51 protein-coding genes (2 of these 51 cut by a window edge) are annotated in these 57,671 nt (G+C 73.0%); 29 read left to right on the top strand and 22 right to left on the bottom strand.

The genetic code is table 11. The annotated features are described in order from the left end of the window. Both ABT369_RS33825 and ABT369_RS33830 read right to left on the bottom strand, forming a co-directional pair. Positions 1-120 carry the 5' portion of an ATP-binding protein gene (locus ABT369_RS33825; protein ID WP_350618088.1) on the bottom strand. The gene continues 1,314 nt to the left of window position 1, outside the view, so only the first 120 of its 1,434 coding nucleotides appear in the window; it begins with the start codon at positions 118-120; the stop codon falls past the left edge of the window. Further along, positions 117-1,778 carry an NAD(P)/FAD-dependent oxidoreductase gene (locus ABT369_RS33830; RefSeq protein ID WP_350618090.1) on the bottom strand — a complete coding sequence of 554 codons (1,662 nt, stop codon included), beginning with the start codon at positions 1,776-1,778 and terminating at the stop codon, positions 117-119. Before ABT369_RS33830 ends, ABT369_RS33825 begins: the two co-directional genes overlap by 4 nt. 88 nt (positions 1,779-1,866) lie before the next feature. On the opposite strand from ABT369_RS33830, the gene ABT369_RS33835 reads away from it, so the two are divergent. Then, a complete protein-coding gene (locus ABT369_RS33835; protein WP_350618204.1) occupies positions 1,867-2,136 on the top strand; it encodes a UBP-type zinc finger domain-containing protein in 270 nt (89 codons plus the stop codon). On the opposite strand, the gene ABT369_RS33840 is transcribed toward ABT369_RS33835, so the two are convergent. Then, positions 2,133-3,002: an NAD(+)/NADH kinase gene (locus ABT369_RS33840; protein ID WP_350618092.1), complete on the bottom strand. Its 870-nt coding sequence runs from the start codon at positions 3,000-3,002 to the stop codon at positions 2,133-2,135. The genes ABT369_RS33835 and ABT369_RS33840 overlap by 4 nt on opposite strands. 30 nt (positions 3,003-3,032) lie before the next feature. Further along, on the bottom strand, positions 3,033-3,665 hold the full coding sequence (locus ABT369_RS33845; protein WP_350618094.1) for a DUF1275 family protein: 633 nt from the start codon (positions 3,663-3,665) through the stop codon (positions 3,033-3,035). A 146-nt stretch (positions 3,666-3,811) separates the two neighbouring features. Here ABT369_RS33845 and ABT369_RS33850 point away from each other — a divergent pair, with 146 nt between their 5' ends. Continuing rightward, a complete protein-coding gene (locus ABT369_RS33850; protein ID WP_350618096.1) occupies positions 3,812-4,315 on the top strand; it encodes an ATP-binding protein in 504 nt (167 codons plus the stop codon). A gap of 109 nt (positions 4,316-4,424) precedes the next feature. On the opposite strand, the gene ABT369_RS33855 is transcribed toward ABT369_RS33850, so the two are convergent. The 6 genes from ABT369_RS33855 to ABT369_RS33880 form a co-directional block, all read right to left on the bottom strand. Then, positions 4,425-5,993 (bottom strand): MFS transporter, encoded by a 1,569-nt coding sequence (locus ABT369_RS33855; RefSeq protein ID WP_350618098.1) that lies wholly within the window; start codon positions 5,991-5,993, stop codon positions 4,425-4,427. Between the two features lie 389 nt (positions 5,994-6,382). Next, complete coding sequence (locus ABT369_RS33860) at positions 6,383-6,922, bottom strand: dihydrofolate reductase family protein (protein ID WP_350618100.1); 540 nt, start codon at positions 6,920-6,922, stop codon at positions 6,383-6,385. Between the two features lie 727 nt (positions 6,923-7,649). Continuing rightward, positions 7,650-9,134, bottom strand: coding sequence for an adenosylhomocysteinase (gene ahcY / locus ABT369_RS33865; RefSeq protein WP_350618102.1), 1,485 nt, complete (start codon positions 9,132-9,134; stop codon positions 7,650-7,652). A 141-nt stretch (positions 9,135-9,275) separates the two neighbouring features. Continuing rightward, positions 9,276-9,941 carry an SWIM zinc finger family protein gene (locus ABT369_RS33870; RefSeq protein WP_350618104.1) on the bottom strand — a complete coding sequence of 222 codons (666 nt, stop codon included), beginning with the start codon at positions 9,939-9,941 and terminating at the stop codon, positions 9,276-9,278. 103 nt (positions 9,942-10,044) lie between these two features. Further along, positions 10,045-13,731 carry a DEAD/DEAH box helicase gene (locus tag ABT369_RS33875; RefSeq protein WP_350618106.1) on the bottom strand — a complete coding sequence of 1,229 codons (3,687 nt, stop codon included), beginning with the start codon at positions 13,729-13,731 and terminating at the stop codon, positions 10,045-10,047. A gap of 278 nt (positions 13,732-14,009) precedes the next feature. Then, positions 14,010-15,215: a hypothetical protein gene (locus tag ABT369_RS33880; protein ID WP_350618108.1), complete on the bottom strand. Its 1,206-nt coding sequence runs from the start codon at positions 15,213-15,215 to the stop codon at positions 14,010-14,012. Between the two features lie 65 nt (positions 15,216-15,280). On the opposite strand from ABT369_RS33880, the gene ABT369_RS33885 reads away from it, so the two are divergent. Beyond that, positions 15,281-16,375 carry an alanine racemase gene (locus tag ABT369_RS33885; protein WP_350618110.1) on the top strand — a complete coding sequence of 365 codons (1,095 nt, stop codon included), beginning with the start codon at positions 15,281-15,283 and terminating at the stop codon, positions 16,373-16,375. Here the strand turns inward: ABT369_RS33885 and def are convergent. Continuing rightward, positions 16,347-16,844 carry a peptide deformylase gene (gene def, locus ABT369_RS33890; RefSeq protein WP_350618112.1) on the bottom strand — a complete coding sequence of 166 codons (498 nt, stop codon included), beginning with the start codon at positions 16,842-16,844 and terminating at the stop codon, positions 16,347-16,349. The two genes, ABT369_RS33885 and def, sit on opposite strands and share 29 nt — an antisense overlap. Positions 16,845-17,028: 184 nt before the next feature. On the opposite strand from def, the gene ABT369_RS33895 reads away from it, so the two are divergent. Beyond that, complete coding sequence (locus ABT369_RS33895; RefSeq protein WP_350618114.1) at positions 17,029-18,714, top strand: substrate-binding domain-containing protein; 1,686 nt, start codon at positions 17,029-17,031, stop codon at positions 18,712-18,714. Between the two features lie 8 nt (positions 18,715-18,722). Here ABT369_RS33895 and ABT369_RS33900 read toward each other — a convergent pair whose 3' ends face one another. Continuing rightward, a complete protein-coding gene (locus ABT369_RS33900; protein WP_350618116.1) occupies positions 18,723-20,132 on the bottom strand; it encodes an IucA/IucC family protein in 1,410 nt (469 codons plus the stop codon). Positions 20,133-20,288: 156 nt separating this feature from the next. Here ABT369_RS33900 and ABT369_RS33905 point away from each other — a divergent pair, with 156 nt between their 5' ends. The 6 genes from ABT369_RS33905 to ABT369_RS33930 all read left to right on the top strand — a co-directional run bounded on the left by ABT369_RS33905 (position 20,289) and on the right by ABT369_RS33930 (position 26,136). Then, entirely contained in the window at positions 20,289-20,651 is a 363-nt protein-coding gene (locus tag ABT369_RS33905; protein WP_350618118.1) for a hypothetical protein, read from the top strand. Positions 20,652-20,799: 148 nt separating this feature from the next. Continuing rightward, complete coding sequence (locus ABT369_RS33910) at positions 20,800-21,153, top strand: nuclear transport factor 2 family protein (RefSeq protein ID WP_350618120.1); 354 nt, start codon at positions 20,800-20,802, stop codon at positions 21,151-21,153. Positions 21,154-21,366: 213 nt separating this feature from the next. Beyond that, positions 21,367-22,122 carry a TnsA-like heteromeric transposase endonuclease subunit gene (locus ABT369_RS33915; protein WP_350618122.1) on the top strand — a complete coding sequence of 252 codons (756 nt, stop codon included), beginning with the start codon at positions 21,367-21,369 and terminating at the stop codon, positions 22,120-22,122. Further along, entirely contained in the window at positions 22,119-24,200 is a 2,082-nt protein-coding gene (locus ABT369_RS33920) for a TnsB C-terminal domain-containing protein (protein WP_350618124.1), read from the top strand. The genes ABT369_RS33915 and ABT369_RS33920 overlap by 4 nt, the downstream gene beginning before the upstream one ends. After that, a complete protein-coding gene (locus ABT369_RS33925; protein WP_350618126.1) occupies positions 24,188-25,210 on the top strand; it encodes a TniB family NTP-binding protein in 1,023 nt (340 codons plus the stop codon). Before ABT369_RS33920 ends, ABT369_RS33925 begins: the two co-directional genes overlap by 13 nt. Continuing rightward, positions 25,210-26,136: a TniQ family protein gene (locus ABT369_RS33930; protein WP_350618128.1), complete on the top strand. Its 927-nt coding sequence runs from the start codon at positions 25,210-25,212 to the stop codon at positions 26,134-26,136. The genes ABT369_RS33925 and ABT369_RS33930 overlap by 1 nt, the downstream gene beginning before the upstream one ends. On the opposite strand, the gene ABT369_RS33935 is transcribed toward ABT369_RS33930, so the two are convergent. Both ABT369_RS33935 and ABT369_RS33940 read right to left on the bottom strand, forming a co-directional pair. Beyond that, a complete protein-coding gene (locus tag ABT369_RS33935) occupies positions 26,103-26,774 on the bottom strand; it encodes a hypothetical protein (RefSeq protein ID WP_350618130.1) in 672 nt (223 codons plus the stop codon). The genes ABT369_RS33930 and ABT369_RS33935 overlap by 34 nt on opposite strands. A gap of 168 nt (positions 26,775-26,942) precedes the next feature. Then, positions 26,943-27,728, bottom strand: a complete 786-nt coding sequence (locus tag ABT369_RS33940) for a hypothetical protein (protein WP_350618132.1) — start codon at positions 27,726-27,728, stop codon at positions 26,943-26,945. A gap of 141 nt (positions 27,729-27,869) precedes the next feature. On the opposite strand from ABT369_RS33940, the gene ABT369_RS33945 reads away from it, so the two are divergent. The 6 genes from ABT369_RS33945 to ABT369_RS33970 all read left to right on the top strand — a co-directional run bounded on the left by ABT369_RS33945 (position 27,870) and on the right by ABT369_RS33970 (position 32,476). Then, positions 27,870-28,133 (top strand): ribbon-helix-helix domain-containing protein, encoded by a 264-nt coding sequence (locus tag ABT369_RS33945; protein ID WP_350618134.1) that lies wholly within the window; start codon positions 27,870-27,872, stop codon positions 28,131-28,133. Further along, the gene (locus ABT369_RS33950) at positions 28,130-28,531 is read left to right on the top strand and encodes a hypothetical protein (RefSeq protein ID WP_350618136.1); all 402 of its coding nucleotides are present in this window, start codon (positions 28,130-28,132) and stop codon (positions 28,529-28,531) included. The genes ABT369_RS33945 and ABT369_RS33950 overlap by 4 nt, the downstream gene beginning before the upstream one ends. A 108-nt stretch (positions 28,532-28,639) precedes the next feature. Continuing rightward, on the top strand, positions 28,640-29,440 hold the full coding sequence (locus ABT369_RS33955; protein ID WP_350618138.1) for a DUF6319 family protein: 801 nt from the start codon (positions 28,640-28,642) through the stop codon (positions 29,438-29,440). A 557-nt stretch (positions 29,441-29,997) separates the two neighbouring features. Next, positions 29,998-30,717 carry a lysophospholipid acyltransferase family protein gene (locus ABT369_RS33960; RefSeq protein WP_350618206.1) on the top strand — a complete coding sequence of 240 codons (720 nt, stop codon included), beginning with the start codon at positions 29,998-30,000 and terminating at the stop codon, positions 30,715-30,717. A gap of 98 nt (positions 30,718-30,815) precedes the next feature. Beyond that, positions 30,816-31,223, top strand: a complete 408-nt coding sequence (locus ABT369_RS33965; protein WP_350618140.1) for a YciI family protein — start codon at positions 30,816-30,818, stop codon at positions 31,221-31,223. 113 nt (positions 31,224-31,336) lie between these two features. Then, complete coding sequence (locus ABT369_RS33970; protein WP_350618208.1) at positions 31,337-32,476, top strand: RNA polymerase sigma factor; 1,140 nt, start codon at positions 31,337-31,339, stop codon at positions 32,474-32,476. Positions 32,477-32,565: 89 nt separating this feature from the next. Here ABT369_RS33970 and ABT369_RS33975 read toward each other — a convergent pair whose 3' ends face one another. Together ABT369_RS33975 and ABT369_RS33980 are read right to left on the bottom strand one after the other, a co-directional pair. Next, a complete protein-coding gene (locus tag ABT369_RS33975; RefSeq protein WP_350618142.1) occupies positions 32,566-33,117 on the bottom strand; it encodes a LuxR family transcriptional regulator in 552 nt (183 codons plus the stop codon). Between the two features lie 260 nt (positions 33,118-33,377). Beyond that, entirely contained in the window at positions 33,378-35,915 is a 2,538-nt protein-coding gene (locus ABT369_RS33980; protein WP_350618144.1) for a LuxR C-terminal-related transcriptional regulator, read from the bottom strand. 227 nt (positions 35,916-36,142) lie between these two features. Here ABT369_RS33980 and ABT369_RS33985 point away from each other — a divergent pair, with 227 nt between their 5' ends. From ABT369_RS33985 to ABT369_RS34000, 4 genes are all read left to right on the top strand, one after another. Beyond that, complete coding sequence (locus tag ABT369_RS33985) at positions 36,143-37,657, top strand: dynamin family protein (protein WP_350618146.1); 1,515 nt, start codon at positions 36,143-36,145, stop codon at positions 37,655-37,657. Between the two features lie 64 nt (positions 37,658-37,721). Further along, positions 37,722-38,561 (top strand): nucleotide exchange factor GrpE, encoded by an 840-nt coding sequence (grpE, locus tag ABT369_RS33990; protein ID WP_350618148.1) that lies wholly within the window; start codon positions 37,722-37,724, stop codon positions 38,559-38,561. Next, the gene (locus ABT369_RS33995) at positions 38,558-40,477 is read left to right on the top strand and encodes a dynamin family protein (RefSeq protein ID WP_350618150.1); all 1,920 of its coding nucleotides are present in this window, start codon (positions 38,558-38,560) and stop codon (positions 40,475-40,477) included. Before grpE ends, ABT369_RS33995 begins: the two co-directional genes overlap by 4 nt. An 11-nt stretch (positions 40,478-40,488) precedes the next feature. After that, complete coding sequence (locus ABT369_RS34000) at positions 40,489-41,250, top strand: hypothetical protein (RefSeq protein ID WP_350618152.1); 762 nt, start codon at positions 40,489-40,491, stop codon at positions 41,248-41,250. A 69-nt stretch (positions 41,251-41,319) separates the two neighbouring features. On the opposite strand, the gene ABT369_RS34005 is transcribed toward ABT369_RS34000, so the two are convergent. Next, a complete protein-coding gene (locus tag ABT369_RS34005; protein ID WP_350618154.1) occupies positions 41,320-42,807 on the bottom strand; it encodes an Hsp70 family protein in 1,488 nt (495 codons plus the stop codon). 104 nt (positions 42,808-42,911) lie between these two features. Between ABT369_RS34005 and ABT369_RS34010 the strand changes: the two genes are divergently transcribed. The 6 genes from ABT369_RS34010 (at position 42,912) to ABT369_RS34035 (ending at position 50,110) form a co-directional block, all read left to right on the top strand. Next, entirely contained in the window at positions 42,912-43,673 is a 762-nt protein-coding gene (locus ABT369_RS34010) for a glycerophosphodiester phosphodiesterase family protein (RefSeq protein WP_350618156.1), read from the top strand. Next, on the top strand, positions 43,670-45,061 hold the full coding sequence (locus ABT369_RS34015) for an MFS transporter (protein WP_350618158.1): 1,392 nt from the start codon (positions 43,670-43,672) through the stop codon (positions 45,059-45,061). The genes ABT369_RS34010 and ABT369_RS34015 overlap by 4 nt, the downstream gene beginning before the upstream one ends. Positions 45,062-45,116: 55 nt before the next feature. Next, on the top strand, positions 45,117-48,119 hold the full coding sequence (locus ABT369_RS34020; protein ID WP_350618160.1) for an AfsR/SARP family transcriptional regulator: 3,003 nt from the start codon (positions 45,117-45,119) through the stop codon (positions 48,117-48,119). 83 nt (positions 48,120-48,202) lie between these two features. Continuing rightward, entirely contained in the window at positions 48,203-48,832 is a 630-nt protein-coding gene (locus ABT369_RS34025) for a thymidine kinase (RefSeq protein ID WP_350618210.1), read from the top strand. A 35-nt stretch (positions 48,833-48,867) separates the two neighbouring features. Beyond that, a complete protein-coding gene (locus tag ABT369_RS34030) occupies positions 48,868-49,194 on the top strand; it encodes a DoxX family protein (protein ID WP_350618162.1) in 327 nt (108 codons plus the stop codon). A 1-nt stretch (position 49,195) separates the two neighbouring features. After that, positions 49,196-50,110, top strand: a complete 915-nt coding sequence (locus ABT369_RS34035; protein WP_350618164.1) for an RNA polymerase sigma-70 factor — start codon at positions 49,196-49,198, stop codon at positions 50,108-50,110. On the opposite strand, the gene ABT369_RS34040 is transcribed toward ABT369_RS34035, so the two are convergent. Then, the gene (locus ABT369_RS34040) at positions 50,090-51,031 is read right to left on the bottom strand and encodes an endonuclease/exonuclease/phosphatase family protein (RefSeq protein WP_350618166.1); all 942 of its coding nucleotides are present in this window, start codon (positions 51,029-51,031) and stop codon (positions 50,090-50,092) included. The two genes, ABT369_RS34035 and ABT369_RS34040, sit on opposite strands and share 21 nt — an antisense overlap. Further along, on the bottom strand, positions 51,028-52,212 hold the full coding sequence (locus tag ABT369_RS34045) for a winged helix DNA-binding domain-containing protein (RefSeq protein WP_350618168.1): 1,185 nt from the start codon (positions 52,210-52,212) through the stop codon (positions 51,028-51,030). Before ABT369_RS34045 ends, ABT369_RS34040 begins: the two co-directional genes overlap by 4 nt. 65 nt (positions 52,213-52,277) lie before the next feature. On the opposite strand from ABT369_RS34045, the gene ABT369_RS34050 reads away from it, so the two are divergent. Beyond that, the gene (locus tag ABT369_RS34050) at positions 52,278-53,963 is read left to right on the top strand and encodes an acyl-CoA dehydrogenase family protein (protein ID WP_350618170.1); all 1,686 of its coding nucleotides are present in this window, start codon (positions 52,278-52,280) and stop codon (positions 53,961-53,963) included. 517 nt (positions 53,964-54,480) lie between these two features. Here the strand turns inward: ABT369_RS34050 and ABT369_RS34055 are convergent. Beyond that, positions 54,481-54,945 (bottom strand): MarR family winged helix-turn-helix transcriptional regulator, encoded by a 465-nt coding sequence (locus ABT369_RS34055; RefSeq protein WP_350618172.1) that lies wholly within the window; start codon positions 54,943-54,945, stop codon positions 54,481-54,483. Positions 54,946-55,322: 377 nt separating this feature from the next. Further along, complete coding sequence (locus ABT369_RS34060) at positions 55,323-55,544, bottom strand: hypothetical protein (RefSeq protein ID WP_350618174.1); 222 nt, start codon at positions 55,542-55,544, stop codon at positions 55,323-55,325. A gap of 27 nt (positions 55,545-55,571) precedes the next feature. On the opposite strand from ABT369_RS34060, the gene ABT369_RS34065 reads away from it, so the two are divergent. After that, a complete protein-coding gene (locus ABT369_RS34065; RefSeq protein WP_350618176.1) occupies positions 55,572-55,799 on the top strand; it encodes a hypothetical protein in 228 nt (75 codons plus the stop codon). Between the two features lie 273 nt (positions 55,800-56,072). On the opposite strand, the gene ABT369_RS34070 is transcribed toward ABT369_RS34065, so the two are convergent. Then, positions 56,073-56,198 (bottom strand): hypothetical protein, encoded by a 126-nt coding sequence (locus ABT369_RS34070; protein ID WP_350618178.1) that lies wholly within the window; start codon positions 56,196-56,198, stop codon positions 56,073-56,075. Positions 56,199-56,583: 385 nt separating this feature from the next. Here ABT369_RS34070 and ABT369_RS34075 point away from each other — a divergent pair, with 385 nt between their 5' ends. Further along, positions 56,584-57,671, top strand: the 5' end (the start) of a protein-coding gene (locus ABT369_RS34075) for a HelD family protein (RefSeq protein ID WP_350618180.1). The gene runs 1,252 nt beyond the window's last position; 1,088 of the gene's 2,340 nt are visible here — the first part of the coding sequence; its start codon is at positions 56,584-56,586; the stop codon falls past the right edge of the window.

Here is a 57,671-nt window from a genome sequence, read left to right on the forward strand (position 1 = left end):
GGGGTGGGTGACGGCCCAGCCGCGGGTGGCGAGCCAGTCGAGCTGGTCGTCGTCGAGGGCTTCGAAGAGGAAGAGGGTGCGCAGTTCGTCGGCGGTGAGGCGGCGGCCGTTGGCGGTCATTGGGACTCCAGGAGGTACCGGTGGACGAGCGAGACGGCCATGGCGCCTTCGCCGACGGCGGAGGCGACGCGTTTGACGGAGTCGGCGCGGACGTCTCCGGCGGCGAAGACGCCGGGGATGCTGGATTCGAGGTGGTAGGGGTCGCGGGGCAGGAGCCAGCCGGGTGGGGGTTCGTCGCCGGTGAGGAGGTCGGGTCCGGTGAGGACGAAGCCGCGGTGGTCGCGCTGGATGGTGCCGTCGAGCCAGTCGGTGCGGGGTTCGGCGCCGATGAAGATGAACAGCCAGGAGGCGTCGACGGTGTGGCCGGGGCCGCCGTCGACGGGGCGCAGTTCGAGGCGTTCGAGGTGTTCGTCGCCGTGGGCGGCGGCGACTTCGGTGCAGGGGTGGACCTGGATGTGGTCGACGGCGTTGATCTGGTCGATGAGGTATTGGGACATGGAGGCGTTGAGGTTGGCGGCGCGGATGACGAGGTGGACGCGTTTGGCGTAGCGGGAGAAGAACATGGCGGCCTGGCCTGCGCTGTTGGCGCCGCCGACGATGTAGACGTCCTGGTCGGTGCAGGAGGGGGCTTCGGTGGCGGCGCTGCCGTAGTAGACGCCGCGGCCGTGGAGGTCGGCGAGGCCGGGGGCGGTGAGGCGGCGGTAGGAGACGCCGGTGGCGAGGATGACGGCGTGGGAGGCGATGGTGGTGCCGTCTTCGAAGTGCAGGATGCGGGTGTTGCCGTGGGTTTCGAGGCGGGTGACGCGGCAGGCGGTGAGGAGTTCGGCGCCGAATTTGACGGCTTGGCGGCGGGCGCGGTCGGTGAGCTGGGCGCCGGAGACGCCGTCGGGGAAGCCGAGGTAGTTTTCGATGCGGCTGGATTGGCCGGCTTGGCCGCCGGTGGCGCGTTCTTCGAGCAGGACGGTGCGGAGGCCTTCGCTGGCGCCGTAGACGGCGGCGCCGAGGCCGGCGGGGCCGCCGCCGACGACGATGAGGTCGTAGAAGTCGCCGGCGGGGGTGGTGGTGAGGCCGACGTGGGTGGCGAGTTCGGCTTCGGTGGGGTTGACGAGGGTTTTGCCTTCGGTGGTGATGACGAGGGGGAGGTCGTCGGGGGTGAGGCCGGCGGCGGTGAGGAGCCGTTGGCCTTCGGTGTCGTCGGTGGTGTACCACCGGTAGCTGATCATGTTGCGGGCGAGGAAGTCGCGGACTTTGAAGCTCGGGGCGCTCCACCGGTGGCCGATGATCTTGACGTCGGCGCTGGGGCGGTCGGGGGCGGCTTTCCAGGCGTCGAGCATGGCGTCGATGACGGGGTAGAGCTTCTCCTCTGGTGGGTGCCAGGGTTTGAGGAGGTAGTGGTCGAGGTCGACGATGTTGATGGCCTGGATGGCGGCGTCGGTGTCGGCGTAGGCGGTGAGCAGGACGCGGCGGGCGCGGGGGAAGAGGTCCATGGCGGCCTCGAGGAACTGCAGGCCGTTCATTTCGGGCATGCGGTAGTCGGCCAGCAGGACGGCGACCTGTTCGCCGCGGAGCTTGAGTTCTTTGAGGGTGTCGAGCGCTTCGCGGCCGCTGTCGGCGCGCACGATGCGGTAGTCCTCGCCGTATTGGCGGCGCAGGTCGCGGGCGACGGCGCGGGAGACGGCGGGGTCGTCGTCGACGGTCAAGATCGCTGGCTTGGCCATGCGGTCAATCCAACCACGCGTTGGGCGTCGCGACGAATGTGGTGCGGGCTACGGTGGTGCGATGCAGAGTGGTTGCGCGCATGTGGAGATGGTGGCGTCGCCGCCGGTGGAGCCGTCGGCGGACGGGTGTGAGGACTGCCTGGCGGTGGGCGGGCGTTGGGTGCATCTGCGGTTGTGCCTGACGTGCGGGCATGTGGGGTGTTGTGATTCGTCGCCGGCGAAGCATGCGACGGCGCATTTCCGGTCGTCGGGGCATCCGATGGTGCAGTCGTTCGAGCCTGGCGAGGAGTGGGTGTGGTGTTACGCCGATGAGGCGATCGTCGGGGTGGCGGGGTTGCCGTCCCGGTCGCATTCCTAGGGGAGTTCGACCTCGAGGCTGCCGTTGACCTGGAGTTTGCGGCGGGCGCGTTCGTAGAAGGTGGTGTAGCCGAGGCGCACCACCTTCGCGGCGGCGGGGGCGGCGGAGACGGTGAGGGTGTCGCCGGGGTTGAGTTCGCCGAGGAGTTCGCCGTCGACTTCGACGGCGAGGCGGCCGCTGGAGGGCAGCAGTTCGAGGTCGAGGTCTTCGTTGGGCGACAGGACGAGGGCGCGGTTGAACGCGGAGTGGGCGGCGGCGGGGACGACGAGGATGCCTTCGACGGTCGGGGAGACGATGGGTCCGCCGGCGGAGAAGCTGTAGGCGGTGGAGCCGGTGGATGTGGCGACGATGAGGGCGTCGGCGGCGTAGCGGACGAACGGGTAGCCCTGCATGGAGATGGCGACGGCGGCGAGGCCGTGTCCGGGGGTGCGGACGAGGGCGATGTCGTTGAAGGCGGTGACGTCGGTGCCGTCGGGCAGGGTGGTCCGCACGGCCATGCGGGGTTCGACGGTGAACTTGTGGGCGTCGATGGCGGAGAGGGCTTCGGGGAGTTCTTCGACGGAGACTTCGGCGAGGAAGCCGAGGCGGCCGAGGTTGACGCCGAGGACGGGGGTGGGTTTGCCGGACAGCAGGCGCATGCTGCGCAGCATGGTGCCGTCGCCGCCGAGGCTGACGACGAGGGAGGCGCGGCCGACGAGTTCGTCGGGGGTGACGGACACGGCGGAGCAGTCGATGCGGCCGACTTCGTCGGGCAGGCCGAGGACGGTGGTGTCGCGGCTGCGGGCCCAGTCGATGACGGCGTCGATGGCCGGTTTGGAGTCGCGGCGTGGATGCAGGACGAGTCCGACGGTGTGCACCATCCCCATTGCTGCCACTGTACGGGGTGTGGTGGCTGTTTACGGGGTGTGGGCGGGCTGTGGCTGCTGGGTGGTGCGGGTGCGGCTGGTGGGGCGCCGGGGTGGGATGGCCTGGATGACGACGGCGGTGGCGACGAGGGCGACGGCGGGCAGCGGCCCGAGCCAGGGGGTGTGGTCGAGCAGGACGGCGGCGGCTGCTGCGCCGGCGGGCATGGCGGCGAGGGGGGCGGCGTCGCGGAGGCGGCCTTTGGCGGCTCGGACGAGGGGGCCGGTGAGGTAGCCGGTGGGGGTGTCGGCTTCGCGGTGGGCGGCGGCGTGCAGGGCCATGGCGATGGCGGCGAGGGTGAGCAGGGGGAGTTGGGCGGGGCCGTGGGGGTCGTGGTGGGTGGCGACCCAGCCGCCGGTGAGGGTGCACAGGGCGGCGAGTTCGGCGACGAGGCAGCGGCCGGGGGGCTGGTTTCTGGCGGCGGCGACGGTGGTGGCGTAGACGGCGACGGCGAGGGCGGCGCGGGTGGCGGTGCCGGTGAGGTGGTGGGGGTCGGTGGCGGCGGTGATGCCGGTGAGCAGGAGGTTGCCGGTGGCGACGCTGGCGAAGACGCCGCCGAGGTACAGCAGGGTCAGGCCGTCTACGTAGCCGGCGGCCAGGGCGAGGATCCACACGGTTCGGCGCACGTGGTTTCGCTTCCCCGGCTGGTGGGTCCGTCCCTCACCTACCCGGGGTGGCTCGTGATGTTTGCTGGTCGGCAAACATAACCGGGTGGGGGTTGCGGGTACCGTGACGGGTACTGATGGCCTGGTTGTCCTCGCGAGGGGGTCGTGTGTCGATCGCGTTACGGCTGGCGCTGCACCTGCCCCGGGACGCCGCGACGGTGCCGGTGGTGCGGCGGCTGCTGGACCAGGCCCTGCACACGCTGGGTGTGGAGCCGTCGTGCCGTGACGACATCAGCCTGATCCTGACCGAGGCGTGCGCGAACGTCATCGAGCATGCGTTGCAGATCGACGATTACGAGATCACGATCGAGGTGGCGGCTGAGCGGTGCGTCATCCATGTGATCAATGCGGGGGCGGTGGTGGACCCGTCGCGGTTGTCGCTGCCGGTGGTGCCTTCCGCGGGTCCGGCTGCCGGCTCGGCCGCTGTGCTGCCCGCGGCTCGAGCGGGTGACGTCGATCCGGTGCTCGATGAGCATGGGCGGGGGCTGCACATTATTCGGTCGCTGGCTGATGAGCTGTATGTGACGCCGGCGTTGGCGGGTGGGCTTGTGTTGCAGGCGGTGACGACGTTGCGGTGGACCGCTGATGCCGAGGTGTGGCAGCGTCACTGATCGGCGGTGGGGCTGGCGTGGCTCGCGGCCGCGGGTTGCGGGCGCCGCTCCTGGTCGCATCGGCGGCCACCCCGTCCACGGGTGTCCGCCGATGACAGGTGTCCGCCGTCTACGGGTGTGCGGCCGGTTGCGGGCGTGTCGCCGATCCGGCGTCGTGCGGTGCCGCGCCGGCCGGTGCTGGATCGACTGGTGCTGGATCGACTGGTGCTGGATCGGCTTGTTCTTTTTTGGGTGATGCGCTGGTCCGGGTGGTCGCGTCGGCGGTGAGGGCCAGGATCGCGCCGGTCAGGGCGGTGAGCAGCGCGGCTCGGGGTGACCACTGCTCGACGGCCGCGCCGGCGATGGCGGTGCCGAGGGCGGTGCCGGCCATCGTCGCGGTGCTGGTCCACATGCGGGCCTCGGTGGCGGTGCCGGGCGGGGCGGCGCGTTCGGTGATCTCGTACGCGACGGCGTTGAGCGGCGCCACCGGTGCCCCGGCGATCGCGAAGAGGATCGCGAGCCACCACAGGCCGGCCGGGGCGAACAGCGGGACGAGGACGGCGCACATGACGGCGGCGAGGGCGGTGGGGCGCAGCCGGAGGGCGACGCTGCCGGCCAGGCTGCCGACGGCGAGGGCGCCGAGGAGGATGCCGGCGAATCCGGGGCGGCCGTGGGCGGTGGCGTAGCCGGCTGCGGTGACCTGCAGCGCACCGAGGGTTACTCCGAGTGCTGTTCTGGATACGACGAGTGTGCGGATGGCCGGGGAGCGTAGGGCGCCGAGCATGTCACGCTGCGTCGACTGGTTGTCACGGCCTTCGCCGGCCTCGTCGCCGGTGTCGTGCTGGTGGGCGGGTGGCCTGGGTGCGTCGTGGCTCGGGCTGGGGCGGGTCGTGGTGGTGTCGGGTCCGGGTGCCGGTGTGGCTGTTGCTTCGGTGGCTGGGCGGGGCGGCTGGCGCTCGGCCCTTCCGGCCCGGCCGGCTTCGGCGACCCGGCCGGTGGTGCTGCTGCGGCCGGTGGTGGTGCGGAGGGCAGCTGTGCTGCGGGGGTCGGTGGCGGCGTGGCGGGGGTCGGCGGTGGTGCGGAGGGCGGCTGCGCTGCGACGGCCGGTGACGGTGTAGCGGGGGTCGGCGGCTCGGGACGGGGGGAGCAGCGCGAAGACCGTCGACGCGGCGGCCGCGGTGACGGCGGTGAGGACCAGGCCCAGCGCGGGGCGGCCGAGGGCGGCGACGAGGCCGGCGATCAGGGGGCCGGCGATGAAGCCGACCTCGAGGAGGGCGCTTTCGAAGCGGTACGAGGCCTGGCGGTCGCGGTCGTTGTCCAGGATCGCCGCCCAGATGCCGCGCATCCAGGCACCGACCGGTGGTCGGGCCGCACCGGCGATGACGGCGAGGGCGGCCGCGGCGGGCAGGGGGATGGCCGGCAGCGCGGCGACGGCCAGGAGCGCGGCGGCGTGGACGGCGGCGGTGGCGAGCAGGACCCGGGTGGCGCCGAGGCGGTCGACGAGCCGGCCGGTGACGGGGGCGCCGGCGGCGGTACCGACGGCGAATGATCCGGCGAGGAGCCCGGCCGCGGTGAACGAGCCGCGGGTCCCCTCGGCGAACAGGACCAGCGCGAGCGCGACGGCGCCGCCGGCGAGGCGGACGAGGAGGTTCGTGGCGGCCAGGGCCACCGCGTACGGCCGGCGCAGGATCTTGAACACTCCGGAGTTCTACGCTGCCGGGGCGGAGCGGGCCACCGGTTTGGGCACCTTTGCCCCCTGCCGCGGGGTCCCGCGGCAGGGCGTTCATGGTTCGACGGACAGTGATGATGCAGCTTCCATGCGACCGTCGGAGGCCCGCCCGGCGGGGTGACCGCAGCCGCCCCGGACCGTCGCCCGGGCGGCTGCCGGGTACGCAGTCCGGGCGACGGCGATACACGGCGGGAATGGCGGCGGGGGTCGGTTCGACCGGGTTCCTGGGCCTGTCCGGGAGGCGGTAATACTGTGTCGCCGGGTTCGGCGAGCCCAGTCGCGCCGGCCGGTCCCGCCGTCGTCTCGGCCACGGACAGTGACCGAGCCGGAATTACCGAATTACGATTACCGGATTGCCGTTATTTGATAATCCGCATCCAGGTGTTGATCGCCTGCTCGGTGTGGGTGACGCGGACCTGCTCCAACTGGACCGGGGGCGTACCGACGGCGGCGAAGAGCCGGGTGCCGGCGCCGAGCAGGACCGGGACGGTGATCGCCAGGATCTCGTCGAGCTCACCGAGGGCCAGGCACTGGCGGGCGATGTCGGCGCCGAGGATGTTGACGTACCCGTCTCCGGCGGCGGCCTTCGCCTCACGCACCGCGGTCTCGACGTCGGGGACGAACGTGATGCCGTCGCCGTCCGGGCGGGGGTGGTGCGTGACGACGTATTGCGGGCCGTCCCAGCCACCGCCGAACGGCTTCCCGGCGCCTTCGGTGCCGCGGTGGGGATCGTCGCCGCCGAAGGTGCGGTTGCCGACGATCAGGGCGCCGATGCGGGGGATGAGGTCGTCGACCAGAGGGTTCGGGGCGATATGCGGGGTGAGCCAGCTCATGTCGCCGCCTGGGCCGGCGATGAAGCCGTCGAGGGACATCGACGCCGAGTACAGCATGATGGCCATGGGTGGTTGCCGCCTTTCGTCATCCGGGATCGTCGCTGATGAGACGACGCTCGCGTGGCCGATTCATCGGTCCTCGATGCGGCCGGCTCACCGGATTTGAACCGCTGCGGGTCGCGGCACGGGCCGTGGGACGGGCCGTGGGACGGGCCGCACCGGCGAGTCACGGGCGCGTAGCTGCGGGTCGGCGTGCATGCCCCGGTCGCGCGGGCAGCCCGGCGGTGGACCGCAGCGGGTCGGTCATGCCGCCGACCACGCCGACCTGGTGGACGTGCAGGACGGGCGCGGCCGTACCGGCACCGGTCATGCGGCATCTTCACGGTTTGCGAGCTGGCGGTGACGAGCGGCCGGGGCGGCGGCTGCCTGGTCCCGGGCCGCGGGGGTCGTGCACCCATCAGCGCCCGACCCCGCTATGGGCGCACGATCACGGGGATCGTGCGCCCATAGCGGGGTCGGAGAGGTCGGGCCGAGCCTCTGCCCCGCTGCCCGGCATCGTCAAGCGGAATCAAGCCGCAGGCCCACGCGGGGAGACGCGATCCGAGGCACGATGGCCTGCCCCGGCGGCGCCTCCCCGAGCAGGAGCTCGGTGTCCGGCGGGCTCCCTCCGGTAGCCGGCATGGCAGGAGCGGTGACCGTCGCCGCCCTCGAGCAGGCCGGGTAGCCGGCGGCGCGGGGGCGGCGGGGTGCCGGGGCTGCGGTGCCGAAGCGACCACAACCCCGGCGTGCATTGTCAGTAGCGGTAATGCTCCGGCTTGTAGGGGCCGGTGACGTCGACGCCGATGTACTCGGCCTGCTCCTTCGTCAGCTCCGTCAGCCGCACCCCCAGCGCGTCCAGGTGCAGGGCGGCGACCTTCTCGTCGAGGTGCTTCGGCAGGCGGTAGACCTGCCGCTCGTACGCACCGGGCTTCGTGAACAGCTCGATCTGCGCGATCGTCTGGTTCGTGAACGAGTTCGACATGACGAAGCTCGGGTGGCCGGTGGCGTTGCCGAGGTTGAGCAGGCGCCCCTCGGACAGCACGATGATCGAACGGCCGTCGGTGCGGACCCACTCGTGGACCTGGGGCTTGATCTCGCGCTTGACGATGCCGGGCAGCTGGGCGAGGCCGGCCATGTCGATCTCGTTGTCGAAGTGCCCGACGTTGCCGACGATCGCGTTGTGCTTGAGGCGGGCGAGCTGGGCGGCGGTGATGATGCCCTTGTTCCCGGTCGCGGTGATGATCACGTCGGCGGTGTCGATGACGTCGTCGAGGCGGACGACGGGCAGGCCGTGCATCGCCGCCTGCAGGGCGCAGATCGGGTCGATCTCGGTGACGACGACCCGGGCGCCCTGGCCGCGCAAAGCCTCCGCGGCGCCCTTGCCGACGTCGCCGTAGCCGCAGACGACGGCGAGCTTCCCGGCCAGCATCACGTCCGTGGCCCGGTTGAGCCCGTCGAGGAGCGAGTGGCGGATGCCGTACGTGTTGTCGAACTTCGACTTCGTGACCGAGTCGTTGACGTTGATCGCCGGGAAGAGCAGCTCACCGGCGTCGGCGAGCTTGTAGAGGCGCTTGACGCCGTTGGTGGTCTCCTCGGTGACGCCCCGCACGGCGGCCGCGATGCGGGTGAACCGCTGCGGGTCGGCTGCGAGGCTCGCCCGGAGGGTGTCGAGGATGATGGTGTACTCGTGGTCGTCGCCTTCGGTCGCCGCCGGCACCGCGCCGCGGGTCTCGAACTCGGCGCCCTTGTGCACCAGCAGGGTCGCGTCGCCGCCGTCGTCGACGATCATGTTCGGGCCGACGATCTCGCCGCCGTCGCCGGTGAACTGGAAGAGCTGGTCGGTGCACCACCAGTACTCCTGCAGCGTCTCGCCCTTCCACGCGAACACGGGTGTGCCGGCGGGGGCGTCGGGGGTGCCGGTGGCGCCGACGACGACCGCGGCGGCGGCCTCGTCCTGGGTGGAGAAGATGTTGCACGACACCCACCGGACGTCGGCGCCGAGCGCGACGAGGGTCTCGATGAGCACCGCGGTCTGCACGGTCATGTGCAGGCTGCCGGCGATGCGGGCGCCGCGCAGCGGCTGGGCGGCGGCGTACTCGGCGCGGGTGGCCATCAGGCCCGGCATCTCGTGCTCGGCGAGCCGGATCTGGGTGCGGCCGGCTTCGGCGAGGGACAGGTCGGCGACGGCGAAGTCGATGCCGCCGCGCTGCTGCAGGTAGGGGTGCTGGGTTTCGGACATACCTGAGGTCACCTCCCGGTGACAGGAGGCGCCCTTGTGGTCAAGGGAAGTCAGGTGTGGCCGAGCGTGGCGGACGCTCATGGGTCCGTCGCAGCGCCTCTCGGCCCTGACCGCGGCGATTACTCGCAGCTGTGAATCACGCTACCGGCCGCGGCGGCGGTCCGGCAACCCCGGCTCGGCGCGGGTGGCGGTGTGATAGGCGGCACGCAGCACGTCGGTGACGTCGAACCGGCCGACGGTTAGCGGCAGCGCGTCGAGCTGCTCGAGGATCGCGTCGCCGCGGCGCAGCGCGCCCGGGACGGCCGGCTCGGGCGGGGTGAGGCGCGGGCCGGCTTCCCAGAAGGTACCGCTGCGGGGTTGGTCATCCGGCGGGGCCTGCTGGCGGCCGGCGATGTGGGCCAGGGCGGAGACCCGGTGCCCGCGCAGCGCCTCGAGGAGCTCGTCGCGGCCGCGGCCCCGCCAGGCGAGGATCGCGAACGGGTCGGCGTCGAACTCCCCGGCCAGGACGTAACAGGCGGCGGTCAGGTGCCGGCACGGCTTCTGCCAGCCGGGGCACGAGCAGTCCAGGACGATCTCGGACAGTGACTGCGGGAACAGCGACAGCCCGAACCCGGCCAGGAGCCGCTCGAGATTGTCCGGCAGGTGCCCGGCGAGGAGTTTCGCGGCGTGGATCGCCTCCCCGGCCAGGGCCCGTTCGATGCGGGCCCAGTCGGCGGCGGAGTACGCCTGCACGCCGATACGGGCCCGGTACGTCTCACCGTCCTCGTCGACGACCAGCGCCGTCACGATACTCGTCGAAATCGTCACGGAGCGTACCTGCCCGGCGCGGGCGTAGCGTCGCCCGGCCGAAAATGTCGTACCCATCCGCAAGGATTCGAGCATGGTCAGGAACTGGTGGGACCAGCTCGTGTCAGACATCCGCAACCGCCTCCGGCGCCAGGGACATGAGGTCGAGCAGGTCGTTCGTCGACAGGCCGGTGAGCCAGCCCTCGCCGGAGCCGACCGCGACCCCGGCCAGGTCCCGCTTGCTCGCCATGATCTCCTCGACCCGCTCCTCGATCGTGCCGATACACACGAACGTGTGGACCTGAACGTCGCGGCGCTGCCCGATGCGGAACGCCCGGTCCGTCGCCTGCGCCTCCGTGGCCGGGTTCCACCACCGGTCCACGTGCACGACATGGTTCGCCGCGGTCAGGTTCAGGCCGGTCCCGCCCGCCTTCAGCGACACCAGCAGCACCCCCGGGCCCGGCCCGGACTGGAACCGTTCCACCATCCGGTCGCGGGATCCTTGTGGTGTACCGCCATGCAGGAACTCCACCCCCGTGCCCAGCCGCTGCGCCAGATGCGGGGCGAGGAGCTGCCCGAACTTCGCGAACTGCGTGAACACCAGTGCCCGGTCCCCGGCCTGGGTCGCCGCGGCCAGGATCTCCTCCAGCCGGGCGAGCTTCCCCGAGCGGCCCGGCAGCGGCGTCCCGTCGCCCATCAGATGCGCCGGGTGGTTGCACACCTGCTTGAGTTTCGTCATCGCCGACAGCACCAGGCCCTTGCGCTGCGACCCGGCCCGGCCCTCCCGCAACTTCACGAACAGCTCGTCGACGACCGCCTTGTAGAGCGTCGCCTGCTCCAGGGTCAGGTTGCACCACTGGCGGCGCTCGAACTTCTCCGGCAGGTCCGCGATCACCGCCCGGTCCGTCTTGACCCGCCGCAGCAGGAACGGCCGCGTCACCCGCCGCAGCCGCCGGGCCGCGTCCTCGTCGCCCCACCGCTCGACCGGAACGGAGTACCGGGCGCGGAACAGCGACGCCTCGCCGAGCAGGCCCGGGTTGAGGAAGTCCGCGATCGACCACAGCTCCGTGAGCCGGTTCTCCACCGGCGTCCCGGTCAGCGCCACCCGGTGCCGGGCCGGGAACCGCCGCACCGCCCGGGCCGTCACCCCGGCCGCGTTCTTCACGTGCTGGGCCTCGTCGAGCACGACCCGGTCCCACGCGACCGCGGCGAGAGTGTCGGCGTCGCGGGTCGCGACCTGATACGTGGTCAGGACCAGGTCGGCCCCGTCCGGGCCGCTGCCGGCGCGCCGGGCGGCGCCGTGGTGGACCCGGACCGTCAGGTGCGGCGTGAACCGCTCGATCTCCCGCCGCCAGTTGCCCAGCACCGACAGCGGGCACACGATCAGCGTCGGCGGCCTCGGCCCCTGCGCCCGCAGATGCGCCTCCAGGGCGAGGACCTGCACCGTCTTGCCCAGGCCCATGTCGTCGGCGAGGAGCGCCCCGACACCGACCGCGTCGAGGAACGCCAGCCACGACACGCCCCGCCGCTGATACGGGCGCAGCTGCGCGGTCAGGCCCGGCGGCGGGTCGAGAAGCTCGAGACGTTCCGGGGCCCGGCCGGTGAGCAGGTCCGCGAGCCAGCCCTCCCCGTCGACGCCGGTCACCGGCAGCGGCAGGTCCGAGTCCGGGACCAGGCGGGTCAGGCGCATCGCCTCACCCGCGGTCATCTCCCCGCGTCCGCCGCGGCGCAGGAACGCCAGCCCCGCCCGCAGCCGCTCCCGGTCCAGGTGCACCCAGCGGCCGCGCAGCCGCACCAGGGGCACCTTCGCCCGGGCCAGCTCCGCCAGGTCGGCCTCGGACAGGAACTCGTCGCCGATCGCGAGACCCCACCGGAACCCTACGATCGCGGCCCGGTTCGTCGTCGTGTCCCGCAGCACCGGCGCCGCCGGCTGCCGCGTCCGCACCGACAGCGTCAGCCCCAGCTCCTGCCGCCGCTGCCACTGCGCCGGCAGCAGCACCCCGAACCCGGCGTCGTGCAGCAGCGACGCGAACGTCAGAAACCGGTGCGCGCCGATCGTGTCCAGCCGCAGCGACACCGGCCGCGGCCCCCACAGCGCCTCATCGAGATCCGGCCACAGCCGGCTCGCCCGGCCCAGATCCTCCAGCAGCACATCCTGCGGATAGTCGACCCACTTGAACAGCGGCGACGCCCCGTCGTGCCACACGTCCCGGGCCGGCACGAGCAGCCCCGGCTCGGCCGCGGGCTGCAGCAGGAACTCGACCAGCCACGACCCGCCGTCGTCGTCGAACCGGCCCGGCGGACCCGGCCGCCCAGCGGCACCGTCGTCACCGGCCGGGTCCGGGGCGAGACCGTCGTCATCGTCGCCGGCCTCGACGTAGGACAGCCGGAAGCAGGTCCGCACCGGTGCGGGGCGGCCGCTGTCCGACCACCGCTCGAGGAGCTCCCGCAGCCGGGCGACCTCGGGCCCGTCCGCCATGACCGCCCCCGCTCCCGCCACCGGCTCAGGTGCCGGTTCCGGTTCTGGTTCCGCGGCGGGTTTCGGGACCGGCAGGCCACGGGCGGCGGCCGCCGCGATCGCCCGGGCCTCCGCGCGGGCCTGCGCCGCGAAACCGCCCCGGCCCGGACCCACCGCCTCCGCGCCGTTGGTGGCGGCGGTGGCGGTGGCGGTGCGCAGGCGGGCGTCGGGGGTCGTGAGGGCGGCGAGCCAGGCGCGGACGGCGGTGTCGTGGCGGGCCTCCCCGTCGCCGAGCAGTGGCCCGCCGCGCAGCCGGGCCCGGACGAGGTGGTCGACGGCCGTGTCCAGGGCGGCTCGGGCCGCGTCCCCGGGCGACCACGCGGGACGGTCCGCCGGGAGGCGGAACCGGTGCCGGGCCGGGTCCGTGGCCGCGGCGGCCACGCCGGGCATCGCACGGCACAGGGCGTCGAACGTGGCCGCGTCGGCGCCCCACAGGGCCGGGCGCCACCTCGCCGCCGGGCCCCGGCCGCCGCCCGGGGCCGGCTCGGTGGTCAGGGCGGGCAGGAACCGGCCGCGGTCGGCCAGGTCCGTGGCGAAGACGACCAGGTCGGTGAGGGCGCCGATCGACGCGCCCGGGGCGACGTCGGAGACGGTCGACAGCAGCAGATCCGGGTCGCTGCCCGGGGAAAGGACGACGATCGGGACAGTCCACACGGTGTGACGGCGCGCGGCCGCGCGGCGCCGCGACGGCAGATGCGCCGCCAGCTCCGGGGACGGGGCCGGGTGGTGCGGAGTCGACGGGAGGAGGAGATCGGCGGTCGCGACGGTGCCGGGCAGCGGCGGGAGAACCGCGAACGGGTGCACGGCCGGACCCTCGGACGGCGCCGTGCCCTCCGCCAGGCCCAGAACGGACGCGTCTGGTGGCGGCGTGGACGGCGTGGACGGGGTGCCCTCCGCCGGGCCGGTGACGGACATGTCCTGTGGCGGCGTGGACGGGGTGGCGTTCGCCGGGTCGGTGCCGTGATGGCCGCGGTCGGTGCCGGGCGCGGCGGCCGGAGACAGCGGCGAGGGCTCCCCGGCGGCTGCGAGCGGCGCTTCGGCGGCCAGGGGCACCGAGGATGGGAGCGCGGCAGTTGGAGGCGCGGCCGTCGGCGCGGCGGCCGGTGGGGTGTTGGCGGCTGGGGCCGTCGCGGGTGGCGCTGGGTTTGCGCTCGGGGTTGCGGCCGGCAGCGGCTCGGGAGCCGGCGACGCGTGTGAGGGCGTGGTGGTGGGTGGGTGCAGGGCGGCGTCCGGGGACTCGGCCCAGCAGGCGAGGGTTCCGTCCGGCAGCACCAGGCCGTGCACGACGATCACCGGTACGACCCTAACGCGCCCCGCCGCCTCCGCTGCGGACCCCGGTGCCGAGCCGGACGCGTCGCGCCCGCGGATCTGGCCGGGGTTGCCGCACCGCATCGGCCGTAGCCGGCCCGGTTCGTGCCCCGCCCGAGCTGGATGGGCGACAAGGAACCAGCAAACCCCGGCGGACGGATCCAGGGCTGGTGGCGGTGTGCGGGAGACGGCGCGGTCGTTAGGGCCTCTCCGCGGGATTGTCCCGCAGCGGTGGCCGGACGATCCGCGGCGGCGTGCCGGCGTCAGCGCCAGTCGGGGTGTTCGCCGGTGTCGACCAGCTTCCAGTCGCCGTTGTCGTACAGGACGTTGTCGTAGTAGAAGACCGTCCCCGGCAGCAGGTCCGGCGCCGTGAACGCCGCCCTCGCGGTGGCGTGCAGCGCCGACGGGGGCACCGACCAGCGGGACTGCGCCAGCGCCGCCACGTAGGACAGGGCGTGGTGGCCCATGAAGCTGTCGTACGTCAGCGAGAACACCTCGTCCGCGGCCAGGGGGACGTCGCGGGGGATGACGTTCGCCGGGGGGAGGCCGGGTGGCAGGCCCGCCTTGGCGCGCAGGGCGCTGTCGACGTAGATGGCGCAGTCGCGGTACAGGATCGCGGTCCGGCGTTGCTGCAGGTCGAACGCGAAAAGGGTGTTCTGGCCGTGGGTCTCCAGGGGGCAGCCGGTGCGGCGGGCCGTCTGCGACCACATGCGGACCATCGGGGCGACGATCCGCTGCGCCACGAACTGCTCGGGCGGCTCGCCGAACGCGTCGACCAGCTGCTCCAGCAGGGTCGGGTCGGCGGGGGCGTGCAGGTCGGCGCCGTACAGGGCGAACAACGGCACCGTGAACCTCGGGGCGCCGTCGAGCAGGGCGGTGCGGACCAGGAAGCCCCACGCCTCGTCGCCCAGGCCCGGGTCGAACCAGCCGCCGCCGATCTCCGGCAGGACGGGAGTGCCGGCCCGGCGCAGCTCGTCGGACACCCACAGCTGCAGCTCGATCACCGGGCGGCGCAGGCGGCGGGTGAACCGCGACAGGCGGCGCGGGTAGTGCAGCTTCACGAAGTGCGGGGTCACCGGGCGGCCGTCGTGGGCGGTGACGAAGACGGTGCGGGCGTTCGCCGACGGCACGGCGGTCAGCGGCGGGCCCGGCTCGAGCGCCGCCAGCGCGGCGCGGCCCGCGAGGTCGGGGCTGTCGAGGGTGTTCGGGTGCACCGGCAGCAGCAGCGTGTCACCGTCGAAGTACAGGGCCGAGAGGGGCGAGCCGGTGGCGGCCGGGCGGTAGGCGCCCAGCGGCGACGGGACCCGGAACGTCGGGAGGTCGAACGTCGCCGTGCCGTGCTGCGGATGGTACGCGTCGGCGATGTCCAGGTCCGCGGCGTAGGGGCTGTACGTGCGGGTCCCGACGCCGAGATACCGTTCCGCGTACTGCCACAACGCGATCGGGTCGCGGACGTCGATGAGGCGCATCGGCGTGAGCCTACTGCGCCCGCCCGAGCGGAGCCGAACGGAGTGCGGTGTCACCCAACCCACGTGTGATCGAGGCCGCTCTCGCCGGGCCGCTACCCGCGTACGTCTACGACCCCGGCGTCATCCGCGACCGCATCCACGCACTGCGTGAGGCCCTGCCGCCGGGGACCCTCATCGCGTACGCCATGAAAGCCAACGGCCACCCGGACATCCTCGCCGCCGCGGCCGCCGCGGCCGACGCGATCGAGGTCGCCTCCGCCGGTGAGCTCGAAGCCGCCGCGGCCACCGGCGCGGACCTGATCCTCAGCGGGCCCGCGAAACCCGACGCGCTGCTGCACCGGGCCGTCGAGGCCGGGGCCGTCATCAACGTCGAGAGCCTCCACGAGCTGCGCCGCATCCCCGGCCGCGCCGCGATCTGCCTGCGGGTCAACCGCGCCCATCCGGCCCTGCCCGGCTCGCACCGCATGTCCGGGGAGGCGACGCAGTTCGGGCTCGCCGAGGACGACCTCGGCGAAGCGCTCGAGCTCGCCCGGCACCACGACGTGCGCGGCGTGCACCTGCACGCGGTGTCGAACAACCTCGACGCGAACGCCCATGCCGCGTTCCTGCGCGACTGCCTCGCCTGGGCGCGGGACCGCGGCATCGGGCCCGTCGTCAACGCCGGCGGCGGATTCGGCGTCGACGTCACCGGCCGGCGCGCCTTCGACCTGTCCGAGCTGCGTGACGTCGAGGTCCCGGCGGGGGTCACGCTCGTCGTGGAGCCGGGCCGGTTCGTGGCCGCGCCCGCCGGCTGGTACGCGGCCGAGGTCATCGACGTCAAGGCCAGCCACGGCACCTGGTTCGCGGTCGTGAAAGGCGGCACCCACCACTTCCGGCTGCCGGCGTCGTGGGGGTACAGCCACCCCTTCACGATCGTGCCCGTCGACGCCTGGCCCTACCCGTGGCCGCGGCCCGAGGTGACCGGCGCGCACGTCACCGTCGCGGGGGAGCAGTGCAACCCCCGCGACGTCCTCGCCCGTGACGAGCCCGTGCGGCGGCTGCGGGCCGGGGACGTGCTGCTGTTCGCCAACACCGGCGCCTACGGCTGGGAGGTCGCCCACCACGGCTTCCTGCGCCTCGACCCGCCCCGGTTCACGACCCTGGGCGAAACCCGGCCCTGACCGCCCGCAGCGCCTGCCGGCGGGCGTCGCCGGTGAGCGTGTCGATGTACAGCACCCCGTCCAGGTGGTCGCACTCGTGGCGCAGCGCCCGGGCGAGGAACCCCGTCCCGGCCACGGTGATCGGGTCGCCGTGCTCGTCGAAGCCCTCGACGGTCACCGCTGCCGGCCGTACCGCGGGAAACGCCAGACCGGGGATGGACAGGCAGCCCTCGTCACCGACCTGGGTTCCGGAACTGGCCGTGACCTGCGGATTCACGATGTGCCCGCGGCCGGCGTTGGTGCCGTAGACGAAGACCCGCGCGGACACCCCGATCTGCGGCGCCGCGACCCCGGCCCGGCCCGGCTGCGCGTCGAGGGTGTCGAACAGGTCCCGGACCAGCGCCCGCAGCTCGGCATCGAAGGCGGTCACCGGCGCGGCGGGGGAGCGGAGCACCGGGTCGCCCAGCAGCCGGATCGGTCGCGTCGTCACCTGCGAAAGCGTAGTCCGGGGCCGGGCCGACCCCGGACGACCAGGGCCTACACTATGCCGACTTCCCACCCCCGGAGGCACACCCATGGCCCACCCGGCCGACCGGGCAGATGTGCGGTCACACCGCCGCAGCCCAGCTCAGGACCGCTTTCGATGGACACCGTGGATCGTCGCCGGGCTCGCCGTGGCGCTCGTCGCCGGCGGCGGCTGGTTCGCCTACGACCGGCTGGCGACGACCACGTGCACCGGCTCCGTCACCGCGGCCGTCGCCGCCTCCCCGGCCACCGCGACCCTCCTGGAAGACCTCGCCACCAAGTGGTCCGCGACCCGCCCGGCCGTCGCCGGGCAGTGCGCGCACGTCGCCGTCACCGCCCGCGACACCGCCGTCATGGCCCAGGCCCTCGGCACCGAATGGGACGCGAAGACCGGCACCCCGCCCGACGTGTGGGTCCCCGACTCCACCGCCTGGGTCCGGCGGGCCTCCACCGCCCCGATCGCCGAGCGGATGATGCCCGACCTGCAGCCCAGCCTCGCCCGGACCCCGTCGATCCTCGCCATGCCCCAGCCGATGGCCGAGGCCCTCGGCTGGCCCGACGGCGAGATCTCCTGGCAAGACATGATCAACAAGGTGGCGGCGGACCCGCAGGGCTGGGCCACGTACCACAAACCCGAGTGGGGCGCGTTCAAGTTCGGCATGACCGACCCGCTGCAGTCCACCGCCGGGCTGCTCGCCCTCATGGCGATCCTCGACGGCAACGACGACGGCGAGGTCACCGCCGACGAGCAGGCCACCCTCGCCAAGCTCAAGTCCGAACGCGCCGTCTACACCGACACCACCGCCCAGCTGCTCGACGGGCTGTCCAAGGCCGACCGCGACGGTACCGCCCTGCGGTACGTCTCCGCGTTCCCCGCCCTCGAGCAGGACGTCCTCACCTACAACAAGGCCAACCCGCACACCCCGCTCGTCGCCGTCTACCCCTCCAACGGCAGCGCCGACGCCGACAACCCCTACCTCATCCTCGAGGCGCCCTGGTCGTCGAAGGACAAACAGGACACCGCGAAAGCCTTCCTCGCGTACGCCCGCGGCCCCGACGGCCGCAAGGTCTTCCAGGACGCCGGGTTCCGCGACCCGAACCGCGCCGCGGGCCCCGCCCTGGCCGGCTCGACGTTCGCCGCCCGGATCAAGACCGTCCCGCGGGCCGTCCTGCTGCCCGAGTCGGTGAAACAGTCGATGGACACCTGGACCGCCCTGACCCGCCCCACCAACGTCCTGCTCGTCCTCGACGTCTCCGGATCCATGAACGAACAGGTCCCCGGCACCGGCAAGACCCGCATGCAGCTGGCCAAGGACGCCGCCCGCAGCGCAGTGCAGCTCTTCGCCGGCGACGTCGACGCCGGCCTGTGGGTGTTCTCCACCAGGCAGAACGGCACCACCGACTACAAGCAGCTCGTCCCGATCGGCCGCGTCGGCGACCCGGTCGCCGGCAAACCCCGCCGCGACCAGATGACCGCCGCCATCGACAAGCTCACCGCGGCCGGCGACACCGGCCTCTACGACACCGCGGCCGCCGCCCAGCAGGCCGTCGCCGACACCTACCAGCCCGGCGCCACGAACCTCGTCGTGCTCATGACCGACGGCAGGAACGACGACTCCACCGGCGGGCTGAACCTCGACCAGCTCCGCGAGAAGCTCCAGGCCAACGCCGGCAGCGACAAGAAGGTCCCGATCGTCACCGTCGGCTACGGCAACGACGCCGACTTCGCGTCGCTGCAGGAGATCTCCCGCGCCTCCGGCGGCACCCTCTACACGTCGAAGACCGCGTTCGACATCAACGAGGTCCTCCTCACCGCCATCTTCGGCAGGGTCTGACACACGGTCTAACGCAAGGTCTCACGCAGCGGGTTCGGGACCGGGCACCACCGGTCCTCCAGCGGATCCGCGGCCAGACGCATCGCCGTCGTCGCCTTCAACGGCCAGTCCTCCTCGAGCACCGCCCGGCGGTCCTCCGCCGACACGCACCGCCCGGCGACCTCGGCGACGTACCCCCACAGCCCCTCGTCGCCGAGCGCCGCCACCAGGCTCGACAGCACCGTCGCGAACGCCGACGCGAGCACCTTCGTGCGCAGCGCCCGCGCATCACCGGTCGGCAGCGCCCCGACCAGCGGCGGCATCGCGTGCCCGGCCCGGGCCAGCCGCCCCGGGTGCACGTGGATGCCGCCCAGGTCGCGGTAGTACACCCGCACCGGCCGGCCCGCGGCGACCTCGACGAGGGTGTTCTGGCCGTGCGCCTCAAGACCCACCCCCCGCTCCAGGAGCTCGAGCAGCGGCGGGAGCAGCAACCCGACCAGGTCCCGGAAGAACCCGGGCGTCAGCAGGTCCGGGCGGTGGGGGAGCAGCGCCAGAGGCAGCACGTCCGCGTCCGGCGGCGGGGCGTCGCGCCACACCGCGCCCAGCGCCCGCTGCGGCCGCCCCGCGTCGTCGAGGACGGTCCCCGCGGACACCTCCCGCAGGACCACGATGCCGGGGTCGAGGGCGGCGAGCAGGTCCGAGACCAGCGGCCCGTTGTGGATCGCCGCCGCCGACAGGGTCCGCACCGCGCTGGTCATCTGCACCTCGACCGCCGTCTTCACATGGCCCGTGCCCACGTCCAGGGTCCGCAGCGACATCAGCGGCCGCGCCGGCACGTCGACACCGGTGTCGCGCACCAGGCCCGACGCGAGGGCGCGGGGCAGCTGCCACGGATGGACCGGGAACCGCGGCGGCACCGGCACCCCCGCGGTCCGCCACCGCGCCGGGTCCGTCTCCACGATCCGCAGCCGCACGTCCGGATGGTGCTCCGGGGCGTAGGCGAGCACGTCGAGCGTGGACAGGCCGATCCGGGTGCGGCAGCAGGGATGCAGCGGGTGACCGTCCACGATGGACTGCTCGGCGCCGGTCAGGCCGCCGAAGGGGCTCGGCGGGGCGGTCATCGCCAGGGCCAGGTTCGCGACGCTGTTGTCCAGCTCCCGCCGGAACCCGGGGCCGAGCGCCAGCGCCCCGGCCAGCACGCCCGGGTCGTCGAACGCCCGGCCGTCGACGAGCACCGAACGGACCGGCGGGCCGAACACCGGCGGGGGAGGACCGCCGAGACGCCGCGGGTCGAGGACCTGTTCGCGCCACAACGCGCCCCAGAGGCGGGTGAGGATCGCGGCTCTGGCCGGCGGTACCGATGCCAGGAAAGCGGCGACGAGCGACGGCCGGTGCTCGCGCAGCGCCGCGGCCGTCCCGGCGACGTCAGGTGCATCCACCCACCGAGTCTAGAGAGATCGCTGCGACGCCTGGGACTCGCGTCGTCCGTTTGGCCCAAAGTGTCCGCGCCGACCGCCTGGCTGCCGGTTTACCTGCGGAAATGCTGTGATGTACGCGAGGATCAGCTTGGAGCACGGACGCTTCGGGAGGCCATTATGGAGATCAGACAACTGACGGCCAGCACGCCGGCCGCCGCCCAACCGCCGGCACCACCGAAACCGGTGCCGGGCGCGGCGACGAACGCGGCCGTGGAAGCGCCCGCACCTCCGCCGAAGGGTGGCCTGCCCGCCTCGCAGCAGGTGCTGAGCAAGCTCACCCCGGGCGACCGCGCCGCCATCGCCGGCGCCACCGGCTATCACCTGTCGCCGACGGGTGCCGTCACGAACGCGTCCGCCGCCGTGCCCCCGTGGTCGTTCATCATGGCGTTCGCGGCCTCCCGCACCGCCGCCCAGCCGGACCCGGAGGTCGGCCAGGCGAAGCCCGCCGACGACGGCAACCACGTCGACGTCACCGTCTGAACGCAGACGGATGCGCCGGCACGCCGACGGCCGGCGCATCCCGCACACCAGTCTGCGCCCCGCGTGCCCGGTTACGGTCCCGTTTCCGGGTCGAAACAACGTCCGGCAGGGCGTTGACCCGCCCGGTGCGGCACCGTGTGATGGATGCATGGGCGACGCGCCGGCGCTGATTGCCAACCTGCTCACCGTCATCGACCGACGCGACTGGGCGGGGCTGTCCGAGATGGTCACCGACGACGTCGTGTACCACCGGCCCGGCTGCCCGCCGATCGAGGGCGCCGAGGCGTTCGTCGGCTTCTACCGCCGGCGGTGCATCGTCTCCGCCGGCCGTCACCAGGTGGACCGGTGCGTGTCCGTGGACGGGCAGGGGTTCTGCTGGGGCCGCTTCGACGGCATGTCCCACGCGGGTGTGCCCCTGAACGAGATCTTCGCCGACTGGTACGAGTTCCGCGCCGGGCGCATCGCCCGCCGCCGGACGTTCTTCTACCGCCCGGCGATCTGAACCCCGGTTGGTTGACATAATGTGCATTATCGAACATCCGTGACCCGGGGCGAGTGGGGTGCGGGCCACCGCCAACTGTCGACCTCAGGCCAGGTTGTCGTTTCTCAGTGAAGTTGAGCCACGGGCGTGTTAGTTGAGCCATCTGTCTGTTCTTCTCACTAAGATGAGCCACCGTACGAGTGCGTACAGGGTGCTCCGTGGCGAGAGTGAGACATGGGACAACCGGCGTTGGCGCTTTCCCGGGCTGCACCGGCCGAAGACTTCGAGATGCGGTTCGTCGACCGCGATGGGGTCGAACGCCGGGATCTGCTGCGGGCGTGCTGGATGGAGACGTTCGAGGTGGCGCCACCGGTCCGGAAGTTCAACTCGTATCTTGGTCAGCGCAGTTTCGACGGGTTGTGGTGGTCGGCGACGACGTCGGACCACGTGGGCTACGAGTCGTGGCTGGAGCGTGACCATGTCATGTTGCTCGACTTCGATCCGGATGTGACCGGGCTGGCGTCGCAACCGTTTCAGATCGGTTGGCAGCAGGGTGGCCGCCTGCGCTGGCACACCCCAGACTATTTCGTGCGGATGGTCGACGGGACCGGCGTGGTGGTTGACGTCCGGCCGGATGATCGGATCGATCCTGAGGATGCGGAGGCGTTCGAGGCCACTGCTCGTGCCTGCGACTCGGTGGGCTGGCGGTTTCGACGCGTCGGGGAAATCGATGCCGTGTTCGCCGCGAATCTGCGATGGCTCGCCGGCTACCGCCATCCCCGCTGCCTGCACCAGGGCCGGGCAGCGGATTTGCTGCGGGTTTTCTCCCGGCCTGCTGGGTTGATGGAGGGCGCCCGTCGTGTCGGTGACCCGATCGCGGTGCTGCCGACGTTGTTCCACCTGCTCTGGCGTCAGGCCCTGAGCACCGACCTGGCCGTGTCTGCGCTGTCGGCCGCGTCGGTGGTCCAAGCGGGCGGCGAGGAGCAGTGACGGTTTCGCGGCCCCGGGTTTTACAGGCGGGCGACACCGTTCGGCTCTCCGGCTCACTGCACACCGTCGTGTCGGTCTCCGCAGCGACGGTGCGGTTGCGCGATGTTCTCGCCGAAGAGACCGAACTGCCGTTGCCGCAGGTGATGCGGGCTCTGGAGTTGGTGTCGGCCAGCGATCCGGCTCCCCTGCCGCCCGCTGGCGTCCTGAACGGGCTGCCTCCGGCCGCGGCGGAGTTGGCTCGCTGGTGGGAAGGGCACATCATCGAAGTTCTTACTGGTCGGCGGCCTGACGCGGCACCGGGTTCGGCGCCGCGGCCGGAGTATGACCCGGCGCGGCATTCGCTGCGGCAACGGGAACTGCGCAAGCATGCCGAGCTGGTGCGGGAGGGGCATGAGGTCAGTTTCGCGAAGGTCAAGCGGCTTCGGCTCGCCTACGAGACGGACGGGCTCTGGGGTCTGGTCGATCAGCGGACCGCGAGGCCGAGCAAGGCGGTCGGCCGTGTCGATGACCGTGTCGTCGCCGCAGTGTCGCGTGCCATCGCTGGGGAGACCACTCGGTCGACCGGGACCGTGTCCAGGTTGCGGCGGCGGGTCCAGCAGATCCTGGTTGAGCAGTACGGGGACGATGCGCCGGAGATGCCGTCGCCGGCAACGTTCTACCGGGTCGTTGCACGGCTGTCCCAGGGCAAGCACACGTTCGGATCGGCCAAGACGCGGCGGTCGCTGGCCAAGGCCCCGGAAGGCCCGTTCGGGGCGGTTACGGCGCTGCGCCCTGGTGAGTGGATGCAGGTCGATTCCACCCCGCTGGATGTCCGGGTGGTGCTGGATACCGGCGTGGTTGATCGGGCTGAGTTGACTTGGATGGTGGATCTTGCCACGCGGAGTATTCCCGCGGCGGTGTTGCGGCCGACGACCAAGGCGGTGGACGCCGCGGTCCTGCTGGCCAGGACGTTGACCCCGGAGCCGATGCGGCCCGGCTGGTCGGATGCGGTGCGCATGGCCAGGTCCGTGTTTCCGCATCGTCGGCTGGTAGTGCTTGATGAGCGGCTGGAGCAGGCAGCAGCCCGGCCTGTGATCGTTCCTGAGACGATCGTCTGCGATCACGGCAGGGCATACATTTCGCAGACTTTCCGGTCGGCTTGTCGAGCTATGGGCATAAACTTCCAGCCCACGCACAAGGGGTCCCCTTGGGAGAAGGGCGTGGTCGAACGCAGTTTCGACTCAGTGGGCACCCTGTTCGCCCAGTACGTTGCCGGCTACGTCGGCCCCAACGTTGAACGACGCGGAGAGAACGCCGACCAGGACGCTGTCTGGTCGATGGCCGAGTTGCAGGCCCTGCTGGATGAATGGCTCGTGGTCGTCTGGCAGAACCGGCCCCATGGTGGGCTACGGCACCCCCTGACCCCGGGCAAGGCGTTGACTCCGAACGAGCAGTATGCGGCCCTGGTCGAGGTTGCGGGATACGTTCCGGTTCCGTTGAGTGCCGACGACTATGTCGAGTTGCTGCCGGTCTGCTGGAGGGCGATCAACCGCTACGGCATCAAGATCAGTCACCGCACCTACGACAGCCGAGCCCTCAACCCCTACCGGGGGCAACACTCGGGGATCGCAGCCAAGAAAGGGCTGTGGGAAGTTCACCACGACCCCTACGACGTCACCCGGATTTGGGTCCGCAATCACCACGCCAGCGGCTGGATCACCCTCGACTGGAAGCACCTCAAGGCCGCACCCGCCCCGTTCGGCGAACTGGCTTGGGACCATGCTCGAACCCTTCTTGCTGAGCGCGGCCACGACGATGCGACCGAAGCCGAGATCGCCGAGGCCGCCAATGACCTGCTGTCCCGCGCGGAACGCGGCCCGCAGAAGGAGTCCAACGCAACCCGACGGGACCGCCGGGTTGCCGGCCGAACCCGGGCGACCAGCGAACCAACCGGACCGCGGCCCGCCGTCGAGCCCGAGCCAGTGGACATCGGCGAACCGGAACCCGAAACAGACAGCGTCAGTGCAGAGCAACTCGCCCAGGTCATCCCGCTGCCGGTGTTCGACGCTCGCAGGGAGGCCGAGAAATGGCGGTTCTGAACCAGGTCAGCCAACTGGAGGACCGTCGCCAGCCCACCACCACGCTGGAAGGGTGGCGACGTTTCGTCGAATCAGACCAACCCGAGTTCACGTTGTTGCCCGAGGATGAGTGGGCTGCGCTGTCGGAAGACGACCGGGTCATCTATGACGAGGCTCGTATTGCTCACCACGCCGAACTTATGGTCGTGACGACCTCCACCATTCAGGAGATCACCAATGAGGGCCGGCTGCTAACACTGATGAACCAGCGCGAGAACGGAGCCCGCCGCGGGCTCATCGTCTCCGGCGGCGCAGCGACCGGCAAGACCACCGCGATCAAGCAGTTGGGCCGGCTTCACGAACTACGAACCCGACGCCGCTTCCCGGGGTCCGACCGGATCCCGGTCGTTTACGTGACCGCGCCCCCCAAGGGCTCACCACGGAAGCTGGCGATGGAGTTCGCCCGATTCCTCGGTCTGCCGCCGGTCTCTTCACGGGCCAACGCCACGGACATCGCCGACGCGGTCTGCCAGGTCATGATCGATGCCCGCTGCGACATCGTAATCGTCGACGAACTACACAACATCAACATGGCGACCACCGCGGGCGAAGACCACTCCGACCACATGAAATACCTGGTCGAGCATCTGCCTGCAACCTTCATCTATGCCGGAATCGAAGTCGAACGGACGGGCCTGTTCACCGGCGTCCGCGGCAAACAACTCGCCGGCCGGTGCGCACTGGTCAACACCGGCCCGTTTCCCGTCCACGATGAATGGAAGCAACTCGTCGCAGGGATGGAGAACACCCTGCGGCTGCACCACCACGAACCAGGATCGCTGGTCGTCGCAGCCAAGTACCTCCACCAACGCACCGGCGGCATGATCGGCAGCTTGTCGCACCTGATCAGGGCCTCCGCCATCCGCGCGATCCTCAGCGAAACAGAGGCCATCACCCAGGCCGTCATGGACAGGGTCCGCATCGACCACGCCGCAGAGTCATCGACCCGTCGCACCAGTTCAGGACGCTGATGATCCGGCACCAGCCGACGATCAGACCGCTCCCGCGCCCAGTGGCGCCGGTCCAAGACGAGACGATGTCCTCCTTCCTGCACCGGCTCGCCGCTCGAAACCATGTGGCCATCCAGGATCTCACCGCACATGTCTCCACGACTGTCCACGAACAGGGCCGCAGATACTCGCAGATCAGCATCGACTCGTTGGCAGCCGCCAGCGGTCTTGCGGCCGCAAGCCTCGCCTACGCACTGCCGGAGATTCGAGAGCAGCACGCCCATCACCGTGTGCTCCACCTCGCCGGCCGAACCGTCGCCGGCCAACCGAACTTCGTAAGGCTGGCCTGCCGCCGCTGCATGGCCTCCAAAGCAATAGCCGGCCCTGTCCAGCTCTGGGCCCGCCACGACCACAACGTCTGCTTGCGGCACCGCCTCTGGATCGGCGAGGGCGTGCACGAGGTCGGCGAGCAGCTCGACGTCTCCGACCTTCCTGAGATCGGCCGAGCGCAGTCACGGCACCGAAACCTCGTTCGGCGGCATGGGCACCGAAGCGTCAGCGCCTTCTATGAGACGGCCCACGAGATCAGCGACTGGTCGTCGCGGAATTCCTTGTCGCCAACCCCGCGTTCTGCGCGCAGACGGTACTTCTTCAAGCGGGAACAGGCCAAGATCCTGCCGTGGTCATACAGCCACGCCGCCCACTATCCGGAGGTGGTCGGCGTCCTGAGCGTCCTCGCTTCGCCGTTCTGGCGGCGCCTGGCGATCTCGGCGATCCCGGCTGACTGGCGGCTCTTTCTGCAACAGGTGGGTCGCAACGGCATCACCAACGGCGACCCGGCCACCAACGCGCCCTTGCGGAACTGGATGGTCGAGCAGCGGCGGAAGCAGACGGCGGGCGGAGAAGAACGCGGCTATCTCGATCCGCCCGCCGCCGTCGTCGACTGATGCTCGACCCCTGCGGCGGACTCCGGGATCGCCGCGCTTGTGACGAGCGCGGCGATGCGTAGCAGATCCCTCGCGCGGAAGTACGCCACGGCGTCTTCGTCGTAGAGACCTCCGCTGATGCGACGCCGTAGCTGTTGGGCTGTGTCGTGGAGCCGGCGGTGCTGCTCATCCGACAGCGGACCGCGACTTGCCAGGCAGGCGGACACGGCGACGTCGATCTCGCGCGCGCCGGGATCGTCCCACGCGAGCAGTCGGGGAAGCCTGCTCCGGCGCCAATAGGTCAACGCGTGTAGCGCCGCGTGCTGCGGAGCGCCGTACCAGATCGATGGACCGAGGTTAGGGTTCGCGTCACCGGGCCGGGGTGCCCGGTGGCCGAGCCGTTTCGCCGTGCGGCGCTCGGCGGCATACCTTCGCAGATGGTCATGCCAGAGGCTGCGGCTGGCCGCGAGATGATCGAGCGCGCGCAGGAGCGCTCCGTCGTCACGTTGGAACGGTCCGGCCAACTCGCCGAGGAAACTGAGCGTCGCCTCGAATCCGATTGGTCGGTACAACTGCACGCACGAGCGCAGCGCGGAAACCCGTCGCCGGTGCGGCAGCGCGGGGTTGCGGACGTGGTTGGCGAACGCACTGAAGCTCACCGGCCGAGAGTAGAACCGGGTACAAGGCCGACGACTTGGGGCAGGGCCGTGCTGCGCCGACAATTGGCGCTTCTTGCGGGTTGGCTCAAGATAGTGAGAAGAACACACCTGCGTCGGTTCTCACTATCTTGAGCCAACCCAGGTCAGCAAGCTGCGGGTGGCTCAACTTCACTGAGAACGGACACAGGTCGCCGCGAGCGCGGTAGAGAGCACGCCGCCGAACGCCACGGTTCCCTCGTGGGATGCGTAGGCGATCCAATCGTGCTGCTCGTCGGTCCAGAAACCCTCCAGCGTGGTGTACCTCGGTGCGACGATCTCGACATCCAGCAGGTAGGCGACCCCGTCCTCGCGCAACTCGACCACACGCGGGCGGCCGAGCGCTCGCAGCACCCGGCGAACGGCTTCAACGCCGTCGTCCTCCCACATCGACGCCCCGGTCAGGACCAGCACGCCGTGCGGAACCGGACCACTCAGCAACGGGTACCACAAGCCTTGCTGTACTCCCCACCGCCGCTGCAACGACGTCCGCCAGGCCGATGACTCCTCGGGCGTGAGCACGCGCCGGTACGGGACGGGGCCGGCGCGGAAATCGGGCTGCGCCGACCACTGCCGCACCTTCGCCGCGAAACGCCGGCGCTCATCGGCCACGGCCTGTGCTTCGACCTCGTCGTACGGCGGCTTGGTGAACGGCGAGTGCGCACGCTCGGCGGCCGCGACCAGCAGGCCGGCCACGACGTCAACGGCGGGAAGCCGGTCCGGATCGGGCCGCTCAACCTCCATGAGCATGGCGTCCACGACGTTGTAGCGGGGGAAGATCCGCTTCGCCTCGGTGGTGTAGTCGTATCCATTGGCTTGGCGGCCGGAGTTGGGCAGCCGGCCGTACGCGCTCAGGAGGCCCCCGTATCGCGTCGTCAGATACCGGCGTGACGCCCAGTGCAGCGTCGTGGGATCCACGCACACATCCTCTCCCGTCAGTCACGGACGGTCGCGAGCTTCGGGCGTTCGGGCCCGAAGCTCGCAGGTGAGCACGAGAACCCACCCTTTCGGGTGATGACACGCTAGGTGATCGACGTATGCGGGCGATACCCTGTGCGTATGCGTGAGATGCGCAAAGAGCGGGTAACGGTGACCATGCCCGCCGATGACGCCGCGGCCGTGCGGCGGTTCGTGGACTCCGGCGGTGCCGAGTCCGTGTCGGCGTATGTCGCCGAGGCGGTGCGGGACCGGCTCGCCCGGGACCGGGCGCTGCTGACCCTCAACGAGCTGTACGCGCAGCGGGGCGTGCGGATGGACCCGGAGCACCACGCGTGGGCGCGTGAGGTGCTGGGGGTGGCGCCCACGGGCGGGACGGTGTCGTGACCGCGGTCGGTGGGCGGATTCTGGACAGCTCCGCGATCCTCGGGTTCGTGGCCGGTAAGCCGTACAGCTCGGCGATCGTGTGGCACGCCGTCGACCAGGGTGTCGTGCTGGCGGTGCCGGCGGCGGCGCTGGCCGAGGCGTGGGCGCAGACGTCGCCGAAGGACTACGACGTGCTGAAGGTACTGCTGTCGCTGCCGGTGGTGGTCGTCGACGCCCTCACCGCGGCGGACGCGGTCGACTCCGGCGCGCTGTTCGCCGGCGAGGGCGGCCCGGCGACGGTCGCGGCCGCGCACGTGGTCCGCCGGGCCCAGGCGCGGCCGGGCTGGGCGATCGTGACGGACCGCGCCGACGTACTGCGCACCCTCGACCCGCAGGCGGAGATCGACGAACTCCCCTGACGCCCATTGCCGAACCCTGTCGTACGGTGTGTCGCGCTCGGAAAATGTCATAGGTGGCTGGTATGACTGTTCCGACACATGTTCGATAGACGGGTTGGGGAGGGTGCAATGGTTGCCGCGCGGACCGCGGTCACGGGCTTGTCGACGGTGGATCTGGAGCAGATCCGGGACACCCTCGCGGCCGGCCGGAAACCGAAGGTCGTGTTCACCGAGCAGGCCGGGCAGATCGCCGGGCAGCTGGGCCAGGTCGTCGCACTGACGGACCCGGAGCTGTCCGACGAGTGGGTCGTGGTCCGGTTCGGCCGCGACGAGCTGCCCTTCTCCCCCGCCGACCTGGCGATCGCGCCGAAGGCCCCACCGGCCAAGCGCGCCCCCGCCGTTCCCGCACCTCGTGAGGAGAGCCCCGTGCCAGCCCCTTCCGTAGCCGACTCCCCCGCCACGACCGAGGCGCCGGACTCCCCCGGTTCCCCGGCTCCGGCCCCGGCCGCCGACCCGAGTCCCGCCCTGCCCGCGGCCGCGACGACCCCGGCCGCGACACCCCAGGCCTCGAGCGCCGATTCGTCCGATTCGTCGGGTTCCGGGGCGAAGAACACGCCCGGGAAGCCCGCCGCGAAGAAGGCCGCCCCGAAGCCGAAGCCCGCGCCCGGGCTGACCGTGACCCTCTCCTACGCCGACGGCGAGTGGACGGTCGCGGCGAACCAGGGTGCGAAGGCCCTCGCCAAGCCCTACGTCATCAAGGCCGGCGAGGCGCTGAAGATGGTCGCGATGCTGGACGTGCCGGGCGTGCACGAGGCGGTCGAGGAGATCGTGTCGGCGGCCCGGGCGGAGGCCGAGACCCAGGCGGAGCGGCTGCGGGCCGAGCTGGCGGAGATCGAGGCGCGGCTCGCCGAGCTGCGCGAGGCCGAGTAGCCGCCGCCCGGATTCGGGTCCCTGGCTTCGACGTCCGCGATCGGTCCCGGCTGCGCCTCGGCGACCGGGGCCGATCTGCACATCTGCCGACGGGATGGTTGCGCCTCCCGGGCACAGCGCTACCGTGTCCGGGATCGACACAACCCACCTGCGGCAGGAACGGATATGAGCACGTGAGCGACGGGGAGCCAGCTGCACCGGCCGAATCCGCGACCTCCCTGGTGGAGACGGCGCCGGGTGGCACGGCCTCGGACGCCGGACCCGCCACTGCTGCGGTGGGCGCGGACGCCGTCCGGGGCGACGGCGCGACCGCTGTGGTGGAGGCGGACCGCCCCGGCTCGTCCGCGATGCCGGGTGACGCGGCCTCGGACACCGCGGGAGACGTGGGCACTGTCCGAGGCGACGCCGCCGTCCGGCCTGCCGACTTCGCGACCGCCGTGGCGGAGGCGGCCTCGGGCACCGTCCGGGGCGACGCGCCCGCTGCGCCTGCGACGGTCGAGCCGGTCCGGGCGTGGCGGGTGCCGTGGCTGTGGCGCGTGCTGCTCGTCCTCGCCCGGATGGTCGTCGCCCCCGTGGCCCGGCTGCGGGTCACCGGCGGGCTCCCGCCCGAGCTGTGCGGCGGCCCGGTCATCCTCGCCGTGAACCACATCGGGCCGTTCGACCCCGTCGCGATCACCGCCGCGTGTGGCGCCGCCGGGATCGCGCCGCGGCTGATGGCGACCGGCGGGCTGTTCCGGGCGCCGGTCGTGGGGTCGGTGATGCGCGCGTCCGGGCATATCCGCATCAACCGGCGGCAGGCGAACGTCGCCGCCGCCGTCGACGACGTGACGCGGGCCCTCGCGGCCGGGTCGCACGTCCTCGGATACCCGGAGGGCCGCATCACCCTCGACCCCGGGATGTGGCCGGAGCGCGGGAAGACGGGGCTGGCCCGGGTGGCGCTCGCGACCGGGGCGCCGGTCGTCGCCGTGGCGCAGTGGGGGGCGCACGAGGTCGCGGCGTGGGGCGGGTTCGGGCCGACGGTCCGGGCCCTGTCACGGGCGCTGGTACGCCGGCCGGTCGTGCGGGTGCACTTCGGCGCGGTCGTGGACCTGTCCGGGATCGACCCGGCCGCGCCCGGAGCGGCCCAGCGCGCCACCGACCGGATCATCGACGCGATCACCGGCGAGCTGCGGCCGTTGCGGGCCGACGAGCCGCGTCTGCCCCGCTACGTCGACCCGGTGCGGCCCCTGACGCTCCAGCGGCGGCACCGGCCCGCCGGCACTCGCCCGATCGGCTGAGGCACAGGCATCCGGGGAACAAGTCGGCGCGGATGTCGAGAACCTGGTGCCGGCTCCGTCCCCGGGGTGTCCGACGAGCGAGAAGGAATGGGACAGACATGAAGTATCTGCTGCTCAAGCACTACCGTGGCGGCCCCGAGCGGGTGGTGGACTATGCGCCGATGGACCGGTGGACGCCCGAGGAGGTCGACGCGCACGTGCAGTACATGGTCGACCTCGCGAACCGGCTGCAGGAGTCGGGCGAGTTCGTCAACGGGCAGGCGTTGCAGCCCGGGGGCTCGTTCGTGCGGTACGACGGGGAGGGCAAACCACCGGTCACCGACGGGCCGTTCGCGGAGACGAAGGATCTCATCGCCGGCTGGATGATGATCGACGTGGACTCGTGGGAGCGGGCGGTGGAGGTGGCCGGGGAGCTCTCGGCGTCGCCCGGGCCGGGCGGCAAGCCGCTGCACGAGTGGCTCGAGGTGCGGCCGGTGCTGTCCGACTTCGGCCCGTCCACCGGCTGAAGACACACCGGCTGAAGGACGCAGCCTCAAGGACACCGGCCGAAGGACACCGGCCGGATCGGGCCGGGAGCCGGCCTCGCGGTCGAGGGAGCATGGCGGAAAGGACGGGCGTCGTGGACGAGGCGCTGCTGCGTGAGCTGGTGCCGACGGTCATCGCGGTGCTCGTGCGTCGCGGTGCCGACTTCGCCTCCGCCGAGGACGCGGTGCAGGAGGCGCTCATCCGGGCCCTCGGCACGTGGCCGGACGATCCGCCGCGGGACCCGAAGGCGTGGCTCGTCACTGCGGCGTGGCACCGGTTCCTCGACGCGGCCCGGTCCGAGGCGTCGCGGCGCGGGCGGGAGGCGGCCGTCGACGCGGAGCCGCCCGCCGGGCCGGTCGCGGGCACCGACGACACGCTGCGGCTGTATTTCCTGTGCGCGAACCCGGTGCTGCCCGCCGCCGCGGCCGTGGCGTTGACGCTGCGGGCGGTCGGCGGGCTGACGACCCGGCAGATCGCGGCCGCGTACCTGGTGCCGGAGGCGACGATGGCCCAGCGGATCAGCCGGGCGAAGCGGCGGCTCGCCGGGCTGCCGCTGGACCGCCCCGGGGACCTGGGCACGGTGCTGCGCGTGTTGTACCTGGTGTTCAACGAGGGGTACAGCGGCGACGTCGACCTGGCGGCGGAGGCGATCCGGCTGACCCGTCAGCTCGCGGCACTGGCCGCCGAGCCGGAGGTCGCCGGGCTGCTGGCGCTGATGCTGCTGCACCACGCCCGGCGGGCCTCGCGGACGGGGCCCGGCGGGCGGCTGGTGCCGCTGGCCGAGCAGGACCGGTCGCGGTGGGACACGGGGCTGATCGCCGAAGGGGTGGCGGTGCTGCAGGCGGCCCTGGCCACGGACCGGCTGGGCGAGTACCAGGCGCAGGCCGCGATCGCCGCCCTGCACGCCGACAGCCCGAGCGCGGCGGAGACGGACTGGGTACAGATCGTCGAGTGGTACGACGAGCTGCTGCGGCTCACGGGCGACAACCCGGTCGTGCGGCTCAACCGGGCGGTGGCGGTCGGCGAGGCCGATGGTGCCCGGGCGGGGCTGGCGGCGCTCGGCGGGCTCGACGCGGGCCTGCCGAGGTTCAAGGCCGTGCAGGCGTACCTGCACGAGCGCGCCGGCGACCGTGGGCTCGCCGCGGAGCTGTACGCCGCGGCGGCCCAGGAGGCGACGAGCGTGCCCGAGCGGGACCATCTGACCCGGGAGGCGGCCCGGGTCCGGCAGGGCTAGGCCCTTCCGGCCTGCGCCGCGCGCAGCCAGGTCACACCGGGGCACACGCCGCCGACCGCGGGCTCACGGGTCAGCGGCGCCGGACCGGGTCAGGCGCCTTCGCGGCGCATGCGCAGGTAGGCGAGGACCGCCTCGCGGGTCGTGCGCACGCCCAGGACCTCGCGGGCCTCGGCGATGCGCCGGTTCGCGGTGCGCAGCGACAGGAACTCGGCCGCCGCCGCGGCCGCGATCGTCTCGCCGCCGGCGAGCCGTTCCAGCAGGGCGCGCTGCTCGGGGGCGAGCACCGGTCCCCCGGCGTCGTCGGCCGGTTCGGTGCCGAGATCGGCGTCGGGGTCGGTGGTGACCGGGCCGATGCGGGCCAGGTCGGCGAGCAGGGCCCGGCCGATCTCGGCGGCGGTGTCGGCGATCGCGACGATCCCCGCGCCGCGGGCGGCGGCGAGGAGGGCGAGTTCGGCGGTGTCGGCGTCGGCGATCCGGCCGAAAAGCGCCAGGCGCGCGTCGGACACGTCCCAGGCCTGGTCGGTCAGGGCGAAGCCCTCGCGGGTGGTCCAGCCCGCCCGGGCGAGTCTGCGCAGCACGGCGGTGGCGTCGGCGCCGTTCGCCACGACGTACCGCGGTGCGAGTGCCGGATCTCCCGCCATCAGCGGCCCACAGGAGAAGACATGCGCCCACCATGCGATGAAGGGGCCGCCTCGCACAAGACCATCGCGTTACTCATCCACGCCTCTCAATGCCGAGGCCGGGGAGGTGAAGGATGCCCGCTCGCCGGGCCCGTCAAACACGAGCGAGCCAGGCGCGTCAAACACGAGCGGGCCAGGCGCGTCAAACACGAGCGGGCCGTGCCCGTCGGACACGAGCAGGCGGAAACAGAGGCCCGGCGGGCGCAAGCGTGCACGCGGGCTCACTGGGCGAGCTCTTCGATGGCCAGCGCCGCGGCCTCGGTGCGGGTCTTGGCGCCGAGCTTGCGCATCCCCGAGCGGATGTGCGTCTCCACGGTCTCCCGGGAGATGCCCAGCTGCCCGGCGATCCGGCGTGTCGGCTCCCCGTTGGCCACGAGCCGCAGCACGTCCCGCTCGCGGTCGGTGAGGTCGTCGCCGGCCCGGCGGCCGCGGGTGTCGCGGCGGATCGAGTGCCGCCGCAGCGCCCGGCGGGCCCGGCCGAGCAGCACGACGAGCCCGGCCTCCTCGGCCAGGCGCTCGGCCTCGAGCAACGGCGGTACGGCCAGGTCGGCGCCCTCCTCGAGCAGCCCCTGGGCCAGCAGGCACCGGACCTCCTCGCGGCGGGCGAGCTCGTGCCAGGCGGCCGCGGCCTCGGCGAAGCGCACCGGGGCCTTCCACGCCTCCAACGTCACCTGCACCGGCGTGAGGGGCATGGTGTCGTCGGCGCCGCTGAACGAGGTCCCGGCGTCGTAGGCGGCCCAGCGGGCGGTGATGCGCCGCAGCCCGTCGACGAGCGGCGTGGACACGGTCGCGTCGGCGGGCTCGAACGCCTGGTCGGGGCGGCCGTCGAGCCAGGCCGCCTCGCGGGTGACCCAGTCCAGGACGGGGCCGGCGGACGCGGGCCGGTTCTGCAGCGACTCGAGGCGGGCCCGGGCCGGGGCGAGCAGGCCGCCGTCGGCCTCGGCGAGGCTCGCGGCGGCGACGGCGTAGCCGCGGGCCAGGGCGGGCAGGGTCCGGTCGGCGAGGTCCCCGGCCCGGCGCACGACCTCGTCGATGCCGTCGCCGCGCAGGGCGTCGCACCACAGCTGGGCGGCCAGGAACCGGGTCTGCCAGCTGTAGGCGAGGTCCCCGGCGCAGGCGGCGGCCGCGGCCGCCGCGGCCTGGGAGGCCTCGGCGAGGCGGGCGTCGGCGGTGAGGGTCTCCACGAGCAGCCACGCGGACCAGCGGGCGGCGAGGGCGTCGCCGGCCTGCCCGGCGGCGGAGGCGGCGGACGCGAGCCCGTACTCCCAGCCGGGCTGGCGGGTCCCGGCGCGCACGGCCGCGATCGCCGCGCGCAGGCCTGGGTGTGCGGGCGCCTCGCCGTGGACCCGCAGCAGCTCCTCGGCCCGGGCCAGGGCGCCGCCGGGGTCGGTGGTGAGCATGGACAGCAGCCGGATGCGGTCCCGGCCGCCGACGACCTCGGCCGGCGCGTCGTCGGGGACGGCGGCGACGGCCGCGGCGGCGGGCACGGCGCTGCCCTGCTGCAGCAGCGCCTCGCCGCGCAGCACGGCCGCGACCGGGTCGGTGGTGGCCGGGTCGATGACCCGCAGGCAGGAGCCGGGCCGGCCGGCGGCGAGCGCGGCGCGGGCGGCGGCGATGCGGACCTCGGGCTCGGCCTCGACGCCGGGCAGGTCGCAGGCGAGCAGGAGCAGCTCGGCCCGGTCGCCGGAGGACTCGGCGGCCGCGGCCGCGGTCACGGCGACCTGGTAGGCCTCGGGGCCGGCGCCGGCCGCGGCGAGGTGCCGGGCGGCCTCGCGGGGCGGGACGAGCGTGGCGAGGCGGCGGTGGACGGCGGCGCGCTCCTCGGCGGAGAGCAGGCCGGCGGCGACCTCGGCGGTGTAGGGCGAGACGGGCGCGGCGACACCGTCGGTCAGCTCGACGAGGCCGGCCTCGACCAGCTCGGTGAGGCCCTCGCCGAGGACGGTCGCGGTGACCGGGCGGCCGAGCAGGCCCAGGGCGGCCATCGCGGTGCGGGCGGGGCGGGTGAGGTCGGCGAGGGCTCCGGCGACGGTGTAGGCGAGGCCCTTGTCGAGCCCGTCGCCGCCGTCGCGCGGGGTGCCGCCCTGCGCGGCGTGCTTGGCCAGGGCCACCACGGCGAGCGGGACGCCGCCGGCGCGGCGGACGAGGTCGGTGACGACTGCGGCCGAGGCGGACGGGGCGAGCTGGCGCACGAGCGCGGCCGCGGCGTCGGCGGGCATCGGCGGCATCTGCAGCCAGGCGCCGGACCGGGCGGCCGCGGCGCGCAGGGCCCGCTCGGCGTCGCCCGGCAGCCGGTGCGGCGTACGGAGTGTGACAACTATCCGACAGTGCTCCGCGATGGCTGGGAGGGCGGCCATCGTGAGCGGATCCGCCCACTGGAGGTCGTCGAGCAGTAGCAGACCGTGACGGACGCGGGAGCGGACGGCCTCGGCGAGCAGCGGCGCCTCATGTGACGGGAGTCGCACCCGCACGGCCCGGGACAGGGGCAGGGCCGGCACGCCGCGCAGCATCGCCAGGGCGCCGCCGCTGAACACCGGGCCGCGGAAGGACTCCCCAAGGCGCTTGAGGACCCCGGTGCGCCCCGTGCCGGCCGTGCCCGCGATGACCACGAGACCCGGGTTACGCAGGGCGTCCACGGCCGCGGCGATCAGCTCGGCGGGCGGCCACACGGCAGGAACGCTCGCCCGGCCCACGACCGCCGACGCCACCGCCGGCGCGGCCGCCGGGCCGGCGACGGGCTCATCAGTCGGTGCCTCAGGCACGGGAAGCCTCCATTCCTGGCACGAACATGGGATCCTGCGCGCGCAGGATATTCGTAATGTGTGTGCCGTACGTGCGTGACATGACGGTACTGATTGCACCCAGGAGCGAATAATGAGCGAGGTCCACCCCTTGGACACCCGAGGGTACGTCGGCATTGTGGCTGAACCCACCGGCCTCGCGCAGTCGGTGATCAGTCTGTGCCCGACGTCGAAGCGGAGCTGACCCCGTGGCTCCAGGACCCCTGAGCTCCCGCGTGGGCGATCTGTGCGCCGAGGTCGGCAACCGCCTCGGCGGCGCCGCCCAGGCCCAGGTGGTCGACGTGCGCCGGCGGCTCGGCGAGCCGCTGCGGGTCGCGATCGCCGGCCGTCTCAAGTCCGGCAAGTCCACGCTCGTCAACGCCCTCATCGGCCGGCGGGTCGCGCCGACCGAGGTCGGCGAGTGCACCCGCATCGTCACGCAGTTCCGCTACGGCACCTCCGACCGCGTCGACGTGGTCAAGCGCAACGGCGCCCGGGTCAGCCTCCCGCTCGACGAGGCCGGCATGATCCCCCAGCGCCTCGGCGTCGCCCGCCACGAGGTCGCCTACGTCGACGTCACGCTCACCAGCGACCACCTGCGCGACCTGACCGTCGTCGACACGCCCGGCCTGTCCAGCGCCAACACGTCCGTGTCGGACCAGGCGCGCCGGTTCCTGTTCTCCGAGGCGCCGATCGACGACGACCTGGACTCCGACTCCGCGGGGGCGCTGTCCGGCGCCGAGGCCATCATCTACGTGTTCACGCAGTCGGTCCGCGATGACGACGTGCAGGCCCTGGAGGCGTTCCGGTCCATCTCCGCGCGGCTGTCGAGCAACCCGATCAACTCCCTCGGGCTGTTCAACAAGGTCGACAAGCTCGCCGGCGGTGGGCAGGACCCCTGGCCGATCGTCGCGCCGCTGGCCAACGACCAGTCCAAGGTCCTGCGCCGGGTCGTCTCCGATGTCGTACCGGTCGTTGGCCTCCTCGCCGAGACCACCGAGGCCGGCCGGCTCACCGCCGCCGACTGCGAGGCCCTGCGCCAGCTCGCCGCGCTCCCCCAGGGCGAGCGGACCGTGCTGCTGGCCTCCGTCGACCTGTTCACGACCCGCGAGTGCCCGGTCACCCGCGAGTCCCGCGAGCGGCTGCTGCGCCTGCTGGACCTCTACGGCATCAGCTTCGCCATCGCCCAGCTGGTCGCCAAGCCGACCCTGGCCACCGGCGAGCTCGTCCGGATGCTGTTCCAGGCCTCCGGGTTCCCGCGGCTGCGCCAGACCCTCGACCACGCGTTCCGGTGGCGCACCGACGCCATCAAGGCCGGCTGGGCGCTGTCCAGCCTCGAGAAGATCGCCAGCCACGCCGAGCGCCCGCACGACCGGGAGCTGCTGCGCGACGCGATCGAGCGGGTGCTGCAGCAGCCCGAGTCGCACCGGCTGCGGCTGCTGGAGGTCGCCCAGCTCGTCACCACCGGCGCGGTCGACCTGCCCGACCAGATGGAGGGCGAGCTGACCCGCCTCGCGCTGTCCAACGACCCGAGCTGGATCCTGAACCTGCCCCAGGCCGACCGCGACTCGATGGTCCGCGCCGCGCTGGACGCCGCCACCCGCTGGCGCGCCTACGCCGTGGCCGGCGCGAGCCCGTCGCAGTCCCGGGTCGCGCTCGTCGCGCACCGCGGCTTCTACCTGCTCTCCCAGCGCATCCGCGGCGGAGGGGCAAATGTCCGATAATCACGGGAACAGCAATATGGTCAGCACAGCCAATAGCCGAGGCCCCCACCCCCAGGAGCCGAAGATGTCCTCCAACAGCCTGCGCCTGCTCGCGGTCGCCGTGGCGCTCGTCATCGCGGTGCTCACCGGCGCGGCGACCGGCCTGGTCGGCGGCGCGCCGAACTGCCCCGCCCAGACCTTCGGCGCCGCCGCCCCGCAGAAAGCCGGGGGCGGCGGCGGGGTCAGCGACGCGGTCGGCGACGCGATCAAGGGCGGCGGCACCCCGCAGCAGCCCGACGGCAACACGACGCAGGCCCAGTCCATCACCACGCAGGCGTGCACCGCGCAGGAGACGTTCGGCCTGAAGCCGGCCCTCGTCGCCTTCGCCGGCACCCTGTTCGTCGGCGCGGCCCTGCTCCTGCTGCTCCTGCTGTCCTCCCGCGGCTCCGGCGGGGCCACCGCCCCGGTGTCGGCGCCGCCCGGGCGCGGCGGGCAGTCCGACGCCGACCGGCGGGCGCTGGTGCAGGCCACCATCTACGTGCGGGACCGGGTCACGAGCAAGGCCCTCGGCGACCGGCTCGGCGCCGCGCTGCACGAGGCCGGCGTCACCGTCCTGGAGCCGACCGGGGTGCGGTTCGACCCGGCCCACCACGAGGCCGGCGGCACCACCCCGACGAACGACCCGAACCTCAGCGGGCAGATCTCCGGCGTCGAGGTCCCCGGCTACGTCGACCGCGACGGGCGGGTCCTGCGGGCCCCGATCGTCACCGTGTTCCAGTCGGGCCGCAGCGCCGGCGGCGCCACCGGGGCCCACCCGACGGTCGGCCGCGCCGCCTCGGCCGGCGGCCCGACCGGGGCGCACCCGACCGTCCCGCAGCCCAGTCAGCACACCACGCAGCAGCCGCGCAGAGAGCAGCCACGATGACCCAGACTCCCAACGCACCCGCCGGCGCGGCGCCGAAGAAGCCCGCCGACCAGACCGCGGCGCTGGGCAAGCTGCTCAAGGCCGGCGTCGAGGGCAGCCTCGCCTACCTGCGCAAGATCGACCCGGACGCGGCCGCCGACATCGACACCGAGCGCCGCCGCGACGTGCAGCGGCCGAAGATCGTCGTGGTCGGCGAGACCAAGCGCGGCAAGAGCTCGCTGACGAACATGCTCATCGGCGTGCCGAACCTGTCCCCGGTCGACGCCGCCGTGGCCACCGCGTCCTACCTCGAGTTCATGCACAACGCGCAGCACGGCGCCCGCGCCTACATCCCCGGCCGCGAGGACCCGGTGCCGATCGGGCTGGGCGACCTGCGCGACTGGGGCACCGTGATGGGCCGGCTGCCGGACGGGATGCGCCCGCCGCGGCGCATCGAGATCCAGCACTCCGCGCCGCTGCTGCAGTACCTGACGCTCATCGACACGCCCGGCACCGGCGGCCTCGACTCGATGCACGCCGAGGTCGCCATGGACGCGGTCGAGAAGGCCACGGCGCTGCTGTTCGTCGTGGACTCCTCCAGCCCGTTCTCCAAGCCGGAGATGAACTTCCTCATCGAGGCCAGCAAGAAGGTCAACTTCGTGCTGTTCGCGCTGACGAAGGTCGACGCCTACCCCGGCTGGCGCAAGATCCTCGACGACAACAAGGGACAGCTGCAGACCCACGCGCCCCGGTTCGCCTCCGCGCCGTGGTATCCGGTGTCGGCGCGGCTGGCCGAGCTGGCGATGCAGATGCCCAAGGACGCCGCGGGCGAGCTGATCCGCGAGTCGCGCATCGCCGAGCTCCAGCACGCCCTGATCGACCTGGCCTCCAAGGGCCACCTGCTGCAGCAGGCCAACGTGCTGCGCAGCATCCGCTCGGAGTACATCCGCTTCGACCAGGAGCTGGGCGACCGGATGAAGGCCACCGACCCGGACCCGGCCGACTTCGAGCGGGCCAAGGAGGAGCGCGCGCAGGTCGCCACCCGCAAGCGCACCGAGTCGCGGCAGTGGTCCCTGGCGCTGTCCACGGAGACCCAGCGGGCCCGCGTCGAGGCCACCTCGCGGCTGCGGAACTACATCACGCAGCTGCAGGAACAGTTCATGGAGAAGATCGACAAGGGCGGCCGCGGCGACATGCAGGAGCTGCCGGCCGAGGTCGACAAGGCGCTGTACGCGCTGAGCGTCCGGCTGTCGCACGACCTCGAGTTCCGCTTCCGCAAGGTCGGCGAGCGCGTCCTGGCGCAGGTGTTCCACCCCAACGAGCTGCAGCACGTGCTGCGCGGGCTCAACGCGCGGCTGCGGCACGCCCTGGGCACCAAGCCGCGCCGCGAGCAGTCCGGCGAGGGCGCGATGGTCGTCATGTCCTCGGCCGGTATGGCGATGATGGCCGCCCGCGTCCCCGGCATGATCGGCGGCGCGAGCGCGCTCGGCGCGATCGGCCTGGCCGGGGCCGGGCTCGTCCTGCCCGTCGTCGGTGTCGGCCTCGGCCTCGCCGCCGGCGCCTACATGATCTTCAAGCGCAAGAGCATGGCCGACAAGGTCCAGGCCCGCACCTGGCTGCGGGAGGTCCTCGGCGAGGCCCGCGCCGCCCTGTCGGACGAGATCATGAACCGGTTCACCGACCTGCAGTACGCGCTGACCCTCGCCCTCGACGAGGCGATCGAGCGGCGGCTCAAGCAGCTCGACGCCCACATCGCGAACATCGACAAGTCGCTGGCCGAGGACAAGGCCGAGCGCGCCAAGCGCAAGGGTGCGCTGAACACCGAACGGGAAGGGCTCCGCGCCCGCATCAAGCAGGTCGACGAGGTGCTGGTGCGCATCCGCGCGCTCACGCCCGCCGGGCCGGCCGATGCGGCTGCCGAGGCCGCCGAGGCGTAGGGGGCTGACCGATGGACGGGCACTGGGAATGGTCGGACGGCGACGACTCCGCCGACACCGCTGACCTGGGCGGGGATGCCGGGCACGACCTGCACGGCGACTTCTCCGAGGACTACGGCGCCGGGTTCGACGCCGACCACGCCGATCACGCCGGCTACGGCGGGGACGAGCACGACCTGAGCGGGCCCGGCCATCACCTCGGCGACGGCTCCGACATCGAGGAGCCGCTCGGCACCGAGCACGCGACGGCCGAGTACGACGAGTCGCTGCACGACGGCCACGACGGTCACAGCGGCCAGGACGGTCACGACGACCTCGGCGGCCACGACGAGGGCCAGGCCGAGGACGCCGCGCCGGCGCACCTCAGCGACGGGCAGCCCGACTACGGCGATGCCCATGGCGATGTCCACGACGCCGGGGACACCGGACACGACCAGCACGAGGCCGCGTTCGGCGCCGACCCCGACGTCGACGCGTCCGCCGACGACCCGGCCTGGCACGAGGTGCAGTTCCCCGAGGAGCTGCACCTGCAGGACCCGCCCGAGCCCGTCGACGGCTTCCCGTGGACCGACGCCGACGTGCTCGGCGGCCCCGACCACAGCCTGTCCGCGGCGTTCGACCCGGCCGTGGAGCACCACGGCCCGGCCGAGCCCGCGGGCTTGGCCGACTACGCCCACCTCGAGGTCCCGGCCGGCACCGACCCGTGGAGCATGCTGCTGGGCTCCGAGGACCCGGCCGCGAGCAGCCTCGCGACCTTCTGGGCCCCGCAGTAGACCCTGGAAACACCAACGCGGCACCGGTACCTGCTGAAGGTACCGATGCCGCGCTTTGGTTTTGGAACGCTAACTGAGCGCGGTCCAGAGCAGGATCACGAACAGGATCGCGACCAGGACCAGGACCACCACGATCACGGCGATCCAGTTGCGCTCGGTCGCCTCGCCCTGCTGCGCCGGGGCCTGCCGGGCGGCCTGCGGCGGGAACGGGCCCGGGCGCGCCGGGACGACGGGCTGCTGCACGACCGGCTGCGGCTGGGGACGGAACACCGGCTGCGGGACGACGGGCGGCTGGACCACCGGCGGGCGCTGCACCACGGGCGGCGCGGTGACCGGCGGGCGCTGCTGCACCTGCGGCATCACCGGCTGCCGGACCGCCGGCGAGACCGGCACGCTCGACACCGGCGTGTGCTGCGGCATCGGCCGCTGCTGCGGCGGCGGGGTGACGGTGCGCGGGGTGCCCGAGGTGCCGACCGGGGCCACCGCGGCGCCGATGCACAGCGCCCCCTCGACCACGACCGTCTCCGGCTGCTCGAGGGTCGTCGGGGCCACGCCGAGCTCCGTGTGGATGAGGTGCGCCGCGAGCGGGATGCGCGACGAGCCGCCGACGAGGAAGATGCCGACGAGGTCCTTCGGCTGCAGCCGCGCCGAGTCGATCGCCCGGCGCAGGCACGCCACCGTGCGCTCCAGGTAGGGCTTGACGAGGGTCTCGAGCTCTTCGCGGGTCAGGTGCGCGTCGATCTCCATCGACGGCAGGTGGATGTCGGTGGAGGCGGTCCGCGACAGCATCTCCTTCGCGCCGCGCACGTCCTCGTAGAGCATCCGCCGCAGCCGCCGGTCGGAGGCGTCGGTCGGGTTGGCCAGCGACGCCCACTTCGCGGAGTGGCTCTCGGAGTACGTCTTGCCGAGGTGCTCGACGATCGCGTGGTCGAAGTCGAGGCCGCCGACGTCGGCGAGACCGTCCTCGGCGAGGACCTCGAACCCGGACTGGGTGCGGCGGACCACGGTCGCGTCGAACGTGCCGCCGCCGAGGTCGTAGATGGCCAGGCTGCGCCCGACGGGCACGGCCGAGCCGAGGACGGCGGTGAAGTACGACGCGGCGCCGACCGGCTCGGCGATCAGCCGCGCGGGCCGGGCCGGGGTGCCCAGGCCGGCGATCCGGGTCGCCTCCAGCAGCAGCGACCGGCGCCGCTCGCCCCACCGGGCCGGGTGCGTCAGGCGCACCTCGTCCGGGGCCGCGCCCAGTTGCCGGCGGGCCTCCTCGTTCACCTGCGACAACACGTGCGCGAACAGACGCGGCACGGGCATCGGGTGGTCGCCGATGAACACCTCGCCGTCGTCGATGCGCCGCTTCGGGTTCGGCTCGAACCGGGCCGGGTCCAGCCGGGCATTACGCTCGGCATCCCGCCCGACCAGGACTTTCCCGTCGGTGTTGAAGTACAGGGAAGAGGGCAGCAGGGGGGAACCGTCGAACAGCAGCGGTCGCATCCGCGCGTCGGGCGTGCGGACCATCGCGACCGTGTTCGACGTGCCGAAGTCGATGCCGAGCACGCGCATGTGCGTCACCCTACCTTTGCCGTTCCGCGCTCTGCGTCGGCCGTCAAGCCTGCCGTAACCCGCTGTTGCGCAAAGTTGACCGAAGATCGCTGCATACTGGCCGCGTGAAGCAGGTGCCCTACCTCGACGCCCCAGGACCGCTGGGCTTCGCCCACCGTGGCGGGGCGGCAGCCGGTGACGAGAACACGACAGCGGCGTTCGCCCGTGCCGTCGATCTCGGATACCGCTATATCGAGACCGACACGCACGCCACCGCCGACGGGGTCGCGGTCGTGTTCCACGATGACACGCTCAAGCGGCTCCTGGGACGTCCGGGTCGGATGATCGACTTACGGTGGACGGACCTGCAGACCGAACGCGTGGGCGGCGCCGCCGCGGTGCCCCGGCTCGACGAGGTCCTCGACGCCTACCCGGACATCCGGTTCAACATCGACACGAAGACCGAGCAGGCGGTACACCCGACGGTGGAGGTCGTGGAGCGCCTCAAGGCCCACGAGCGGGTGCTGCTGGCGTCGTTCTCGTCCGCCCGGCTGCGCCGCATCCGCCGGCTCGCCGGGCCGGGCGTGGCGACCTCCATGGGCATGCGCGAGGTCGCCGGGCTGTTCGCGGCCTACCAGGTCGGGCGCCGCTACACCCCGGCCGAGAGCGTCGTCGCGGTGCAGATCCCGCCGCGGTACGGCCGGATCGTCCTGGCCACCGAGAAGTTCGTGGACTACTGCCACCGCGTGGGGCTGCGGGTGCACCTGTGGACCATCGACGACCCGGCGGAGATCGCCCACTTCCTCGACCTCGGCGTAGATGGCATCATGACCGATCACATCGAGGTGTTGCGTGACGTCTACGTGAAGCGAGGCATCTGGCCGTGACGCGGGTCCAGGACGAGTCAGCCGGCGGGTCCACTGTGGAGCTCAGCTCCCGCCGTGAACGGGTCGGCTGGTACTTCTACGACTGGGCCAACTCGGCGTTCCAGACCACGGTCGTGACCGTCTTCCTCGGCCCCTACCTGACCGCCATCGCCGAGACCGCGGCGAACTGCCCCGACTCCGGCTGTCCGGACGACGCCGCGATCCACCCGCTGGGCATCGCGATCGCCCCCGGCTCCCTGTTCCCGTACACGGTGTCGCTGTCGGTGCTGCTGACCGTGTTCGTCCTGCCGGTCGTGGGCGCGATCGCCGACCGGTCGCCGCGTAAGAAGCAGCTGCTGGCGCTGTTCGCGTACATCGGCGCCGCGGCCACGGCCGGGATGCTGTTCCTCACCGGCGACCGGTACCTGCTCGGCGCCGGGCTGTTCCTGCTGGCGAACATCACCTTCGGCGCCTCCGTCGTCGTCTACAACTCGTTCCTGCCGCAGATCGCCGACGAGCAGGAGCGGGACAAGGTCTCCAGCTTCGGCTGGGCGTGGGGCTACCTCGGCGGCGGCACCCTGCTGCTGCTCAACGTCATCGCGGTCCTGTTCAAGGACAGCCTCGGCATGACGACCGGGGAGGTGGCGCGGTACAGCATCGTCTCCGCCGGCGTCTGGTGGGCCGGGTTCACCACGATCCCGCTGCTGGCCCTGCGCAACCGGCCCGTCGCCGACGAGGACCCCGGCGCCGTGCGCGGCAACCCGCTCACCGGCGGCTTCAAGCAGCTGTGGGGCACGCTCAAGGGGCTGCGGGCGTACCCGCTCACGCTGTTCTTCCTCGTCGCGTACCTCATCTACAACGACGGCATCCAGACCGTCATCTCCCTGGCCAGCCAGTACGGCACCGAGGAGCTCAAGCTCCCCGACGGCGTCCTGGTGCCCACGATCCTCATGGTGCAGTTCCTGGCCTTCGCCGGGGCGCTGCTGCTGGGCCGGCTCGCCAAGGCCATCGGCGCGTGGAAGACGATCCTGGTCAGCCTGGTGCTGTGGACGGTCGTCATCATCGTGGCGTTCTTCCTGCCGGCCGGGCAGGCGGTGCCGTTCGTCATCCTCGGCGGCGGGATCGGCCTCGTCCTCGGCGGCAGCCAGGCCCTGTCGCGGTCGCTGTTCTCGCAGCTCATCCCGAAGGGCAAGGAAGGCGAGTACTTCGGCATCTACGAGATCTCCGACAAGGGCACCAGCTGGCTCGGCCCGCTCGCGTTCGGCCTCGCCTACGACCTGACCCGCAGTTACCGCATCGCGATCATCGCGCTCGTGGTGTTCTTCGTCGCCGGGTTCGTGGTGCTGCTGTTCGTGCCGATCCGCCGCGCGATCGTCGCCTCCGGCAACACGCCGCCGGCCAAGCTCTGACGGGCTCCTGACTGGCGGGTGTCGTGTACGTGACACCCTGCGTTACTGTTCGGTCGTGCGTTACCGGCTGCTCGGTCCGCTGGAGGTCGAGGTCGCCGGCCGGCGGCTGGAGATCTCCGCGACCCGCGACCGGGTTCTGCTGGTCATGCTGCTGCTGCAGCCGAACCGGGTCGTCACGCTGCCCCGGCTCGTCGACGCCGTCTGGGGCGACGCCGCCCCCGCCACCGCCCGCGCCCAGCTGCACACCTGCGTGTCCCGGCTGCGCCGCCAGCTGCCCGGCGCGATCCAGACCGACACCGCCGGCTACCGGGCCGTCATCGAGCCCGACGAGCTCGACACGCTCGTCTTCGCCCAGCTCGTCGCCGACGGGCGGGCCGCGATGGCCGCCGGGGAGCTGCAGGCCGCCCGCAAGCACCTGCGCGGCGCCCTCGAGCTGTGGCGGGGCCCGGCCCTCGCCGGCGTCGACAGCCCCGGCGTCCAGGCCGCCGCCGTCGCCCTCGAGGAGCGGCACAACAGCGCCCTGGAGGACTGCCTCGACGTCGAGCTGCAGCTGGGGTTGCAGGCCGAGCTGATCAGCCAGCTGACCGGCCTCGTCGAGCAGCACCCGCTGCGGGAGCGCCTGCACGGGCAGCTCATGACCGCCCTGGCCCGCGTCGGGCGCACCGCCGACGCGATCGCGGTCTACCTGCGCCTCGCCGAGGCCCTCGACGAGCAGCTGGGGCTCGCCCCGAGCGCGGCGTTGCAGGAGTTGTACCGGGGGCTGCTGCAACCCCCGCCCGCCGTCAAGGAACGCCCGCCGGCCCTGCTCGGCATGGCACCCATCGAGCGCTTGGCCGCCCAGGCCCCGCGAGCCCTGCCCGTGCCGACCCCGTGGACGCTCCCCCGCGACATCGCCGACTTCTCCGGCCGCGACGACCTCGTCGACCGGCTCGTGCGCGCCGCCCGGCCCGGCCGCGACGACGTGCCCGCCGTGCTCACCGTCGACGGCATGGCCGGCGTCGGCAAGACCAGCCTCGCCGTGCACGTCGCGCACCTCGTCGCCGACCGCTACCCCGACGGGCGGCTCTTCGTCGACCTGCGCGCGCACGGCGAGCGCCCGCCGCTGGCCCCGCACGACGCGGTCGGGCTGCTGCTGCGCCACCTCGGCCTCGACCCCGAGCGCATCCCCGCCGACCCCGACGAGCGGGTCGCCCGGTGGCGCAGCGAGCTCGCCCAGCGCCGCATCCTCGTCGTGCTCGACAACGCCGCCGACCCGGCCCAGGTCACCCCGCTGCTGCCCGGCGCGTCGGCGAGCCTCGTGCTCATCACCAGCCGGCGGCGCCTCGGCGGGCTCGACGGCGCGCACAGCGTCTCCCTCGACGTGCTCGACGACGGCGACGCGGTCCGGTTCGTGACCACCGTCGTCGGCGAGCGGGCCGAGAGCGCCCCGCGGGCCGTCGCCGACGTCGTGCGCCTGTGCGGCGGGCTGCCGCTGGCGCTGCGGCTGGCCGCGGCCCGGCTCGCGCACCGGCCGTCGTGGAGCGTCGCCGACCTCGCCGACCGGCTCCGGCAGGCCAACCCGGCCCCGATCGACCTCACCGTCGACGGCCGGTCCCCGCACGCCGCGTTCGAGCTGTCGTACCGCGCCCTCGACGACGCCGCCGCCCGGCTGTTCCGGCTCACGGGCCTGCACCCGTCGGGCGAGTTCGCGGTGCGGGCCGCCGCGGCCCTGGCCGACCTGCCGATCCGCGACGCCGACGAGCTGCTGGGCCGGCTCGTCGACGCCCACCTGCTCATCGAGCCCGTCGCCGGCCGGTTCCGGCTGCACGACCTGCTGCGGGAGTACGCGGCGCAGCTGGCCGCCGAGGACCCCGAGCGGGACGCGGCCATCGACCGGATGCTCGACTTCTACCTGCAGGCGGCGGCCGCGGCCACCCGGTCCTGGGAGGGCGGCCGGGCCCGCGGCGCGATCGACGTCGGCGAGGTGCAGCCGTGGGTGCCCCGCTTCGCCGACCTCGCCAGCACCCGCCGCTGGCTCGACCTGGAGATCGGGAACCTGATCGCGGTCACCCAGCTCGCCGACCGCCTCGGCCGGCACCGGCACACGTGCCTGCTGCCGAGGGCGGTGTGGGGGTACCTCTTCCGCAACTCGATGAACGACGTCTCCATCGACCTGCACCGCCGGGCCCTGGCCGCGGCCGAGGCGCTCGCCGACGAGGGCCTGATCGCGATGACCCACAACTACCTCGCGTCGGCCTACGCCCGCGAGGGCGACCAGAACAACGCGGCCCGGCACCTGCTGCTCATCGCCGAGCACCCGATCTGGGGCGCCCGGGCCCGTTCCAACCTCGCCGCCGTGTACCAGTTCGCCGGCCGCCTCACCGAGTCCCTCGAGCTGCTCGAGCACTCGCTGCAGGCGATCTACCCGGCCGAGGTGATCGTCTACGGCGGGCAGTGGACGACGCTCACCACGATCCTGCGGCTGCGCGGGCGCACCGGCGAGGCGCTCATCGCCGCCCGCCGTACCCTGGCCGCCGGGCGGGCCTCCAACGCGCAGCTGGCGTTCAACGGGGCCATCGAGCTCGCCGTGATCCGCCAGGCGCTCGGCCAGCACCACCTCGCCGAGCTGCTGCTGCGCTGGACCGTCGAGCGGATCCTGCCCGAGCTCGGGATGGCGGTGATCTGCGAGGCGCGCAGCTACCTCGGGATGAGCCTCGTCGCGCTGGGCCGCACCGAGGAGGCCCTCGAGCTGCTGGCGCTGGCCGCCCGCGACTCCGCACACCTCGACCCGCACATCGCCTGCCTGGCCGCGAGCAACCACGGCGCCGGGCTGCAGGCGGTGGGCCGGCTCGACGAGGCCAAGGCCGAGTACGCGCGGGCCCTGGAGCGGGCGATGCGGGCCGGGTACCGCTACGAGCAGGCCCGCGCCTACCACGGCCTCGGGCTGTGCACGAGCGACCCGCGGCTGTCGCGGCACCGGCTGCAGACGGCGGCGGACCTCTATGAGGCGATGGGTGTCACCGAACACGCCGAGGTGGCCGCCCTCCTACGGGACATCGACGAGAAGGCGAACAAGTAGGCTTCTGCGCCGTGACGCCAACCGACGCCGACCCGAACGCCTGTTTCGCCGCTGGTGACTCCCGCACACGACGCGGGGGCCGGCTGAAGTTCTTCTACGGCCCGATGGACTGCGGCAAATCCACCCTCGCGCTGCAGATGGACTACAACCACGCCCGGCAGGGCCGCCACGGCCTGGTCCTCACGACCATCGACCGGGCCGGCCCGGGCCGGCTGTCGACGCGCATCGGGCTGGGCAAGGACGCCGTCGACGTCGCCGGGCTGGACCTGCGCACCCTGGTCCGCGACCGCTGGGCCCGCGGCATCCGCGTCGACTACCTCATCTGCGACGAGGCCAGCTTCTACACCGTCGAGCAGATCGAGCAGCTGGCGGACCTGGTCGACAACTCGGACGTCGACGTGTACGCGTTCGGCCTCGCCACCGACTTCCGCACCTGCCTGTTCCCGGCCGCGCAGCGCCTGTTCGAGCTCGCCGACGAGGTGACGAAGGTCCAGGTCGAGGTGCTGTGCTGGTGCGGGCGCAGCGGCACGCTCAACGCCCGGGTCGTCGACGGGGTCATCGCCCGCGAGGGCGACCAGGTGGTGATCGGCGACACCACGGCGGACGACGCCGTCGCCGCGGACGTGCACTACCAGGTGCTGTGCCGGCGCCACCACCGCGCGGGCGACCTGGGCCCGGCCGCCCGAGCCGGGGGCCAGCTGCGCCTGGTGTGATGTCACCGGCGGGGCGGCTGTCTCGTCACGAGGGCATGAACATCGTGCAGTGGATTCTCGCGTTCGTGGCGCTCACCGGTGGTGTCACCAAGACGTTCGTGCCCCAGGCGAAGCTCGCCTCGATGCACGGGGGCGGGTGGACCGGCGCGGCGCCGGCGTGGTTCGTGCGCACGCTCGGGGTGCTCGAGCTGTGCGCCGTGGCCGGGTACTTCGTGCTCCCGGCGGTCACCGCGGGGTGTTGGATGGTGCTCATGGTGGGCGCGGCGGTCACGCACGGACGGCGGGGCGAGGGCGGGCTCGTCGGGCTCAACCTCGTGTATTTCGGGCTGGCCGCGTTCGTGGTGTGGGCGCAGGTCGGCTGACGTGGAGCGGGCCGAGAAGTTCGAGGGGCTGCGCGGGCTGCTGTTCTCGATCGCGTACCGCGTGCTCGGCAGCGTGAGCGAGGCCGAGGACGCGGTGCAGGAGGCCTGGCTGCGGTACGCCGCGACGCCCGACGAACCGCGTGACGTCAAGGCGTTCCTGGCCACGACGGTGACCCGGATCGCGATCGACGTGCTGCGCTCGGCGCGGGTGCGGCGCGAGGCGTACGTCGGGCCGTGGTTTCCCGAGCCGCTGCTGACCGACCCGTACGAGGACCCGCAGCGCGCCGCCGAGCTCGCGGACTCGGTGTCCACGGCGGCGCTGCTGCTGCTCGAACGGCTCAGCCCGCTCGAACGGGCCGTGTTCGTGCTGCGTGAGGTGTTCGACTTCGGCTTCCCCGAGGTGGCCGCGGCCGTCGGCCGGTCGGAGGCGGCGTGCCGGCAGCTCGTGGTGCGCGCGCGGCGGCACATGGCCGAGGGGCGGCCCCGGTTCGCCGCCGACCGCGGCGAGCGGAACGCCCTCGCGGCCCGGTTCTTCGCCGCGCTGCGGGTCGGGGACGTGGCCGGGCTGCAGGCGCTGCTCGCCGCCGATGTCACAGTGGTCGGCGACGGCGGCGGGAAGGCCCCGCAGCTGGCCCGGCCGGTCGCCGGCGCCGGGAACGTGGCCCGGCTGTTGGCCAACATGTTCCCGCGGATGGCGCGGGCGGCGATCGCCCTGGAGCCGTGCGAGGTCAACGGCGATCCGGGCGCCGTCGCGCGGGACCGCGACGGGCGGGTCCTGCACACGATGGCGCTCGACGTCCGCGACGGCCGCGTGCGGGCCATCCGCGTGGTGATCAACCCCGACAAGCTCGCGCACCTCGGGCCGGTCGCGGACGCGTGGGCCCTGACCCGGCAGCTACGCGGGCGGGAGGACTAGCTCGGCCACGACCGGGCAGTGGTCGCTCTCGCCCGCCGGCCGGGAGCCGAACTCGCGCACGCCGATGCGCTCGTCGACCAGCACGTGGTCCAGGGTGATCGGCGGGGTCCAGAACGGAAGGGTCTCGGTGCGGAAGGGCCACGTCGCCGTCAGGCCCCGCCCGCGCTCGGCGGCCGCGTCGCGGTAGCCGGCGCGCAGGAGGCGGCGCAGCACCGCGTGGTCGAGGGTGGCGTTGAAGTCGCCCAGGAGGATGCGCGGCGGGCCCTGCGCGGACGGGGTCGCCTGGGTCTCGATCTGCTGCCGCCAGATGCCGACCCGGCCGTGCCGCGGCGGGTAGGGGTGCGCGGACTCGATCAGGACCGGGCCGGCGCCGGGCACGTGGACCGTCGCGGCGGTCTGCCACATCGGGATCGCCTCGAGGGTTCTCGTCGCCGGGCCGGTGATCGGGTGGCGGCTGAACAGGCCCGAGCCGTTGCCGCCCGGGGCCGTGGCCACGACGCGGTGCGGGAGCAGGGCGTCGATGCCGGCGTCGTCGAGCGCGGCCAGGCCGTCCGCGGTGAGCTCCTGCACCGCCAGGACGTCGATGTCGTCGATCTTCAGCTGGTCGACGAACGTCGGGGTGGCGTTGCGGCCGTACAGCAGGTTCGCGCACATCACCCGCAGCCGCACCCCCTCGCCCGGCCGGCGGCCCGGCACCAGGCGCGGCGCGACCAGGCCGGCGAGCACCAGCCCGCAGGCCGCCAGGATCAGCCCGGGCACCGGGGCGATGAGCGCCAACGAGCTCAGGAGCAGGGCGCCCACGGCGGCGTACGGGGTGTACGTGATCAACTGCACCAGCGGGGTCCCGCGTTCGGCTCCCAGGGCGCGCACCACCGTGTAGGCGGTCGCCAGTCCGGCGAGCGCCCAGCAGATCAGCGTCATGCGACGACCGTACCGGCGGGGTCTGCGAGTTTTCGCTCCAGTGGGGCCCGGAACCGGGGAGTCACCCGGGCGTCGCCCAGCCAGCCTTCGAGTTCGCTCGCGGCCCGGGTGACGGCCTTGCGCACGGACGCGGGGACCTCCTCGATCAGCTCCCACGCGATGCGGCCCGTCGGCTGTTGCGCCCAGCCGCCGACGATGCGGCCGTCCGACCAGATCGTCGGGCCGGCGTTTCCGGTGCGGTCGAACACGGCCGGGGCGTGCGGGCCGAGGTACCACTGCCGCCCCTGGAACCCCATGACCGTCGGGTCCAGTCCGGGCAGCAGGGCCACCCAGGGGCCGGGGTCGTCGACCGGGGCGGTGTCGGTGGGCAGGACATAGCCGGTCTCGCCGCCGTCGAGCTCGACCGCGACGGCCTCGAGCGCGCGCAGGGCCGCGCGGGTGTGCGTCATCGTCCAGCCCGTCCACCACTTCAGGTCGGCGGCGGTGCCGGGGCCGAAGCGCGCCAGCCACGCCCGGGCGAGTTCGGTGCGGGCGTGGGCCGGGTCCAGGTCGGCCATCGGCTCGGGGAGCCAGTCGGGCAGGCACGACCACGCGTACTGGCTGCTGATCCACGTGCCGACGGGCCGGCCGCGCACGATCCGGCCGTCGGCGGCGAGCAGGAACAGGACCCGGCTGGTCACGTACTGGTTGCCCTGCGGGAACACCATGAGGCTGCGCAGTCTCGGCTCGTCGGCGGCGAGCTGGGCCGCGGTCGCGCTGCCGCGGCGGCGCAGGGCCTCGAACGTGGACTCGGCCACGTCCTCGAGCCAGGCCGCGTCGCCGACCCCGGTCTCGGTCAGGTGCTTCACGAGCAGGCGCCGCTGTTCGGCCGCGACCGCCCTGGTCGCGCCGGCCTGGACGACCGCGGCGAAGCCGGAGGGCACCACGAACATCGTGCGGCGCATGCCGAGCATCCGCAGCAGCGTGCGCCGCTCGTACAGGGCGTCCTCCACGGTCGCGACGAGGGGCCGGTGCAGGCGCGCCGCGACGGACAGGTGGACGGTCGCCGGGTCGGTGGCGTGCAGCGCGACGAGATCGGCGGCGACGTCCTCGGGGGTTTTTCCCGGCGGTACCGGTCCGGCGAGCCCGTGCCGCACGGCGAGGCGGGCGCGGCGCTGGGCCGTGTCGATGCGGAGGGTCACGCGTACCAGTATCGCGACTCCCACGGAACGGGAGCGCGACCGTACCGGACGGTAACGTGTCAGCCATGACGCGATTCGTGCAGACCGGCCCGACGCTGCGTGACCCATACACTACGGATCCGCAACTGCGCGGCTGGCTGGACCGGCTTCTGGGCGAGGACGGGCACGCGGCCGCGAAGCAGCGGCTGGCGGACCTGTCCGCGGAGGTGCTCGGGCCGCTGCGCGCCGCGCATCACGACGCCGAGACGCACCCGCCGACGCTGACCCGCTTCGACGGGTGGGGCGGGCGGATCGAGCGGGTCGACACCTCGGCCGGCTGGCAGGCGCAGCGGGCGGCGGCGGCGCGTCACGCCGTGGTCGCACTGCCGTACCTTCCCGAGGCCCGCGACACGTGGGGCCCGGGGGCACGGGTCGTACAGCAGGCGCTACTGCACGTGTGGGGCCCGGAGTCGGCGACGTTCTCGTGCCCGGTCGCGATGGCCGACGGGGCGGCGGCGCTGCTCACGCAGACCGGCACGCAGGGTGACTGGCTGGCGCGGCTGGTCTCGACCGATCCGGCGGTCGCGGTCACGTCGGGGCAGTGGATGACCGAGTCGCAGGGCGGCTCCGACATCGCGCGCTCGACCACCGCCGCGCATCCGGACGGCGCCGGCGGCTGGGCACTGACCGGCGACAAGTGGTTCTGCTCGGCGATCGACTCGGCGATGGCGGTCGCGCTCGCCCGGCCCGAGGGGGCCGGGCCCGGCAGCCGGAACCTGGTGCCGTTCCTGGTGCCGCGCTACGGCGCCGACGGCCGCTCCCCCGCGCCCGGGCTGCAGGTGCTGCGGCTCAAGGACAAGCTCGGCACGCGGGCGGTGCCGACCGGCGAGGTCCGCCTGGACGGGGTCGCCGCCTACCCGCTCACCGATCCGGGGCAGCCGGGCCTGGCCGCGATGATGACACTGGTCGTGGTCACGCGGCTGCACAACGCGGCCGCGGCGGCGGGCGGGATGCGCCGCGGCCTCGAGTACGCGCTTGCCTACGCTTCGGAGCGGACCGTCTCCGGTGGGGTGCTGGCCGCCAACCCGCTGCACCGGGCGACGCTCGGCGGGCTGGCGGTCGACGCGGCCGGGGCGTTCGCGCTGGCCGCGCACTCGTTCGCGCTGCTGGGCCGCGCCGAGCACGGCGACGCCGCGGCGGGTGCGGAGCTGCGGCTGGCGGCCCCCCTGGCGAAGCTCACGACCGGGCGGCTCGCGGTCGCCTCGGCCAGCGAGTATCTGGAGTGCTTCGGCGGGGCCGGGTACGTCGAGGACACCGGCATTCCGCGACTGCTGCGGGATGCCCAGGTGCTGCCGATCTGGGAGGGGACCACGAATGTGCTCTCCGTCGACGTGCTGCGGGCGCTCACGTCGGGTGACGGCGCCAAGCCGCTGCTGTATCGGCTGACCGCGGCCGCGGACGCCGCCACGCACCGGCTACCGGGCGTCGCCGAGGCGCTCGCCGCCGCGACGGCCCGGCTCGCCGGGGACATCGCGACCGCGGCGGCCGACCCCCGCGACCCGCGGGTGGCGGCCGGGGCGCGGGAGCTGGCACTGCGGCTCGGGCACGCGCTGACCGCCGCGCTGCTGCTCGAGCACGCGGCGTGGGCGGCCGAGCACGGGGACGAGCGGCCGGCGCTGCTGGCGTCGCTGTGGATTCTGCGGCGGCTGGGTAACGCGGACATCTCGGCGGACCTGCACGCCGGATTCGAACAGTTGCTCAACGTGGCGTAAGAGCCGGTTCTTTGCTCGGGTCCGTGTCAGTCACGGACCGTTGCTCCCGCCAGACAAATGGGCGGTCCCGGGGGCCTTCGGCCGGAGGGGACCGCCCAGCCGGGTCCGCGGTGCCAAGAGCAACGGCGCCTCGTCTCGCGTCTCGCTGGTGCTGCCGCAGCGGCGTCGGCAGGCCCTGAACGGCAGGCTCTGGACGGCAGGCTCTGGACGGCAGGCCCTGAACGGCAGGCCCTGAACGGCGGGCCCTGAACGGCGGGCCCTGAACGGCGGGCGGCGGGCGGCGGGCGATGGGCGGCGACGGCTGACGGTGGGCGGCGTGCCAAGAGCAAGGGCGCCTCGCTGGCGCCTCGCTGGCGCCTCGCTGGCGCTGGCGGGCGGCGTGGCACGAGCACGGGCGCCTCGCTTAGCGTCGCGCTGGCGCAGCCGCAGCGGCGACGGCGGGCGGCGACGGCTGACGGCGTGGCACGAGCACGGGCGCCTCGCCTTTCGTCTCGCTGGTGCTGCCGCGGCGGAAACGTCACTGACGAGCGCGGCGCACGCCCTGTGCCTCGACCGGAGTCGCGAGGTGACCCTGCGTCAACCGGGTCAGCGCCCGAACCAGCACCGCCCGCTCGTCCTCCGGCAGCGCGTCCAGCACCGCGGCGTGCACCGAGTCCGCAATCTCCTGGCTACGGGCCGCCATCTCCGCCCCCTCCGGCGTGACCGCGATGATCCGCGCGCGCCGGTCGGTGCTCGACGGCCGGCGGTGGGCGTACCCGGCCTTCTCGAGCGCGTCGACGGTCACCACCATCGTGGTCTTGTCCATCCCGCCGATCTCGGCCAGCTGGATCTGGGTGCGCTCCTCACCCAGTGCATGCGTGAGCACGCAGTGCATCCGCGGCGTCAGCCCGATCTCCGCGAGCGCCGCCGTCATCTGGGTGCGCAGCACGTGACTGGTGTGATCCAGCAGGAACGACAGGTCGGGCGTGAGCGTGGCGGCCATGTCACCCAGCATAGATACCCGGCGACGGTGTCTCTTCCGGCCGATGCCCCGACCAGCGCTCACGTCACAGGGTGCGCGGATGATCACTGTCGGGCGCCGGCTCGGGATCGACTACGGAACGTCGAACACCGCCGCCGTGATCCAGGAGCCCGGCGGACACACGCGACCGCTGCTGTTCGACGGACACCCTCAGCTACCCTCCACAGGCGCCGGTGCCGAGGCGCCCACCCGCGCCGGCACTGAAGTGGCCAGCCCAGCCGGCGCCGAAGCGGCCACCGGCACCGGCACTGAAGTGGCCAGCCCAGCCGGCGCCGAAGCGGCCACCGGCACCGGCACTGAAGTGGCCATCAGCGCCGGTGCGGAGGTGCCACCGGCTCCTAAATCGTGGTGTACGACTTCGGCGCCGGCACCTTCGACGCGTCGACCAGGACGCCCTCCTCGGCCGCGGGCGGATCGAGCGCCTCGCCGTCCCCGTGGTCGAGCGAACCGTGGCCCTGACCCGCACTGTCATCGGCACGGCGGTCCCGGCCGGCCGTCTCGCGGGCCCGTTCCTCGTCGGCGGCTCCAGCCGCATGCCGCTCGTCGCCACCCTCCCGCACCGAGTCACCGGAACAGCACCGACGGTCATGGAGCAGCTGGAGCTGGCTGTCGCCCACGGCAGTGTCGCAGTGTTCACCAAGCCATCACGGACAGTAGGATCGCGGGCCGAGATCCGCGAACGGGCATCGGTCGCCGGCGCGCCCCGGGTGTCGGAGGGAGAGGAGACGGTCGCGATCATCGCCCGACCCGGAGCCGAACCAGCGACGGAACAGGCACCCAAAGCCGAGGAACAAGCCAGGAAGGCCGAGGAGTAGACCAGGGAGCAGAGCGCAAGCGAGAAGGAGCGGGACGGCGGACGGGGACAAGGGCTGGGCGCTACTCATCGCCGCCACCCTCCTCACCGGCCTGATCGCCATGACCGGCCTGGCCCGCGGCAGCCTGCCGGAGTAGAACTTCTGGCTCGGCGACGCCCTGCTCTACCCCGGATACGCGCTGTGGCTCGCCTACCTCTTCGCCGCCCCCGCCAGCCGCCCCCAACGGCGCGCCACCGCCCACGTACTCGCACTCCAGCCGGGCTGCCTCGCCGCCTACCAGGCCGCGGCCGAGGTCGACCGCCACTGGGGAACCACCCCACTGCTCTGGGCGCTCGGCGCGTCCGGCATGGCGATGGCGCCGCCGAGGACGGTGCGGGCGGTGTTCGGCCGGGCCGACACCGCCGGTCTCCTCCTCGCGCTGACCGGCTTCGGCGCCACCCACATGCCCGACTACACAGTCGAGCTCACGACCGACGCGGGCGGCCCGGCCGTGGTGGCGTTCACGGGCGCCGGCGCCGCCCTGGGCCGGTACGTGGCCGCCCGCGAGCCGGGCGCACGCCGCTGGCTGCCGAGAACGCCGCGATCCTGCTGCTCGCCGGTGGCGGCGCCGCCACCGTGCGCATCGCCGCCGAACTGGCGTATCCGGGCGGGAGCGCTACCTTGGCCTAGGCGGCCCCGTCGGTTCGCACGGGAGGCCGCCGAGACGCTAAAGTAGAGCGTTCGGGCAACAAAAAAGACGCCACAAGGGCGCCGATTGCTACATGTTAGCCGACTGGAGAGCGGATTGTCAAACCCATCCGACACAGCCGACATTGTCGAGGAGCAGGGGCGTCTCGACACGCTGTACGGGCACCTCGACCGCCTGCGTGAGGAGGCGTCGGGGCAGCTGACGAGGACGCTGCTGCAGACCGGGGGCACGCCCGCGGACCGCTCGCACCGCGACTCGCAGACGGCGCTCTACACGGACCGGATCGCGCAGTACAGCGCGGTCGAGAACGGGCTGTGCTTCGGGCGGCTCGACTTCGCCGGGGACGAGGTCCGGTACATCGGCCGGATCGGCATCTTCGACGAGGAGAACGACTACGAGCCGCTGCTGATCGACTGGCGGGCACCGGCGTCGCGGCCGTTCTACCTGGCCACCGCGGCCGCGCCGGACGGGGTGCGCCGCCGCCGGCACATCCGCACCGTGCGGCGGAGCGTGACCGGGCTCGACGACGAGGTCCTGGACCTGAACGAGGCCCACGCCACCGGGCGCGGCGCGCACGACGGGGTGACCGGCGAGGCGGCGCTGCTGTCCGCGCTCACCGCATCCCGTACCGGCCGCATGCGCGACATCGTCGAGACCATCCAGGCCGAGCAGGACCACGTCATCCGGGCCGACCTGGGCGGCGTCCTCGTCGTGCAGGGCGGCCCCGGCACCGGCAAGACCGCCGTCGCGCTGCACCGCGCCGCGTACCTGCTCTACACCCACCGCCAGATGCTCTCCTCGCGGGTCGTGCTCATCGTCGGGCCCAACGCGACCTTCCTGCGGTACATCTCCCAGGTTCTGCCGTCGCTGGCGGAGACCGGTGTGCTGCTGGGCACCATGGGTGACCTGTTCCCGGGTGTCGTCGCCGACCGGGAGGAGCCGGCCGACGTCGCGGCGGTCAAGGGCCGCGCGGAGATGGCCGACGTGCTGGCCGAGGCGGTGCGGGACCGGCAGCGGGTGCCGTCCGAGCCGATCACGCTGCACCTGGACCTGCTCGACGGCGGTGAGGTCGTGCTCGAGCCGGCCGTGATCGAGGACGCCCGCGAGCGCGCCCGGCGCTCCGGCAAGCTGCACAACCTCGCCCGCCCGACCTTCGACACCGAGATCATCCACGCGTTGTCGCT

Origin of the sequence: Dactylosporangium sp. NPDC000244 (assembly GCF_040300725.1) — a bacterium.
Classification (GTDB): domain Bacteria; phylum Actinomycetota; class Actinomycetes; order Mycobacteriales; family Micromonosporaceae; genus Dactylosporangium.

What these genes read in the sequence shown, in the direction of transcription:
- ABT369_RS33830 (WP_350618090.1), bottom strand. Translation starts at nt 1,778, where the DNA reads ATGGCCAAGCCAGCGATCTTGACCGTCGACGACGACCCCGCCGTCTCC.
- ABT369_RS33835 (WP_350618204.1), top strand. Translation starts at nt 1,867, where the DNA reads ATGGTGGCGTCGCCGCCGGTGGAGCCGTCGGCGGACGGGTGTGAGGAC.
- ABT369_RS33840 (WP_350618092.1), bottom strand. Translation starts at nt 3,002, where the DNA reads ATGGGGATGGTGCACACCGTCGGACTCGTCCTGCATCCACGCCGCGAC.
- ABT369_RS33860 (WP_350618100.1), bottom strand. Translation starts at nt 6,922, where the DNA reads ATGGCCATCATGCTGTACTCGGCGTCGATGTCCCTCGACGGCTTCATC.
- ahcY (WP_350618102.1), bottom strand. Translation starts at nt 9,134, where the DNA reads ATGTCCGAAACCCAGCACCCCTACCTGCAGCAGCGCGGCGGCATCGAC.
- ABT369_RS33880 (WP_350618108.1), bottom strand. Translation starts at nt 15,215, where the DNA reads ATGCGCCTCATCGACGTCCGCGACCCGATCGCGTTGTGGCAGTACGCG.
- ABT369_RS33905 (WP_350618118.1), top strand. Translation starts at nt 20,289, where the DNA reads ATGGAGATCAGACAACTGACGGCCAGCACGCCGGCCGCCGCCCAACCG.
- ABT369_RS33910 (WP_350618120.1), top strand. Translation starts at nt 20,800, where the DNA reads ATGGGCGACGCGCCGGCGCTGATTGCCAACCTGCTCACCGTCATCGAC.
- ABT369_RS33915 (WP_350618122.1), top strand. Translation starts at nt 21,367, where the DNA reads ATGGGACAACCGGCGTTGGCGCTTTCCCGGGCTGCACCGGCCGAAGAC.
- ABT369_RS33925 (WP_350618126.1), top strand. Translation starts at nt 24,188, where the DNA reads ATGGCGGTTCTGAACCAGGTCAGCCAACTGGAGGACCGTCGCCAGCCC.
- ABT369_RS33930 (WP_350618128.1), top strand. Translation starts at nt 25,210, where the DNA reads ATGATCCGGCACCAGCCGACGATCAGACCGCTCCCGCGCCCAGTGGCG.
- ABT369_RS33945 (WP_350618134.1), top strand. Translation starts at nt 27,870, where the DNA reads ATGCGTGAGATGCGCAAAGAGCGGGTAACGGTGACCATGCCCGCCGAT.
- ABT369_RS33955 (WP_350618138.1), top strand. Translation starts at nt 28,640, where the DNA reads ATGGTTGCCGCGCGGACCGCGGTCACGGGCTTGTCGACGGTGGATCTG.
- ABT369_RS33960 (WP_350618206.1), top strand. Translation starts at nt 29,998, where the DNA reads ATGGTCGTCGCCCCCGTGGCCCGGCTGCGGGTCACCGGCGGGCTCCCG.
- ABT369_RS33965 (WP_350618140.1), top strand. Translation starts at nt 30,816, where the DNA reads ATGAAGTATCTGCTGCTCAAGCACTACCGTGGCGGCCCCGAGCGGGTG.
- ABT369_RS33975 (WP_350618142.1), bottom strand. Translation starts at nt 33,117, where the DNA reads ATGGCGGGAGATCCGGCACTCGCACCGCGGTACGTCGTGGCGAACGGC.
- grpE (WP_350618148.1), top strand. Translation starts at nt 37,722, where the DNA reads ATGTCCTCCAACAGCCTGCGCCTGCTCGCGGTCGCCGTGGCGCTCGTC.
- ABT369_RS33995 (WP_350618150.1), top strand. Translation starts at nt 38,558, where the DNA reads ATGACCCAGACTCCCAACGCACCCGCCGGCGCGGCGCCGAAGAAGCCC.
- ABT369_RS34000 (WP_350618152.1), top strand. Translation starts at nt 40,489, where the DNA reads ATGGACGGGCACTGGGAATGGTCGGACGGCGACGACTCCGCCGACACC.
- ABT369_RS34005 (WP_350618154.1), bottom strand. Translation starts at nt 42,807, where the DNA reads ATGCGCGTGCTCGGCATCGACTTCGGCACGTCGAACACGGTCGCGATG.
- ABT369_RS34030 (WP_350618162.1), top strand. Translation starts at nt 48,868, where the DNA reads ATGAACATCGTGCAGTGGATTCTCGCGTTCGTGGCGCTCACCGGTGGT.
- ABT369_RS34040 (WP_350618166.1), bottom strand. Translation starts at nt 51,031, where the DNA reads ATGACGCTGATCTGCTGGGCGCTCGCCGGACTGGCGACCGCCTACACG.
- ABT369_RS34050 (WP_350618170.1), top strand. Translation starts at nt 52,278, where the DNA reads ATGACGCGATTCGTGCAGACCGGCCCGACGCTGCGTGACCCATACACT.
- ABT369_RS34055 (WP_350618172.1), bottom strand. Translation starts at nt 54,945, where the DNA reads ATGGCCGCCACGCTCACGCCCGACCTGTCGTTCCTGCTGGATCACACC.
- ABT369_RS34065 (WP_350618176.1), top strand. Translation starts at nt 55,572, where the DNA reads ATGGAGCAGCTGGAGCTGGCTGTCGCCCACGGCAGTGTCGCAGTGTTC.